Genomic DNA, 57,671 nt, shown 5'->3' on the forward strand with positions numbered 1-57,671 from the left:
ATCTGATGAATACTTATCTTCAACAAGGTCATATATGAATGACCAGTCAATTGCTTTATCAATAAGCCTGAGCATGTGATCCTGAGGTACCAGATCATCCATGCTCACAAACTGCATCTGTTCACGCTTTCTTTCGGTATTAGAAGTCATCATAAAGGCTATCCCCATCCACAACTTTGATACTTTTATTATACCATAAAAAGTGCCTCAATCCCAGATAAATACAGGGCTTGTGACACTTTTTAAAAGAAAAATCCACAGCATTTGCCGTGGACTTTGTCTACAGTCTGAACGCCCCGGCTTTATGCCGAGGCGTTTTCTTTATCATATCGGGATCATCCCTTATAATCTATTGTCTGTCCTATGGTCTTCTCATAAGGCGTCTGTACTGTGTCTGCCCTCATGTTGAAATTGTAATCATCTATCTTCTTTACGAGCTCTTCCACCGAACTCGCCATAAGGATTACATAATCCTCCTCATCTTCAACGGCACTTTCCGCAGCTTTTTCCTGAAGCTTTTCAGCCTGCTCTTTCTTGGCTTCCTTCTTGGCCTCAGCCTTTTCTTCAGCCTTCTTCTCAGCTCTTTTCTCTGCCAGCTTCTCTGTCATCTCCTGTGAAGACTTACGCATTACCGCAAAGAAAGATGCTGTTCCGTTGTCTTCAACCTGTATTCCGATGGTCTTTACATTGCTCTTGTTCTCCATGATGGACTTGAGCTCAGGCATCTTACTCTGAGCATTGGCAATGAGACCTTCATACTTGGCGCGGTATTCTTCATCCGTCGCCATTCTCTCTATCTTTTCCTCATCGATAAGGACAACCATCCTGTTGGCGTTTCCGAAAGAGCTTGCATTCTGCTTGGCATAGTCTTTCATATCCTTACTTACGAGAACAAAATCCATTCCGGAGAATTTCTTTTTAAGCTCTTCGTAGTACTTCGCGCCCTCTTCAGAGAGTTTTGCCTTACCGATGGTCTTTCCGTAATTTCCGGTAGACTTCTCAGTCTTTGCTGCCTGCGCAGCGTCATACGTTCCGGCTATTCCTGCCGATACTTCAGATATATTACTCATGGTTCCCTCCATTTCTCAAGATTACTCTTGCAAGTGCATTTTCCTTCGGCTTCCCGAAAAAATGCACATGGCTTCCCTGCCTTTTCGTTTCTAAATAATATATCGGCAATTATCAGAAAAAAATAAGAATTGAAGTACAATTTTTTGCACCTCAATTCTTATAATGTTTAATCCTATTATTTCCACATATCAAGCGAAAAATACATAAGCGCCGCCCAAGTATATACAGAATAAAAATGCCCTCTGTTGTCGACTCCGTCCTTAAGTATCTTCTTCGCTTCGTCTTTGGTTATAAGAGAGAACCCGTCAAAGCATTCCTGCCCCTCGGCTCCGTCCTGCGTAAGACCCGAAAGATCATGATCGTTAAGCACAACGCACACAAGAGCATTGCTCTCATCCGTCATACCGGGCGTGCTGAAAAGAAGCGGATTTATAACCTTAAGCTCATCCTTATTCTCGTCAACAACAATTCCCGTCTCTTCATGAATCTCCCTTATCGCGGTAGTAAGGATCGGTTCCTTCGCATTAGCGTCTTCGGGATCAAGAAGTCCTGCGGGCACGCTCAAAAGAAATCTTCCCGTAGGATATCTGTATTCATATGACAAAAGAAGCTTCGGCTCTTCGCCTGTTTTATTGCATATAACCACGCAGCTGACCGCATCGGGAAGCATCGACTTAAACTCTTCCTCTGTCTTGGTAGCAACCAGATTGTCCTGCGATCTTCTGGTCGCGTCATAATAATGTTTTCCCTCTGTGTGCTTTAGATCAAATACTCGTAAGAACTTTTTGTCAGTGACAAGCTCTACACATTCTTTTGTAATCTTGGGTCCCTGCATAATATCTCCGTCTATTACTTCACGATTACCTTTGTGATATGAGGGTTAACTCCCTGATACCAGTAAAGGAATCCTTCAAGATCTACTGTCTGTCCGATCTCAAGACCTTCTACAGCCTTGTATACATCTGAATCCTTGTCGCAAAGGTAAGACTCAACCGTGAAATTGTATGTCTTTCCGTCAATTGAAACATTGAAGTAAAGATCATCACCCTGCTCACCTGAGCCGTCCCACTTATAAAGATAAGCAACCTCGTTGCCGTTTGCATCAGTTGAAGCCTCAACCGTCATTCCCTTAAATGCAACGAACTTGTTCTGATTTTCAATAAGCTCATCTGTTCCGAGAAGTGCTGTTACATCCTGCGCGGGAGCAATATAGCTTCCTTCCTCGATCTCGAATGTTGCGTCTGAGATCTCAACTTCGCCTTCCCACTCTGACTTGTAACCTGTAACCTTGATCTTGGTTCCGGGAGTAAGCTTAGCATAATCCTCCTCGGAGCAAGCCATCTCATAAAGGAAATAAGCGCCGTCCTGATCCTGTGTATAAACAGTTGCCTTATCTTCCCACCATGACTGCTTGGCCTGTACATAAGTCTCAACAACAACTTCACTGTCAATTTCGGCTGCGGCATACTCTGCGTATGTCATAACGCCTTCCGACTTAACATCCTCAAAAGTTTCCGTTACTACAGATACTGCTTCGCTTGCAGCCTCTACTGCCTCAGAAGCGGCTTCGCCGGCGGTCTCTGCTGTCTGCTCTGCCTTCTTGGGCGTGCATCCGATCATTGAAACAGCCAGACCCATTACCAAAACAAGTGCCAATGTTTTTTTCATAATATTCCTCCCTGTTCGTGCATGCGCTCATCTGTGTTGCGTCACGCCGTGTCTTTCAAACAATGAAATTATACTAGATTATATAAAAAATAAAAACACTTATTTAAGTAACAACCTTGCATATATCCGTTATTTCTTTTTCCGTGAAGAAACCTTGTCAAAAACGGCATATCCACCGATCATCACCCAAGCAAGAACAATAGCGGTCAAAAGAATTACCGAAGCGGCCGGAAGTTTTCCGAGTTCGGCTTTTCCTCCGAGACTTTCTCCACCCGCTCCCCGGTCAAGATGATACAAAGATCTTACATCCTTGTAGAGCCCATCAATATAGGCATCATCCACTGTCTTTTTACGCCTTACGGACTTAACCACGTTCTCGATAAGCTGTCCCGAAGCATCTCGCACAGAAGCCGATCCGTTAAAAACAGGCGTCACAAAGGTATTTCCCGTATTGGCCATCAAAAGCTCCGCAGCATCTATCTTAACTTTGTAATGCTCATTGTTGTCGCTACCTTTTTTACCAAGATAATCTTTATATTCAGGAGCATTCTGAGCCTTGCTCGTAACAGGTACATAGCCCTCCGTTTTGGAATAAGCTATCTGAACATCATTGGTCAAAAGATATTGTGCAAAGATCCACGATGCCAGAACAACCTGTGGATCCTGCTTGTTAAATACGCATATAGAAGGTCCCTGTGAGATCATACATGGATTCTCGGGATCATACTGCGGGATTGTCATTACCCTTGTATCAAAATCGACCATCTTTTCTTTTGCGATATCAACAAGCGGCGCATCGGATCCCATCCAGGAAGCTCCCGCCGTTGAATCGACCGCAAAGATACACTGTCCCGCATTTAGGAAATTAGCGGGATAACCTGATACCTTAAAGGTTGAAAAAGCACCGGTTTTTACGTGGCCGGCGATAGTCTTAAGAACCTCTTTTGTGTCATCGTTAAAAAGAAGGATATTGCCGTCTGTATCCGAATATCCGGCGCCAAGCTGCTTAAGACTCTGTATCATCATGTTATCCGTAGACTTATAGATAAACGGGATCATAACCTGCTGCCCATTGACCGCAAACGTTCCGTCTGCGTTCTTCTCCATAGCTGCCTCGGAAACCTCCCACACAAAATCCCATGTAAGAGTTTCGGGAAGCTCGTATCCAAGCTTCTTCACATATGTCTCATTTACATAGCAGGCTTCGGTAGATCTCATATACGGAATGGCGTAATGCTTATCACCTATCATACACTCGGAAAGAAACTCAGGAACTATCTCCTCTTTTTTGGGCGAGTCAAACTTAAGCTCCGAACCGCCAAGTCCGTATTTCTCATCCTCAAAAAGCTCATCCAAAGAAAGTACCGTGTTGTTACCGGTCAGATACGTCGCAATGTGATCCGGATATGTAATGCATACATTCGGAGTTGTTCCCGTTGAAATATTGGTGATGACATCGTTATATATCTTGCCGTAGTCGGTATAAAATCTGACATTTACGGTTATATTCGGATATAGTTTTTCAAAGTCATCGATCGCTTTCGAATATATTCTTGTCTGATTTACATTGGTGTCGTTCTTGGCCCAAAAGGTAAGCTCTATCTTTTTGGATTCATCAAGTTCACCGGGAATATCAAATTCCGCAGATTCCCTTGCTCCGTGGCAACCTGTCAGAAGCACCGATATGCATATGAATGTAATTATCTTCTTTAATACTTTCATCTTTATCCTCGCCGGGTTATCTCAGCCCTTTGTTCCGCCCCTTGCAACGCCTGCCATGATCTTGCGTCTGAAGATCAAAAAAAGTACAACCAAGGGAACCGAGATAACAACAACCGCCGCCATCATAGCGGGAACATTCTCTCTTCCGAATCCGTTCTCTCTGATCTCCTGAATACCGTTGGAAACAAGGAAATAATTGGAATCATCGGTTATAAGTCTCGGCCAGACATACGAATTCCAGCACTCAATGACCTTTAATATAATTATGGTAATTATCGTAGGTTTGGATATAGGAAGCATGACCTTCCAAAGATATCTGAAATCGGAAGTTCCGTCGACCTTGGCCGCCTTATATAATTCCTCGGGAATCTGCTCAAAATTCTCTTTTAACAGATAAATATAGAAGACCGAAGTTACGGAAGGAAGTATAAGTCCAAGGAATGTATTTCTGAGATCAAGGTTTGTGATCGTAACGAAATTCGTGATGATAACAAGCTCATTGGGGATCATCATAAGAGAAAGAAACATCGAAAACAAAATATCTTTTCCCTTAAAATCAAGCCTTGCAAACGCAAACGCCGAAAGGATAACAACAAACATCATTATCGCCGTTGTGACCACCGTAAATACAAATGTATTGAAAAAATACCTTGCAAGCGGAACAGCGGTAAATGCCGTTATATAGTTATCCATAGTGGGCGCTAAAGTAAAAAACTTAGGGACATACTCGGAATTGTATGAACCGTAGCTTTTTACCGAAGTAAGGATCATCCAATAAAACGGAAAAAGGACAATAATTCCCCAAAGAGACAGAAAAAGATGCGTTCCGATCTTTCCCAGTCTCTTTTGCACGGCTGACCTTATTTCAATTTTTCTATTCTCCGATTCGTTCATATAATACCTTTAAAACCTTTCAGACGATCAGCTGTAATAAACCGTCTTTTTGCTGACCATCAGATTTATGGTAGTTATCGTAAATACTATTGTAAAAAGAATGAGTGCTGCCGCAGATGCATAGGAAGGATATCCTCCGCTGTTTCCGTAGAGCATGTCATAGACATAGCCCACTATCGTGTTCATTCCCGCAGCATTAAGATCCGTTCCGAAAAGAGCGACCTCATCGCTGTATGCTTTGAACGCCCCGATAAATCCGGTGATCACCAGATAAAAGACCATAGGCGATATCATTGGAAGTGTGATCTTGTAGAACACTCTCCACTTTGGCGTTGCGTCAACCTGCGCAGCCTTGTAGTACATCGGATTGACCGATGCAAGCGCAGCCGTAAGAATAAGTATCTTAAACGGAAGCACGATCCATATCGTATAGAAGCACATAACAAACATCTTAGCCCAGTACGGACCCGAGATAAAATCAACAGACGGACCTCCGAAGAACTGAATCAGCAGCGAAATAAGCCCGTCCGAGTATGCTGTTTTTTTGAACAGGATCATGAAAACAAGACCGACCGCCAACGTGTTGGTGACATACGGAAGAAAGTAAACCGTCTGGAAAAAATCTCTCAAAACCTTGATCGAGCTTAGCTCAAGAGAGATCAAAAGAGCGATTCCCGTAGATAAGGGAACCGTGATAATTACAATTATAAAAGTATTTTTCAGCGCCTGAATAAAATAAGGATCGTGAAGAACATAGGAATAGTTGTAAAAACCCGTTCCCCAGAATTTTCCGGATGCAAAATTATACCCCTCTTCGAAGGAGTAAATAAGTACATCAACAAGCGGATATACCATAAATATCAAAAGAAATAGCAAAGCCGGAAGAAGACACAGCCATGCGGTCAGATTCTTTTTCATAGCTTTATCCTCTCCTCGGTAGCCTTGTCAAAAAGGCGCACTTTAAATGGTTTTAAAGAAAACGATACCGTTCCGTCCTCATGGTCTACCGCCTCTTCGGATGGAATGATCGCTCTGATGTTATCTCCCAAAAACTTATCATGTAATGCAACAACGCTGGTATCTCTGCCCATTACTTCTCTGTTTATAAACTTGCAGGTAAGAGCACCGTTTTTGTCCACAATAAAGCCTTCCGGTCTTATCGCAACATAAACTTCCCTGTCACTGACACCCGCCGCATCAAGAACGGCCTTATCATCTATATGGACCTTGCCGCCTTCTACTTTACCTTCAAATACATTGATCTGCGGCGTTCCAAGAAACTTGGCAACAAAAAGATTCACAGGCTCATCGTATATTTCCTGCGGCTTACCCATCTGCTGAAGCACTCCGTCTTTCATAACTACGATAGTGTCGGAAATACTCATCGCTTCTTCCTGATCGTGAGTTACAAAAACCGTCGTAATGCCGGTCTCCACCTGAATCCTCTTAAGCTCCTCCCTGGTCTGAAGACGAAGTCTTGCATCAAGATTGGATAAAGGCTCATCAAGCAAAAGAACTCTCGGCATCTTAACAAGGGCTCTTGCTATCGCAACTCTCTGCTGCTGACCACCCGACATCTCGGAAGGTCTCCTGTCCAGAAGCTCCGTTATCTGCACAAGAGCAGCCGCCTCCTGCACTCTTTTTTCCATTTCTTCCTTGGAAAGCTTGTCTTTACCGCGTAGATTCTCAAGCGGAAATCTTATATTCTCGCGCACCGTAAGATGCGGATAAAGCGCATAGTTCTGGAATACAAGTCCCACTCCCCTGTTTTCGGGAGGAAGATTTGTAACATCGATATCGTCAAAAAATATCTGTCCCTCTGTAGGCTTCTCAAGACCGCAGATAAGATTGAGCGCAGTACTCTTGCCGCAGCCCGAAGGTCCCAAAAGGCCTATAAGCTTACCGCCCTCTATTTCAAAATCAAAATCATTTACCGCAATGACCTCATCTTTTATCTTCTTGTTTCTGTTCGGAAATTTCTTGGTGAGGTGCTTTAATACTATCTTCATACCCATCCCCTTACATCTGGTGCCTTACAACCTTGTATTCATCATCGTCCTGATAATACGGACACTCTTTTGCTCCGCCGCTCATAAATCTTGCGTAGTCATCCTCGTCCATATTTACCATGCAGGTATAGCATTCCCAATCCTCGTCATAAACATAATTGGCACAAGTATCACAGATCATACAAAATCCTCTCTCATTGGATTAAAGATATCAAGAAGAACTCCTTTTTCCAGGCAGACACAACCATGCACCACATCATTTGTCTTGAGCATGCTGTCTCCCGCTCTTACAACCTTCCTGACACCGTCAATCTCAAATTCAAACTCGCCGCTCACAACATAAGTTATCTGCGTATGCGGATGATGGTGCAATGCGCCTATCGCTCCCTTTTCAAAAGAATTCTCGACGCACATAAGGTCTTTGCTGTAGGCAAGCACGCGTCTTGTAACTCCGCCGCCCATATCCTGCGCATCAACATCCTTATAAAACACCCATCTGTCATCTATCATAATAAACCTCCGAGATCAAAAATTCATCGCTTCCACAAAAGTATCATCAAAATCATCTTTATTTGCAAGGATCAGTTCGCTTGCAGAATCTTTTATCTCTGTCAAAAGAGCTGTCTCTTCCGCTTCATTTTTCTCTTCGTAAAGCGCAGCCGAAAGAAATTTAAGCGCCCCCTTAAGAGATGTATTTCCTACGCCTTCGCAGTTCCCTCTGATCGAACCGGGAAACATCTTAAGCGGTGTTATTGCTTCGTAATCAATATTGGTTCCAAAGCCCCCTGAAATAAAGACTTTATCAGGCACCTCTCCGTCAAGAAGCTGCCTTATTCCGGAGTTAACGGCAGCCTTCGCAAGTTGAATATTTCTTATATCTCCCTGCGTGAGCCTTACCTTTCCGTCTTTTGTAAAAGAAAAACCATCTTCAAAAAACTCATCTGAAAGAAGACCATCCGATGATATCACACCTACTCTTACAAGCTCCGCCACAGCCTCCATAACTCCGGTTCCGCAAAGACCTATCGGAGCCTTGTCTCCTATGGTTTCATAGCTTGTTTTAAGATCGTCACTGATCTTAATATGCGATATCGCACCCGGAACTGAAGCTACTCCGCACTCGATTGTTCCACCCTCAAACACGGGACCTGCCGCCGTTGAGCATATCTTAAGCTTACTTCCGTCATAATAAGCCATCTCACCGTTGGTACCAAGATCCAGAAGAAGCCTCTTTTCACCCTTCTTGATCAGCTCCGTATAATATACGCCGGATAGAATATCGGCCCCTACAAATGCCGTAAATCCAGGCATCAAAACTGTTTTTATACCATAAAAATCACATTGCTCGATCTTAAGATTCGTTGTCTTATATGGGTATCTTCCAAGACTCTCCACGCTTATGTTTCTGAATATATGAAGCATAGTCGTGTTACCCGCTACAACAAGCAGATCAACATTTTGATCAATGTCTTTTCTAAGTTCATTTACAAGCTCTTTCACATCAGCCGTGACGATCTCATTTAGCTTTTTAAGCCCCGCTTCATCGGAAGCGTAAGCAATTCTTGATATCACATCGTCCCCATACTGCCTCTGATGATTGATCGTCGATCCTGTCTTAATAACAGTGGTCTCGCCGTTCCCTGCTATTCCAAGAAGTGCCGCCGCGATTGTTGTAGTTCCGATATCAACGGCAATTCCGTATTTATTTTTGCCATCAGAAGCGCTGAATACTCCGGCATCAACGTTCTGCGCCACTATACTTTCTTCATCTACGCCGCCCGGAACGTTTACTTCGCAGTCTCCGTCAAGCACACACCTGCATAGAAGCCTATAGCCATCCGAAAGCTTTTTTTCCGAAATATAAGTACTGTCCGCAGACGTTAGTCTCGGCGCTCCCGTCACAAACCTCACCTTGCATTTCCCGCACCTTCCGTTTCCTCCGCACGGGAAAAGATAAGAGATTCCTTCCGCCTCCAGAACATCCCTAAGAAGCTTACCTCTGACGGTCTCTATATTATGAATTTTTCCTTTGTAATTTATCTTTATTTTTATCTTTTTCACGACATCTCCACCCACTAAACATAATGATATCACAAAGGTCGGAAATTTTTGCCCCGTTATGGTTTTTTAGATACAAATGTGCGAAAATAGATATTACCTAGTTTATTTAAAGTTTGACCAATTTTTTTAGGTTATGAAAGGAGATAGTTATGGGGCTTATTCAAGCAGCAATGGCAGCAGGCGGAAGCGTGCTCGCAGATCAATGGAGGGAATACTTTTACTGTCCTGCACTTTCAAATGACACTCTTCTTACAAAGGGCGAGAAGAAGGCAGGCAGAGGATCAAATAAGAAAGGCAATGATAATGTCATCTCTGACGGTTCGATCATTGCAGTCAACGAAGGTCAGTGCATGATCCTTGTGGATCAGGGACAGATCACGGAGATCTGCGCAGAAGCAGGAGAATTCGTTTATGACACATCAAGCGAACCTTCTATCTTCTACGGAGACCTGGGAGAAGCTATCGTTAACAGCTTTAAGCAGTTCGGCAAAAGACTCGGTTTCGGCGGCGACGCAGCCAAGGATCAGAGAGTTTATTTCATAAATACAAAAGAGATTCTCGGAAACAAGTACGGAACGGTTAATCCGATTCCTTTCCGCGTAGTTGATACAAACATCGGCCTTGATATGGATGTAAGCATCAAGTGTCACGGCGAGTTCAGCTACCGTGTCATCGATCCCGTGCTTTTCTACAAGAACATCTGCGGAAATGTATCGGGAGATTTCAAAAAAGATCAGATCGAATCTCAGCTTAAGAGCGAGCTCCTTACAGCTCTTCAGCCTGCATTTGCAAAGATATCCGAGATGGGAATCCGTTACAGCGCTCTTCCCGGACACACAAACGAAATTGCCAATGCATTAAACGAAGTTCTTTCCGATAAATGGGATGACTTCTACGGAATCAAGATCTCAAGCTTCGGTGTAAGCTCTGTAGTAGCTGACGAAAAAGACGAAAAGACTATCAAAGAGCTCCAGAAAGCAGGCGCTCTTCGCAATCCCAATATGGCAGCAGCTACGCTTGCAAGCGCACAGGCTCAGGCTATGCAGGATGCAGCCAAGAACACTTCAGCTGGTCCCATGATGGCCTTCGCCGGAATGAACATGGCTCAGCAGGCAGGCGGAATGAACCCCAATCAGTTGTTTAACATGGGCGCCGCTCAGGCAGCTCCCCAGCAGAACGCCGGAACATGGACATGCTCATGCGGTAACGTTAACACAGGTAACTTCTGCCCTAACTGCGGATCACCCAGACCCGCCAACTGATCATAGAGGATAATATGGCTTTACAAGAATATGAGTGCCCCGCCTGTGGCGGGGCAATGGAATTTAATCCGCATACACAAAAGCTCAAATGCCCATATTGTGATTCGGAATTTGATGTAAAAGACTATGTTGCCAACCATAACTCATCCTCACAGGGAGAAGCTGTCGACGACTCTTCTTCCGGACAGGCCAATGCTTCAAGCGAACCCATGTATATATACTCTTGCGGTTCCTGCGGAGGTGAGATACTTGCAACAGAGTCTCTTGGATCAACCAAATGTCCCTTCTGTAACAACAATATCGTTGTAAAAGAAAAGTTCACCGGTGAATTCAAGCCTGACTACATCATACCTTTTCAGAAGACCAAGGACGATGCCATCGCTACTTACACCAAGTACGTTAAATCAAAAAAGCTTGTTCCCAAGGTTTTCCTTGAAAAGAATCACATTGATGAGATAAAGGGTGTATATGTACCCTTTTGGCTTTTTGATGCAAAAGAAAGCTTTATGGGAGAATATGAGGCTACCAAAGTAAGAACTTGGAGCGATGCAATCTATAACTATAGGGAAACCAAGTACTACAGCGTATTCAGAGCAGGTACGGAATCTTTTGAAAGAGTCCCCGCTGACGGATCCAGAGAAATGCCCGATGATCTTATGGAATCGCTTGAACCGTTTGATTACAACAAAATGGTTCCTTTCAACATGGGCTATCTCGCCGGCTTTTTTGCCAATAAATACAATGTTGATGCCTTGGAATGTCAACCACATGCATTTAAAAGAATGGATGCCACAACAGCGGCAGATTTCAGACGTACGGTGTCAGGCTATGCTTCCGTAAGAACTCTTTCAGAGAACTTCGGAACCGTTACATCGTCGCACAAATATGCGCTCTATCCTGTTTATATGCTTAGCACCACATGGAATGACAAGAACTTTATCTTCGCCATGAACGGACAAAACGGCAAGTTTGTCGGAGACCTTCCGTTTAGCATGACGCAGGCACTTAAGTACTATATCCCTATAACACTTGTTGCCTCATTGATCGTTTTCTTCTTCATGGCTTTCGTATTCTGATAGATAACGGAACAATTATCAATATGAGAAAACACATACACTTAAGAAAATTACTTATAACAGCATTGTCGGTGACTTTTCTGAGCTTTTTATGTGTAGCACCCGTATGCGCTTCTTCATCGGATCTATGGGACAGCTACAACGTTCCGAGCTCAAGGCAAAAGCCAAGACTTCTTGATAATGCCGATCTTCTTTCTCCCGATGAGGAAAAAGATATTCTGGCTAAGCTGGACACACTGAGTGAAAACAGGGGAAGTAATATCTGTATCCTTACAACTCCTTCTCACACCGGCCCCATTCAGGATTTCGCCGATGATTATTTTGATTACAACGGCTTTGGCGCGGACTACAACGAAAGCGGTGCTCTTTTCATGCTCAGTATGTCTGACAGAGAATGGGCTATAAGTACTTCCGGAGATGCCATCTATGCCTTCACCGATTACGGACAAGAGGTGATGATGGACAAAATGCTCCCGTATTTAAAAAACGGTGATTATCACGGCGCATTCTGTAAGTACATAGAAGTCTCGGATTATTATCTGGATCTCTATGCAAAGGGAACACCTTATGATGTGCAGAGCGGCTCGATCAAGGCTCCTCGCACCCGTGCCGATTACATAAGATTTTTATTAATGAGCTTGGGAATAGGTGCCATCCTTTCGATCTTCCCAATAGCGGCTATGGCTTCGCAATTAAAGACCGTGCACAAACAGCCTGCCGCCAATGATTACAGATCGCATGACGGACTGATAGTCAATAAGCACACAGACCAATTTATCAGAAGTCATGTTTCTCGCCACATGAGAAATACCGACAGTGGAAGCGGAAGCAGAAGTCACGGAGGCGGCGGAAGCTCCATCCACACTTCAAGCTCAGGTCATTCACACGGCGGAAGTCACGGACATTTCTAATTATCATTTCTTTATTATCTAAATACTGTCAAAGCATTCTCTTTTGAGCTATACTTATAGCATAGGAGGAGCGTCTTTGAAAATAAGAACAAGGATGCAGGCAGCTGTACTTTCGATCCTGGCGATCGCTATAACGGCTGCCGCAGTTATCTTCTTAGGCGGAGATAAATACAATACCCCAAACCGTCATCCCGTAGTTCAGCTTGAAGAAGGCTGGACTATTCATCGTGGGGATTCCACCTATTCTGTCGACAAACTATCAACCACAAGCTTTGACATAATGAACAAGTATGACACCATCACTCTGGTAAACACTCTTCCCCATCTGGATCTTAAACCGGCAACCATTCATTTTCGCTCTTTTCTTTCCACAGTTGATGTTTATGTGGATGGAAAAAAGATCTATTCTTACGGAAAAGAATACGCCGAGAAAAATAAAATGATCCCAAAAGTTCAAAACTATGTTCCTCTTCCCGACAATTACGCCGGAAAAGAAATCAGAATAGTTTTCAAATCTTATGAGAATAACGCCTTTTCAGGCTTTACTCCCATTACTTTGGGTGACTGCGAAGATATATCTATGTTTCTTTTGCAAAAACACAGACTCCCTCTTGTTGTCGGTGTTTTCATGATCGTTTTCGGTATCCTGACGTTGATCTTGGCTCCTTATATTATTTTCTACAACTTCCATGATTACAGCATAATATTCAGTGCCTTCGTAACTCTTATCCTGGGCATCTACGTTTTGTGCTTTAACGATCTCTTTTCCCAGATTTCAGACAAAGTGGGCATCTTTTCATTTATCGAATATCTTGCCCTGTTTATGATACCGGGTACGATACTTGCTTTTGTGCTTGCCGCCAATCAGCTTGAGCAAAAGTATCTCGGCTATATTATTCTTATATTCAACGCCATGTTCGTTTTCGGCACGGCGATCATGCACATATTGAACATATGTCACATCTGTGCTTTTGTATCCTGGCTTCACATCCTCTCTATTATCGAGGGTGTCCTTGTAATATCAATACTCATAGTTAATACGGTCAAAAAATACATCTCAAACAAGGAAGATCTACACAAAAGATTTATGTCCACAAATGTCCTCCTGTTCGGACTTATAGTAACTCTTTTGTTCTCTATCATAGACATCGTAAAATACAATGTTTTCAAATACTTTGGTATGGAAGATATTAACGCGGATATAGATTTTATGACCGTCGGCGCTCTTCTCTTTTCCATCTGTCTTCTTCTTAATTACTTCTATCACTGTATAGAATACATAAGCGAAGAGACGGTGAAAAAACAGCTCGAGGGTCTCGCTTACACAGATGCTCTCACCGGGCTTTTTAACAGAACCAAGTGTGAACTGACACTTGCCGGTCTAAAAGGAAAATACACGATAATCAGCTTTGACCTTGATTATCTAAAATACACCAACGACAACTACGGTCATGCAGCGGGAGATGAGCTACTCAACGGATTTGCGGATCTACTCAGACAGAGCTTTTTTGACGCCGCCATCATCGGAAGAATGGGCGGAGATGAATTCATCGTAATCCTTCCATATGTCGATGACAACAGAACAGAAAACGGACTGGCTCTTCTCACCGATCTTATGATAGATAAAAACGAAAATGAGCCCGTTCTTCGTTATTCAGCATCGTGGGGTTATGCAAGCAGCGAATCTCTTAAGCCGAAGCTTACAGGAAATGCGCAGTCAGTATATCTTCTTGCCGATAAGCGCATGTATACCATGAAAAAAATTCATCACAACGAATCTCTGGGTCGTCTGTACGACGATCTTATGAAGAATGCAGCTCTGAAGGGAGGTGTGTGATATGCTGACCAAAAAGCGCGTTATCGCAACTCTTCTTTCAATCCTCATAATGGTAATTATCTTCTCACTCTGTCACCATATCTTTGCAATTCACCCCGACTACCCGATAGAGTTTATGGATGAAGGCTGGGACGTTACCATTAACACAGAAAATTATAAGAACATTAAGATGTCTGAAATATTCACCGTCATGGATTCAAAGCTTAAACACGGTGATGTTATCTTCATGTCCAAAACACTTCCCGATCTCGGAAAAATACCATTTCCCGCAATTTCATTCAGAAGCAGATATACCACGCTCGAATGCTTTATCGACGGCGAACTGATATACAAATACGGTCTTACTATGTACCGCGAAGACAAATTCATCGGAAAAATGATGCATTTTATTACCCTGCCCAATTATTATGCCGGAAAACAGATCACGTTCAAAATGCTCGCAGAAGAAAACGATGCATTTACCGTTCTTGAAGGTCCGTCACTTGGTTCAACTCCGGAACTTAGGATGAACTTTATCAACTCACATCTATTTATTATTGCAGCCGGAATGGCGCTGTTTGTCTTCGGTATCGTGTTCCTTATGTTGAGTCTTTTGTTTGTAACGGCTATACCCGACATTGCAGTCCAGCTCTACTCATCACTTATGTGTATCAACTTGGGGGCATGGCTCCTTAGTTATTACAATGTATTATCACTTTTTGTTTATGCTCCGCTCGAAACGCAGATTGAATATTTTACTTTGTATCTTATAGTCCCGTTTTGCTACATAATCCTTTACTGCATACAAAAGCCGGAAAAGAAAAAGCTGTTTTTCGCATTCTTTATAATCAGCAGCTTGATCCCTTTCTTCCAGTTTATCCTGCACTTTAGTTTCAACATACACCTTAGGGCAACTCTCCCTATGTATCATGTAGACTGTGTTGTGGGCTTTATTGTTGTAATCTACTATACGATCAACAGCATACGTAAGAAAAACATCTCTTCCGCAGGCATGATACAGATGATCGGTCTGTTTATCTTTACGATTGCCGAATTTATACATCTGATCGTATATATCTTGGGGCCGCAAAGAGCTCAGATAACATCGCTTACAGCAAAAGTCACCATTGCAGGCGGATGTCTTTTCTTCGTAATCTGCCAGATTGCTTATTATCTTTTGTATATTACAAAGACTTTCGCGCAGAGGCAGGAGTATGCATCACTGTCGCGCCTTGCCTATGCTGACGGACTTACAAATCTATCCAACAGAGCTAAGTCCGATAAAGCTCTTATGGATCTTAATAAGGCAAAAACCGACTATTGCATAATCAGTATCGATCTTAACGGACTTAAGCCTATTAACGATAAATACGGACACCTCTCAGGTGATAAGTACATAAAAGACTTTGCTAAAGTTCTTACAAATACATTTGAAGAGCTTGGTCTTTGCGCCAGAATCGGCGGAGACGAATTCCTTGTCATCATTGAAGATGCCTCGGATCTTGATATTGAAGCACTTATCGGAAGAATGAACAGTGCTCTTAGTGTCATGAATGCACTTTATCCGGAATATCAAAGAAGCGTAGCCTCAGGCTACGCTTACAAGCATGAATGTCCGGATAAAGATTCTCACGAAGTTTATCTTCTCGCGGATCAACGTATGTATGAAAACAAAAGACGAATGCACGAAGAACTCGGTATTGCTTTAAGAGTTTGACACTCCCTGCTAATTAGCATTTTTCTTAGTGAATTTAGCATTTCGGAGCGTACAGTACGTCTCTCCGTCGTCATCATATGTATCAAAAACACCCTCTACTATGATCTCATCGTCAACTTTAGGAAAATCATCGGGGTATTTATATTCTTCCGTAGGTTCAAATTCGACTCCCTTCGCACAGCACGCTGCTGCGTCAGGTACAAAGCACGTAAAATAACGCTTGTCTGTAGACTCGACATACATTTCCGAAAAAAGGCCTTCGAGCTTGATCGTCTTTCCGACAAAATTCTCCGGATAAAAAACCATATTGAAAACTACTGAATAAGTCATGGTTGAAGACTGACCCGTCAGATCGATCGTGTCCCCAAAATCATCCATATATTCTGCGGTATGCATTGATGTTGCTGCGGAAGACACCGCTGTATCAGGTCCGATAGCGGCGGTATTGGAACCGGTAGCGGAATCGAACGAACCGGAATTGTCTGCGTTCGATCCGGATGCATCCTCTTTTGCCATCTGTTCTTCCAAAACATCATTTACACTTTTGGATCCACCGTTATTCCTTGAATTCGTACCCGCAACATCACCGCATCCCGTAAGACACAGTGCTACAACAAGCACCGTAGCAATAAGCTTTCCTCTCATCATGCACCTCCTTTTATTGCTGCTATCAAGGAAGTGATGGCGAATGCGCAAACATCGGCGATAACAATTGTTGATCCTACCGGTGTTCCCACAAGGACTGAAAAGATCATTCCGGAAAAAGCGCATACCACTGACAATACCGCTGCAAAAACAGTAACGCCCAAAAAGCTTTTAAACAGTCTCATTGCAGAGATAGCAGGGAATATTACCAGCGCCGAAATAAGAAGTGAACCCACAAGGTTCATTGAGACAACGATGATAACTGCTATCATTATCGCTATCAACAGATTATATCCATCTGCATTTACTCCCGTAGCTTTTGAAAAATCCTCATCGAAAGTGACCGCAAAGATCTTGTTGTACAGAAAAATAAACATCACAACAACAATCACTGAAAGTATTGCACAAATGATCACTTCATTCTTGGTAAGCGTAAGTATCGACATAGATCCAAACAAAGTGCTGCACACATCTCCGGATACATTGGCCGACGTTGTAAAAACGTTCATAAGAAGATAACCGAAAGCAAGTGCTCCGACTGACAGCATCGCTATAGCCGCATCGCCTTTTATCATAGCTTTCTGTCCGTTTTTAAGGAGTAACACCGCACATATAACGGTCACCGGAAGAATGAGCAAAGTCTGATTAGTCAGCTTAAGCACGCTTGCAACAGCCATCGCACCGAAAGCAACGTGTGACAAGCCGTCACCAATATACGAAAAACGCTTAAGCACTAAAGTAACTCCAAGGAGTGAGGCTGAAAGAGCGATAAGTATACCGACTATAAACGCATATCTTACAAACGAATAGCTGAAAAATAATGTAAGCTTATCCATCATGCCCAGTCACCTCCTTCTTTGCTAAGGAAAAACTTTCCTTCTTCACTGTTTACGTATTCTTCTTTTGTTCCGAAGAAAACCTCTTTTCCTATATGCAGAACATGGCTTGCATACTTAGCAGCCGCATGGATATCATGGGATATCATGATTATTGTGATACCGCTGTCGTTAAGCTCTTTAATAAGCTCATACATCTCAGCGGTAACCTTAGGATCAAGTCCGGAAACAGGTTCATCCAGCAAAAGAACCTTTCTCGTAGCGCAAAGCGCTCTCGCAAGAAGGACTCTCTGCTGCTGTCCGCCCGAAAGCTCTCTGTAGCATCTCTTCTTAAAGCCCAAGATGCCCATATGTTCCATGTTTTCCAAAGCGATCTTTTTTTCTTCTTTAGTATAAAAAAATCTGGCTCCCATGTGAGACTGGCATCCGGAGAGAACAATCTCCCAAACCGAAGCGGGGAAATCTCTTTGCACCACAGTCTGCTGAGGAAGATAACCTATCTCGTTCGCCTTTAGGCCGTCACCTATAGTGATCTTGCCACCCATAGGATCCTGAAGGTGTAAAAGAGTCTTCATAAGAGTACTCTTACCCGAACCGTTCTCTCCCACTATGCAAAGATAATCGCCTTCGTTGACTTCAAAACTAATCCCATCTGCAACGATCATCCTGTCATATCCAAGGGTCAGATCTTTTATGGAAATAAGTGCCATTTGATCAGCCTCCTAAAATCTGATGAAGCAGTATCATGCACAAAAGCATGATGATATTGATAACAGTAAATTTAAGCAAATAAGCACCCTTTTTATCCGGATACTCATTGGCAAAATTCTTGTACGAAATAAGACTTGCCATGGAAGCAATAAGCGTTCCGAGGCCCCCTACGTTCACGCCTGCTATGATCTCTTTTACATCGGACGCAAACCCGATAAGAAGGAATGTAGCAGGAACATTGCTTATAACCTGACTTGCGATTATAGAGATAAAGAATTCCCTGCCACCGACAACACCTTTAAGCAGCTCGGAAATACGTTGTATTCTTCCAAGATTTCCTGTAAAGATAAAAAATCCTATAAATGTAAGAAGCAAGATATAATCCGCTCTGAACAAGATCTTATAATCCATTCCGAGAACGACAATAAAGATTGCCGAAACGGATATATACCATGGAAGATATCCAAGAACAGTCATAAGTGCCAATACAAAAAGCACCGTATAAATAACAATCTGTCTCTTTGATCCGAATTTTCCCACAGTTCCGACTTCTTCACTAAGTACAATGGGTTCTTTTCCCCTAGGCAAAAGAATTATTCCGATTGCTATAAGTATAAAAGCAAGTATGGTATACGGAAGTGTCACGGATAAAAATCCCGGCAAACTTAAGCCTGCTACTCCGTACAAATAAAGATTCTGCGGATTGCCAAGAGGAGTAAGCATACTTCCGAGGTTCGCCGCTACAGTCTGTAAGATCACAACCCATATCGTAAGGTCTTCTCTCTTACAGCTACTTAGCATCATAAGTGCAAACGGAACAAAAGTTATCAGCGCAACGTCATTGGTAATGAACATGCTGCTTATAAAACAAAGAAAAACAAGAGTCGCCGACAGTTGTCTTCCGTTTTTAACCTTAGAAAGAAGTGCTGTCGCAATCTTCTCAAATACCGTATTTTCTTTAAGTCCCTGAATGACTACCATTAGTCCCCACAATATACCCAGAGACCTAAAATCAATATAACCGATATACTCTTTTCCGGGTTTTATTATAAACGCCGAGATAACGGCAAGAATGAATGCAACGCATAACACCGGATCTATCGTGATCTTACGCTTTTCTTTTCCCATTTTTCCCACAGATTCTTTCTATACTCTTTTTCTACATAAATCATAAATGATTTTCCGTGACATATTATATGCCGACATATTGAAAAGGTCAAAAGAATTTGCTAATAATTTGCAATTTTACCACAAAATGCAGATTATGTCTCATTACAGCAAAAAACCCGCAGCATAGCTGCGGGTAATAAGCTTTCTATCAGATATCAACCTTTGTTGTTCCGCCAAGGAAAGTCGGAAGTGATTTGCCTTCTCTCTTCCACTGAGCATACTCAGCTGTTGCGGCAAACATTACGTCTCCCGATGAATTAAGTGCTGTTTCTACAGAATCCTGAACAACACCTATGATAAAGCCAACCGCTACAACCTGCATCGCTACATCGGGGTTAACTCCAAAGAGCGAACATGCCATAGGGATAAGAAGAAGCGATCCGCCGGCAACGCCCGATGCTCCGCAAGCAGCAAGTGTTGCGATAAACGCAAGTACAAGCGCAGTGGCAAATGACACATGAATACCGACCGTATTGGCAGCCGCAAGTGACATTACCGCGATTGTGATCGCAGCTCCGTCCATGTTGATCGTAGCTCCCAAAGGAATTGATACGGCATACATCTCTTTATCCATTCCTAGATTCTCGCAAAGCTCCATATTAACAGGTATGTTGGCAGCGGAGCTTCTTGTAAAGAACGCTGTTACTCCAGATTCTCTGAGGCATCTGAACACAAGCGGATAAGGATTAACCTTAAGTGTGATCGCTGCAAGAAGAGGATCGATAACAAGTGCCACAACAAGCATACATCCTACAAGAAGTGCAAGAAGCTTGCCGTAATCGGTAAATATCGCAAGACCGTTGGTCGAAACGTTCTCATAAACAAGACCCATGATTCCGAAAGGTGCAAGATTGATTATCCACTTAACTGCTGTAGATACCATATTTGAGAAGTCTTCAAGTACCTTCTTGGTGCTGTCGCTTGCGACCTTCTTTGCAGCAAGTCCCAATATAACCGCCCAAAACAAAATACCTATATATCTACCCTCAAGAAGTGCTCCGACAGGGTTGGCCACCATATTTACAAGAAGGTTTGAAAGCACCTCTCCAACACCTGTAGGAACAGCCTCTGCTGTAGCAGCTTCACTTAACATGATCGTCTGAGGGAAAATAAAACTTCCCACAACCGCTACCACAGAAGCAAGCAGCGTGCTTACCATATACAAAACAATTACAGATACAAATCTTCTGTCGAGCTTATCGTTTCCCTGCGCAAGCGCGGAAATAACAAGCACAAATACAAGTACGGGAGCAACCGCCTTAAGTGCTCCTACAAATATCTTTCCAAACAGCGTGATAACTGCCAGATCCTTGAATAATAACCCCAAAATTGTTCCAAGAACAAGACCGCACAAAATGCGGATGATCAAACTTACACTATTATAAGCCTTTACTATTTTCATACGTTCTCCTTTCAAGTCTGATATAGCATAATTTTATCACTTCAACCCGATAACGTAAAACAGAATCATACCACAGACACGATAAATCCGAACAAAGGTGACAACGCTATCATCACGATCGAGAAGGAAAAAGAATTAACGGATACAAGTGTCGCCCTCTGATCCGAAGGTATCATTGTGTTTAAAACCACATCTGACCTTACGCAGAGCAGCGTATCGGAAAATGAACCGATAAATCCGCCTATCACCATCAGGATACTGTTTCCCGTCAGTATTGATGCTACGGAAAGTGCCACGCCAAACGCTCCTATCATTGCAATATGCTTAAACCTTCTGCCTGCCATCAGCTTTGCGGCAAACGCGCCAAGCACCGCTCCCATTCCCATTATAAAAAGAGCCGGTCCCAGCATGAGCTCCGGAAGTCCTGCGATAGGAAGCTTTGCCTGTAAAAAGAAAAGAATGAGCGTAGCCGATGATCCGACAAAAGCATTCAAAACAATGATCTGCCTTGCCCTCTTATTTTCTTTTATAAACGCAGCGCTCTCTTTTGCGACTTCAACAAATCTCTTTTTAATACTCGCTTCTTTTGAAAGCTCGGTAGAAATTTCTTTTAACGAAAGAGCTATACCTATGCTCAGGATCCCCATAAACACATCAACCGCGTAAGCTCTTTTATATCCGAGCATAAGCGCCACGCCCGCCATAAGCGTTGCGATGGAACTTGTAATCTTATATATCACCATATCGACCGAAGCAAATCTGTCGTATTCACTCTCGATATCCGCTTCTTTGAGACTGTCATACGCAAGTGCTTCTCGTGTTCCCGACGCAAGGTTATAGCTTAGCGCACCCGGGATCATTGCAAGCGCCACCATCCAAAACGAATCCGATACGATCAAAATGATTCCGGAAAGTACCGACATGATCCTTCCGGCTACCATGACCTTCTTTCTTCCGAACACATCGGCAATGGCTCCCGACGGAACTTCAAAGAACATGCTCGCAACATGAAATATACTCTCCGCAAGTCCGATCTCGACCATGGAAAAGCCTCTTGCCGCAAGCAGCGCCACCCATGATGCTCCCGCGATCATAAGCGCACTTGTTCCGTCCAATAACAATAATTTTTTTATCTGTTTTCTCGCATTATTTTTATTCATAAAAAAACTCCTTATCTTTTTTAGTTCAAAAAATAAGGAGATAACTACGCTTTATAGATATTTTCTATCCCAAAAATCATCTAAAAAAGAGCGCACTATCCCCGTAAACCGCCAAAAAGTTACCTTTCATCAGATGAATATTGGTTGTTTTCCAGGTCATTCATGTGCTCCTTTCTTCGGAAAGTATGATATCATTAATTTATAGATTTAGCCAGAGAGGGGGACGCTATGTACGCAGAAAAACTTGCAGTTATTTTCCCGGGGATCGGTTACACTCACGATAAGCCTCTTTTGTATTATGCCAAAGAAATGGCTAGAGAGCATGGGTATAAAGTTATAGAGATAACTTACAAACTGCCCTACAAATCGCACGAGGTTAAGGGCAAGGAAGAAGTTATGCATTCTGTTTTTGAGATAGCGTTAAAGCAGACCATCGATCAGCTTAAGGATGTAGAATTCGATAGATATGAAGAAGTTCTTTTTATCGGAAAGAGCATCGGAACAACTCTTGCCGGCTATTACGCATGGAAGAACGAGATCAACGCAATTCACATCGTTCTGACTCCCGTTGCTGAAACCTTTAAATTCCTTGAAGGCGTTAAAGCGATCGTCTTTCACGGAACTGCGGATGCATGGTGCGAAACCGAACTTGCAAGAAAACAATGCTGCGAGCTAAATCTTCCGCTTCACGAAATACAGGGAGCAAACCACTCTCTCGAAACAAAAGAGACAATAAAGGATATCAAAAATCTCAAGGGAATCTTTAAACAGATAGAAGTCTTTCTGTTTTGATCTTTATCAGGAAAGTGCAAGCATTATTCTGCTCTCTCTAAGTGTTTTGGACTGCTCATAGTCGTATTCTATCGTGTTGATATTGGCATTTGGATACATCTGCCGAAGCTTTTTTAGAATACCTCTCTCCGCCACGTGACTTACCAGACAGCCGAACGGATGCACTATCAGTATCTTGTCATATCCCTTCTGAATCATGTCTGTCACTTCCGCGAGAACAAGCCAGCCGTCACCTATATTGTAATACTCGCTTAGAAGTTCATTGGCTGTCTTTTTCATTTCATAAAACGATCCGTCCGCTACAAATCCGTTTTGTTCCAAAAGCTCTTTTATCTTATTCTGCATCTTGATCATACGATCCATAAAAAACTTATAAGCCTTTAATACGGCTTTTGGCGCCATATTAAGCTCTGCGGATTTCATCTCGGTATATACGACATAAATGCAATAGTTTAAAAAACCTTCCATTCTGTAATCCATGTCGTGGTCTTTAAGAAAATCCTCAAGATGTCTGTTTCCTATAGGCGAGCATTTTATGTAGATCTCTCCCGCCACACCGACCTTGGTAAGCGGCCTCTCAGCCTTGGTATAGCAAGGTATCTTTTTAAAATCAGAAATAACTTCCTGATAAATATTGTTCTTTAATAAAAGATTTTTCCCTGTGGAGATATTTCCCGAAAGCTTATCTATCCAATTTCGATAAAGCAAATCCGTCTCGCCCTTATTCTTCTCATAAGGCCTTATCTGCTGGTAAAGACTCATAAGAAGATCGCCGTAGCACACCGCAGCGATCGCACCCAAAAGCATTTTTAAATTGATCTTAAATCCCGGATGACTCTCCGCTCCTCTAAAATTCAAAGAAAGAACGGGAATCTTGTACCCGCTCTTTTTTACACATTGAATAATAAGATCGTAGTAATTACCCGCTCTGCATGCGCCTCCTGCCTGAGGCTCAAGGATGGCGGTCCTGTCAAGATCTACATTTCCAGAAGCAATATGTGCCATGAGATTACCGATAATGTCTATCGCACATGTGCAATAGGCAGAGTTGATAAACCTAAATGCATTCTCGGGCACTCTTTCATACTCAGGTACAACCGCCAGGTTATAGCCACCATATTTAAACGCCGCGATAAGAAGCTCATTGTGATAATGAAGCATATCCGGCATGTAGATGGTATGTGTTTTTTTCATTTTTGAAGTAAAAAGCGTGTTGTCCCTGTTCACTTACAATTCCTTGTTCTTAAATTCAATCGGGAAGATCTATCTTCTTGCCGTCTCTGTGCATCGAAAACTTGTCCATTGGATACTTCTTGAGGTTCTCAAGAACCTTTCTGTCATCTGCCTTGGCAAGGAGGTTCTCTCTTGCCTTGGTGATCTCAACCTCGGTCTTGTGCTTGGAAGGTCCGCCCACACAACCGCCGGGACATACCATGCCCTCGATAAAGTCATCGGGGAATCTGCCTGCCTTTAGAAGCAAAAGAGCTTTCTTACACTCGTTGCCTCCCGCAACCTGATGGAGCTTAATATTGCTTACATCTTCTCCTCTTTCTTTCATGCATTCAATAACTGCATTGGCAACGCCGCCGCTTGTTGCAAAACGTTTGCCCCAGATAGAAGACTCCTGATACTCATCTGTAACAGGTTCAAAATCTATATCTTTTGATCTCATAAGAGCTCTAAGCTCACCGTATGTCACAACATAATCGGCATTATCCGGAACGCTCTCATCCTGCGCCTCAGACTTCTTGGCAATGCAAGGTCCTACAAATACCGTCACGCAACCGGGTCGAGTTGCCTTAAGATATCTTGAGATCGCACACATAGGTGAAACCGTTGAAGACATATTGTTCTCAAACTGCTCGGGGAAGTGCTTCTTAAGCATGTTGATAAATGCAGGGCAGCAAGACGTTGTCATCTTCTTACCTTCCGCATATGCTTCAGCCCACTCTTTTGACTCATAAGCAGCCGTCATATCTCCGCCGAGACCAACTTCCACCATATCTGAGAATCCAAGCTTAATAAGCGCATTTCTGACAGAAGCCATGGAGATATCTTCACCGAACTGGCCTTCTGTAGCGGGTGCGCACATAGCGATGACTTCTTTTCCCGATTTAATAGCTTCTATGATCTGAACAAGGAACGTCTTTGATCCTATAGCTCCGAAAGGACAACTGTGAATGCAGTGCCCGCACTGGATACACTTGCTCTCATCAATCTTACAATAGCCGTTCTCATCATAAGTAATGGCGCCTACAGGACATGCCTTATGGCATGGACGCTCAAGATGAACTATTGCTCCGTAAGGACATGCATTTGCGCACATTCCGCACTCTTTGCACTTGGTAGAATCAATGTGCATCCTGACATCGCCCGGATGGATCGCATCAAATTTACATGAGTTAAGACAAGCCTTTCCCATACAGAAACGACAGTTATCCGTTACGGAAAAAGCATGAATAGGACATTCGTCACATGCAGGATCGATTACCTGAACAATGTTTTTGGAACCTTCGTTGTATGAGGTGCTCTGTCCGCACGCCAGGCGAATTCTCTGTCTGACGATCTCGCGCTCTTTGAAAACGCAGCATCTGTAAACAGGCTTTGGTCCCGGAGCAAGCTCATAAACAAGCCTATCCTTGTGCTCTTCATCAAGCTCGCCTTTCCACGCAAGCTTGCAGACTTCTACCATTATTCTGTGTTTAAACGCAACCAGTCCTTTATCATTCGTTACCATAATATTCTCCCACCTAAAAATATTAATAGTTACATTTATGATCCCTTGCCGGATCTTACTCTCACTCTTTTATTCTGTTTCTTGCCTCGTCCATGGAGATGCATTTGGCGTATCTCGGATCCCACATGAACTCATTGTAATAGCGATAGCAGGTTGCCCTATCCATGAAATCGCTGTCAAATGTTGAATTGGTATATTCCGGAACCAGTACTTCAAAGCCGTTATCAAAGCCGGTTCTTATAGTCGCATCAATGCAAAAGTTAGTTTGAAGCCCAACGATCATTATGGTCTTCTCACCTTTTTCTTTTAAGTAATCCAAAAGACCTGTCGAAGGATGAAGCGCACTGTTTACAGCCTTTGTATATATCTTTTCTCCTTCTTTTGGTGCAAATTCATCATATATCTCATAGTCCGGGTCGCCTTTGCTAAAACCGGATCCGGGACCGTCGTCATGCTGAACATAAATAACTTCTTTGTTATTGTCTCTTGCAAGCTGAATAAGCTCCTTAATATTCGACTTTAATTTTTCAAATTCATAAAGTCTGTCATCTGTGATTCCTTTTTGAGTATCGATTACAAGTAAAACCATGTTGTCTCCTTCTTCAGAACTCTTTTACAAGTCCCACATGAAGCTGCTCGAGCTTATCTCCAAGCTCCTCTTTCATGATACCATAAGCCTTGCCCATAGTGCAGTGCCCTGTGCAAATATATTCAATCCCTGTATCACTGATATTCTTAGCGACTTCTTCAACTTCTTTTTTACTCTTGTTATACAGATGGAAACCGCCTATCAAGCCGTAGATGCGCTTGTCAGGGAATGTGCTCTTAACTTCGTTAATGATATTTACGGCACCGCCGTGAGAACAGCTGTTAAGTATAACAAGGCCCTTGTCCGTATCTATTACAAGGCTCTGCTCATGCGAGAAATCGTCAGGCTTTAATCTTCTGCCGACCTTGGTATACATCTTTTCCCTTTTCCCTATAAGATCAAGACACGGCGATTTGTGCGGTATAAGATAAACGCCGTCGCAGAGCTTATAATCACCCGATACAAATTCTATTCTATCGCCATAGTCCCTGATAACATTCTTGGGAATTCCGATATATCTTCTGAATATCAGATAATCTATCGCATAGCAGTTTTCCGCCGTGGTTTCCCTAAGATAAAACTTTGCTTTCTTGTTATCTTCAAAAAATCTGGGCATGCCGTTAGCGTGATCGTAGTGCGCGTGACTAAGAACCGCGTAGTCTATATCTTTGATGTCGAATCCGAGCTTTTGAAGATTCTCGGCAAAAAGATCGGAACCGCCGGCGTCAAGAAGGATCTTTTTATCATTGTGCTCGATCAGGATCGAAAGTCCCCATTCGCCTTTTAAATCCTGTCCTTCCTTGTTATCAACTATTACTGTAAGTTTGGTCATCATGTTCCCCTTTATCTGATATTTCTTATTTCTTGATAGTCCAATAGCAATTATAACCGTAGTTGTCATTGCCACCAATTAATAATCTGTCGGTCTTCTCAAAACCGTATTCTGAGAACGCCTTCGCACGCTCAACTGCGTACAGCGGAACTTTGGATATTATCTCATCGCAGTCAAAAAGCTCATATGCAGGCGGGATTATAACCGACAAGATGCTCTTTAATTCTTCCGCTTTTTCATACTTACTTCCGACATCAAGTCTGATAAGTCCGACATGTCCGAAGCTTCCGTCAGGCTCTCTGTGGAACATTTCTATCGTTCCGATTGCTTTGTTTGAAGCTTTATCAACGATCGTCCATCTCACAAAATACTTTTGCTCATAGGAATAGAGCCAGAAATCCACCGCTTTATCCATCAGCTCTTTTGTATTGTAAAAGAAATTGTCCCCGTGGCAATTGTCACTGTTAAAAAAAGGAAGCGCATTCTTATCCCCATAGACTTCAAGAAGATCCTCCGCATCTTCCTTCTTCACAAAGCGAAGAAGATATTTGTCATTTTCAAGTACCGGGCAAGTCTCATAAACGTTATTCATTCTGTCCTCCTGTTTAAGCATTATTTTTATTTCATAAGTCCGCCGTGGAATACACATTCGTAGACTTTTTTATCATCAAGATAAATCTCTTCGAATCCCTGAAACCATGTAAAATCTCCGGTCACCCTGCATCTGTAAGTGAACTCTCCCGACTTATACATCTCGGGTCCTCTGTATGGCATGTTTTTATCTGCATGCAAAAGAGCTTCCTTAAGGAAATCTCCGCTCTCATAAACAAAATCATGAGAAGTGTATCTTGTTGACTCAACTTCATTTATCTTAGCCGCGTATGTATTTTTATTGGCTTCAAGCCTAAATGCGATCAGCTCTTCAAGATCTGTCGGCTGAGCGGAAGATATATTGACTGCACAGTCCCTGTCCTTGACGAGATAATCAACGCTCACATTCATCAGGTCGCTTATCTGAATGAGATTCGCTATATCCGGATAGGCTTGCCCCGCCTCCCACTTGGCGACCGCCTGCCTTGACACTCCAAGCTTCTCAGCCAGTTCTTCCTGTGTAAGTGCATTATTCTTTCTGAGTATTTGTAGTTTATCGGGAAAAATCATTTTTATCACCTCCAAGAGGTATCATATAAAAGAAATGCATACGGTAACATCACCCGGAGGTTGCATTTTTGCTACTTTCTTTATACATTTATAATATCACAGGGAGGTAGACAAAATGGAATATAAAATTGCAACATTGGAAGACCTCGATCTTTTAACTTCTTCAAGAATCGAAGTTCTGCGCGCAGCAAATAAACTCGATTCTTCCGTAGATATGTCTGAAGTTGAAGCCTCTTCGAGAGAATATTATAAAAGAGCTCTCGCAGACGGAACTCACACGGCTATCCTTGTTATGGACAAAGGTTCTTTTGTCGGCGCCGGCGGCATGAGCTACTACGAGGTAATGCCTACATATCACAATCCAAGTGGGAAAAAAGCTTACGTGATGAATATGTACACCAATCCGAATTATCGCAGGCAGGGCATCGCGCTCAAGACTTTGGATATACTGGTAAAAGATGCTAAGAAACGCGGAATTACCCAGATATCACTCGAAGCAACGGATATGGGAAGACCCTTGTATGAAAAATATGGTTTTACCGATATGGGTTCAGAAATGGAGCTTGTCGATGCCGATTGATCCGGCACCGCAGCTCCATATTTTATTCCGTTATTAACTCTTTTTTATAATCTTCCACGCCTCGATCAGCTTTTCCATGTTCCACGCCGCGTTCGCGGGGCTTGTTGATGGTAGGCAGATTGCCGTTCTTTCAATAATCTTTTCCGTATATTTCTTATAATACTTTTCTGCAGTCTTCCCGTTTACGTATATTGCTTCAATGTTGGAGCTGTCCAGAATGATTTTCAAATCGTTAGGCGTTACGTTTTTTATGCTCGAATCGGACGATCCTGTTATATCGCATGAATGAATAACATCCCAGAGCGCTATCTTATTTCTTTTTAAAAGCGCCTTCTTCTCCGGAATTGTATTCGGAACTTCCTCATCAAAAAGCGCAGCGATAACCTTCCAAAATCTGTTCTGCTGATGCCCGTAGAAAAACTGCGCCTCCCTCGATTTCACCGAAGGGAAACTTCCAAGTATAAGCACTCTTGAATTCTTGTCATAAAGAGGTGGTATCGGATGCACGATCATCTTAATGCAAGCTCCTTGTAGATTTTCTCAATTACAGGTGATTTGTTCTCATTTCTTTTTACCAAAATCTATCTCACACCTAAAACATTCATTTTCTTCCGAAGAAAAACGTACCGCGTACTTATACTTTTTTGCAACCTGCTTTACGACGCGTATTCCAAGACCGTGTTCCGGAAGATACGCATTCTTAATTTTGGCGTTCAACGACTTTATCTTTTGCTCACTTGTGCCTTGTCCGTTATCACTTATGACAAGTCTTGCCTTGCCTTTGCCTCGATCTGATAGCGTAACCTTTATCTCGCAACCCTTTTCGTTATGAACGATAGAGTTGGTAATAATGTTCTCAAGCATGCGTCTGATAAGCATGACATCCGCCTGAATACTGTAATTCTCGAGCTTCTCATCTACCTGAAGATCAAACGAATAATCTTCATAGGTATTTATATAGTCGCACAAAATCTCTCTTAGAAGTGATGTGAGATTAATCTTTTCATTATTCCATTTGCCCGTTCCCGCTTCGAGTTTGTTCTCGGTATTAAGATTGCCTATAAGGTCTCTGATCTTGAAGCACTGCTTTTCCTCCACGCTTCCTTTTTCCACAGATCCCATGACTATACTAAGAGGAGTTCTTATGTCATGCGAAACTCCTGCGATCCACTCTGTCCGCGCTTTCTCTCTGTTGATCATCCACTTGCGAGTGATCAAAAAAGGTAATAGCAAAAGAATCAGCACATTAGCAAAGAACATATATGGTCCGAATTTAATCATGCCGTCCATGGTATTTGCATTTATTTCCAGACAGTATTTCCATCTGCTTCCTTTAGGATGTCCGATCACAAGAATCCCATCATCTCTTGTCCACGTGTACGTTGGATAGTCGTTTAAATACCAACGCGTAAAAGAAGCCACATCTTTTATCCCATAAGAATCCGGAATCTCCGAAGGCATATTGTGATTCCATATAACGCTTCCCGAATCATCTATGATCATGGCAAAAGAACCGGTTTTATCAAGCAGTTCATATACCGATCCGTCAACCTGATACTCACCGTTTGCACTTATGATCTTCTCAGATACTTTTTCTATATGAGACGTATTGAGATAATTCTCTTGCTTTTGAACGCATATAAAAAACAAAACGAAAATGTCGATCACGATCAATGACGCCAATACCAGCATCATGGAAAGGAAATATCCGGATAATTTTTTCATTACTTTCTACCTCTGATATTCAGCCTGTATCCCAGCCCTCGAACCGTCTGCAAATACTCAGGCTTTGACGGATCTTCTTCAACTTTTTCACGTAGTCTCCTTACATGAACTATAAGCGAGTTCTCAAGTCCATAGCTACCGTCCGGCCAAAGCGTATCCATAAGGGCGTTCAGCGAAACAATTTTCCCCTGATTATCATATAGTTTGGAAAAAAGCTGAAACTCTTTTGCGGTAAGTTCTACTTCGCCATCGGGTCTTTTTACTATTCCCGACGATAGATCCACTCTCACCGTGCCAAGCTCAACGACCGTATTCTCCGTCAAATGATACGTCCTTCTAAGGACTGCTTTTATGCGCAAAAGAAGCTCCTCGGGAGTATAAGGTTTTGTCACATAATCATCGGCGCCAAGCCCGAGCCCTTTCAATCTGCTTGTTTCTTCATCTCTTGCAGAAAGAAAAATAACAGGAATATTTATCCCTCTCTTTTTCCACGACTCATATAGAGAAAGCCCGCTTATACCGGGCATCATTATGTCCAGCACGACCAGATCTGCCTGCTCTTTTTCCATGATCTCATCTGCTTCTTCTCCGTTTAATGCATACAGTACATTATTAAAACCATTCTCAGATAAGAGCTTTTTATTGATTTCTAAAATCTTTTTCTCATCATCCACCAATAGGATTCTGCAATCTGATAACACCATAATTTCTTCCTCTTTCCGATTTAAATATAAGTATACACATATCACTTTCGAAATGAAATAACCGCGCTTACCGCGTAAGGTAAATGTAATGTAGGCGTCATGTTCAGGTAATCTTCCCTTTTTATACTAAGCTTATCAAATATACGGAGGACGCACTGATGAAAAAATATGTAATTGAAACCTACAATCTTTGCAAAAAGAGCGGTCGCAAATACAGAATAAAAGATGTAAATTTAGCAGTTCCGAAAGGATGCATCTATGGTTTTCTCGGCCCCAACGGTGCGGGAAAAACTACCACAATGAAGCTTCTTCTCGGACTTATACAACCTGACGGCGGAAGCATGGAAGTTCTCGGAAAAAAGATGTCGCCCAAGAACAGATTTGAAATTAATACGAAGACCGGAAGTCTTATCGAAAGCCCTGGATTCTACGGACATCTCACCGGTCAGGAAAATCTTGAGATAATTGCTCGCTACAAAAAACTTGGAGCAAGCGATATAAAAGAAGCTCTTAAAACAGTCGGTCTGTATGAGAGAAAAGACGACAAAGTTAAAAACTATTCGCTCGGAATGAAGCAGCGACTCGGTATCGCGATGGCACTGATGGGAAGGCCAGAGCTGATCATCTTGGACGAACCTACAAACGGTCTTGATCCCGCAGGTATAAATGAGATCAGAAATCTTGTAAAAAGTATTCCCGAAAGATATGGCTCAACGGTTATTATTTCAAGTCATCTTCTTTCTGAAGTTGAACAGATCGCAGACTACGTCGGAATCATCAACAAAGGACATATGATCTATCAAGGTCTTTTATCTGAACTTGAGATCGGTGATGCTTCTCTTGAAGAAGTATTCCTCGAAATGACAAAAGGAGCTTAAAAATGGGTATTATCGGAAATCTTTTTATAGAACTAAAAAAACATAAACGCCGCTTCAACCTGCTGTTATTTCCTTTGATAATTGTTTTGGAAATTGCATTTATAATGGGAAATTATAGTGGTCAGCGGGGTTCTGCAGATGGATGGATGATTCTTTTTTATATTATTCCAATCATAAACTGTTTATTTTTCCCGGTTACGATAGCGGGCTTCGCTTCCAGATTAATGGATATTGAGCATAAGGGAGAAATGCTCAAGTGCTTGTATACCTTCACCACACCGCAAAGAATCTTTTTTACAAAATATCTTTATGGTGCAATAGCCACATTCATACTTGTTGTAATGCAATGCGGATCGGTCATTATCTGTTGCAAGATTCTTGATTTTGACAGCACTTTCCCGGTTAAATATCTTTTTATCCACGGAATGACCACGTACATAACCTGCATGACCTTACTTAGCCTCCACCTTATGTTGGCATATTTTTACAGAAATCAGGCAGTTAGTATTTCCGTTGGAATACTGGGAAGTTTCACAGCCTTTTTCTCTTTATTCCTTCCATCAACAATTATCCAAAAGCTCCTTCCTTGGGAGTCGTTCGTGTCATGCGGATTTATCACAATGGATTGGGACAGGGACACGAGAGATATTTCGTATGCTCTCTGCAATCCCGACTATATACCTATGATCATCTGCATTGGATGGATAATTCTTTTTACATGCATCACTCTTATTTTGCTCAAGAGATCAGGTGTAGAGGAAACAGAAAAAGCAAATAATAATCGAAAGACCAAGAGGATTCTTCTTCACAAGCGTCCGGTTGAGATCTTGAAATTAAAGGGTTCTCCTGCATGGATTGCGTTTTTCATTGTTCCCGCAATATCGGCAGCGATCGGAACCGTAAACTATCTCGGCAATATCAGTATCTTAAAAGACGGTTGGTACTCACTGTGGACTCAGCACACTTTGTTTTTATGCTACTTCTTCATGCCCGTTATCATCGGAATATTTACGGGATGCATCTGGAGAGTTGAACACACCGGAACAAATATGAATCTTATGATGACTCATCAAAGACCTGCAATGATAGTACTCGGCAAATATGCAGCTACATGTTTCATTACATCTGTTTCGCTTATCTGGGTCGTAGCCTTATACCTTATTTCCGGCTCGATCATACATATGGACGGAACTCTTCCGTCCGGGATCATTCAATGGTTAATCATGGGAATCCTAAGTTCCTGGGTTATATGTGCTTTCCAGGTTCTTGTTTCCTTGGTTATAAGGAATTTTATTCTCCCCGTGATAGTTGCTTTCCTTGGCAGTTTCGCCGGCTTGTCATGTATAACAAAGGGCGCCCCTTACCTCACCCCATTTTCTTTGTTTGACATTGCCATGAACCAAAAGGAATTAGGAACTATAGATATAAGATCATTCGCCCTTTCATCCATCATCTTTATAACTGCTTTTATCATGATCGCTATCATGTATCTTAGCCGTACCGATGTCAGATCCAATGAATGATCTTATAATAAATCGAGTAGATAACCCATACTCGATCTGACAAAAAAGTACAGCAGAGCATTTAATATATGCTTTGCTGTACTTTATTATCTTTTTTATAAAATAGTTTTGGCATCTGCCTTAGCCATTCTAACACGGTTTAGATAAAAAAGACAGTTATCGGCTTCAGTTCTATTGAATGTAAAGCCGCTTTCTTTTGCAAACCATTTCGATGTGTCGTAAAAAAGTTTGCACATTGTTTCAACGGACTTCCACATTTCTTCTACATCGACGCCGCAATATGTATCAAGGTAAGCTTGCCATTCTTCTTTGGAAAGCCACTTATGCATATACTTTCCGGACTTTCCGATGCTTACAGAATAGTCCGTTATTATACCTATTTTCCATGAAAGCATTTTTTCAAGCTGTTTTCTTACAACGAAATTCAGCATGTCCTGGGCATATGTAACCTCTTTTCTCCAAAGCCCTTTTGCAATGTTATTAAGGCACCACCAAAACTCATTGCATGTAGCTGCGTACTGATCCTCGCTTGGTTTCTTGACATGATAATCAGCATCTGTCGCTTCAGGAATAATCGGAAGTATTCCGTCTTTATCCAAAAGGATCTTACAAAGCCTGTCTTCAAGCACATTCTCTTTTGCATGCGCTTCGGATTTGAGCGTAAGATCAAGTCTGTTTCCGTCGGTAAATATCATAAGATATCCATATGATTTTGCTCTATCGCTTGGATAATCGGGGGATTCATCGGGATACTGCATGAATAGGATGTCTCCGAAATGACGAATCCAATCTTTATCTTTGATAAAAGACTCCGTCTCTTTTACCACATAGACAATGTCGTAGTCTTGAAAAATATCTTTCGGAGCATTTTTATCAGTCCTTGAACCGTTCATATATACCGCTCGGATCCTATCATCCTCGCGGGCGGTATTAAGAATTAAATCCATCATCTCTTTTTCTGTTCGCATGAAAAAAACTCCTTTCAACTTCCCCTCTATTATTTGAAAAACGTTACTTATAGTACTATAATTTAGACACTATATTAATGTATAAAGGAGAAGGTTATAATGGAACTCAAAGGAAAAACAGCTATTGTAACCGGTGGTACATCGGGAATCGGTCTTTCAACAGCACAAGCTTTTCTTGAAAAGGGTGCTAAGGTTGTTATTGCGGGCCGTAACGTTCAGCGTGGAGAAAAGGCAGCAGCTGATTTATCAAAGATATCTTCTGACGTTGCATTCTTCCAAGCTGACACATCTGATGAAGAGAGCGTAAAGAAGTTGGTAGACTTTGCAGTTGAACGCTTTGGCTCACTTGATGTTATGGTTAATAACGCCGGTATTGGTATCCATGGGACAGTTGACCAGCTGTCCGCTGAAGATTGGAACACAGTGATTGCGATCAATCTTAACGGCGTATTCTATGGTACAAAGTATGCAGCTATTCAGATGAAGAAGCAGGGACATGGCGGTGCGATCATATCCACATCTTCTATCGAAGGTGTTATCGGCGATCCTATCATCCCTTCTTACTGCGCAGCTAAGGGTGGTGTAAATCAGCTTACAAAATCCTCAGCTCTTTCACTTGCTAAAGATGGTATCCGCGTAAACACCGTTAATCCCGGCTATGTAGATACACCTCTTGTTAGCCTTGAAGCACTTGGCCAGGAACTTCGCGATGCACTTATTGCTATGCATCCACTTGGACGTTTCGCTAAGCCTGAAGAAATCGCACATGCGATCATCTTCCTCGCAGAAAATGATTTCGTAACAGGCACACATCTTGTAGTTGATGGTGGTTACACAGCTCAATAACATTATTGATAACACATTAGGCAAGGCAGTTTCTCTCTGAGAGGCTGCCTTGTTTTTTTATTATTTTTTCAATCTTTGCTTTATTGATTGGGATTATTACAGATAACCTCTTCGCTCTGCTTCTTTTATCAGTTTGGGTTGTATTAGCGGATATGTCCACTCGGTCGGAAGTTCATCAAACAATACCACTTTCTCCATCTCGCAATGAAGCTCTTCCTCAAAATTTGTTATTTGCGCAAAGTACAGCATTCCGTACATTTCTTCGCCAGTGTCATTAACTCTGTTTTTGCCAATAACTGAATATACACATACCGGTTTGATCGAAAAATCTTTCGCGCCCGTTTCCTCATTGAGCTCTCTTTTGGCAGTTTCTAAAATTGATTCTCCGCTTTCTCTGTGTCCCCCGGCTATTTCATATGTTTCGCGTTCCTTGTGTTTGCAGAAAACCCACTTCCCATCAGCCTTTGCTATGATAACAGCAAATTTGAGCAGATCATCATCTACCGAATCGTAAAAGTTTACTTGCATATAACCCCCTGTAATTTCGTGATTATTTTTATATTATCTTGAATTTAAATTATAGTAAATGATGTTTGATCTTTTTCTCTATCTGCTTTATATCCAGAGGGATTGATTCTGATTCCATAGAATACAATAGATTCCTGCCCACTTCTAATCCGTTTTTTTCATAAGCATTCAGTTTACTAAGTGTTCTTGTCGCGTATTCTCCATCCGTTATAATACCAAAGTGTTCCCAGTATATCGTTTCGCGTGTTCTGGTATTTAATAGAGCAAAGTCCGGAAACATAACGCTACCGTCATCAAATTTGAATTGTGGTTCATAGCTATATGGTATTTCATATTTGCTGAAAAGGTCAGCCAAGATCTTTTCAGACTTAGACCGTACATTCTCTCCTTTTTCAGTAAGATACATACCTTGTTCAGGATATGTATTCATGTTACTCTTGTGTTTCTCGAGCCAACTTTTTATATACTCTTCATCAGTTTGAACAATCGGCTTAACAAGCATCTTTTTGGCTTCGGGTAGCTTGTCATAAACGCGTCCGATAGCATCCATATCATAGATTTTTATGAACCTGTAAATTCTATAACGTAAGGTTAATAACTTGTCGTGTACAGTTTTATCATAGTCTTTTTGCAAGATTTTTCTTATCACTTCCAAATCTTTTGTTTTGACATATTCTCTCTTTCCTTCCTCATTCTCAAGATAGTACTGATAGCCTCCCTTTTTATAGGAAATCCTGACCTTCTTACCGTTGTCCACTTTGTTTGATTCCAATCGCTTCTCTGTTTTTATTAGCAACGTTTCTACTTGTTTTAATTGTTCACTTAATTCATTTATATAATTCTTCACCTATGTTATCTCCTCTGTATTTTGTTCTCATACACGCGATTGCTTACTTAATCTATTGGCACGTGTACTGAAATACATCCTGTACACGCGGATTTAGCAATACAATTATTTCGCATGTAAGCCTTTTGGCTTGAATACACGCAAATTTGATTCCTTTATTTATCCACGTGTAAGGATAAATCCTTGTCTACACGCGTAAAGTATCCCTGTTAAAAAATGCGTGCTTACTCTGACCATTATCGAGTAATCAATGTCTTCATAAAGCACGCGAATTAAGAGCAATCTTTATATCGCGTGTAAAGCAGTCTTTCGCCCTACACGCAAAAATCAATATAATGAAGAGCCGCGTGTAGTCGCACTTTTTTCTATACACGCAACATCAAATATATCAATACATCGCGTGTATTTACCCCAAAAATCCCTATATTTAAATCCAAAAACAATCAAACATCAAACAAATGAAAAATTGTGGCTGACAATTCTCGCCACAGAATCAGATTATTCCAAAAAGGAATAATAGAACTGATAAGAAATATATTATTATTATCAAGAATTGTCAAGGGAATGGAATGCAACCCAGCAATTACGCTTCATACGCTTCGATCGAGTATGAGTCTTGCACTCCGCTCGATTCCGCTTCGCTACATCTCGCTGTATGTTGTCGTAAAATGCAAAATGGGACAGAAGCCGCTCACTGCGTGAGCGATTAAGCCGTAAAAAAGAGCCACTCGTGCATGCAAGCATGCATCGTGGCTCTTTTATTCGGCCGGTTGCTTCGCAACCGCTTCTGTCCCTTATCGCGCTTTACTCGTTATCACTCAAGTTCTACTGTTCCCGGGGGCTTGGATGTGAGGTCGTACATTACGCGGTTAACGCCTTTAACCTCATTTATGATTCTGCTCATGACTTTCTGGAGGACGTCGAAAGGAATCTGTGAAGCCTCGGCTGTCATGAAGTCTACTGTCTCAACGGCGCGGAGTACGATTGCATAATCGTAGGTTCTCTCATCGCCCATAACGCCAACAGAGCGCATGTTTGAAAGCGCTGCGAAGTACTGATCGGGGAGCTTGGAAAGACCTGCTGCCGCAATCTCTTCTCTGTAGATGTAATCTGCATCTTGAACTATGCGTACCTTATCGGCAGTTACTTCTCCGATTATACGGATACCAAGTCCGGGGCCGGGGAACGGCTGACGGAAAACAAGATACTCGGGAAGTCCGAGTTCAAGTCCTGCCTTACGAACCTCGTCCTTAAACAATGTCTTGAGGGGTTCGATTATCTCCTTGAAATCAACAAAATCAGGAAGTCCTCCAACGTTGTGATGTGACTTGATTACTGCCGATTCGCCGCCAAGTCCGGACTCTACAACGTCGGGATATATTGTTCCCTGTGCTAGGAAGTCAACTGCGCCGATCTTCTTGGCCTCTTCCTCAAATACACGGATAAATTCTTCTCCGATAATCTTACGCTTGCGCTCGGGCTCTTCTACTCCCGCAAGCTTAGCATAATATCTCTCAGCCGCATTTACGCGGATAAAGTTAATATCAAAGTTGCCTTTCTCGCCGAATACGCCTTCAACCTCGTCGCCTTCGTTCTTACGAAGAAGTCCGTGATCTACAAATACGCATGTGAGCTGCTTACCGATCGCCTTAGCAAGTAAAGCGGCAAGAACGGATGAATCAACCCCGCCTGAAAGAGCAAGTAAAACCTTGCCGTCTCCGACTTTTGCCTTGATCTCTTTAATAGTGTTCTCAACGAAGGAATCCATTCTCCATGTACCTGCAGTCTGGCAGATACCTCTTACGAAGTTATGAAGAATTTCTTTTCCTCTTACTGTATGTAATACTTCGGGATGGAACTGGATTGCGTACAGCTTCTTATCCTCACAAGCTGCTGCAGCAACAGGACAGTCCGCAGTATGAGCTACGATATCAAAACCGGGAGCGACCTTGCTGATGTAATCAAAATGGCTCATCCATACGATGGTGTCATCTTCAACTCCTGCAAAAAGAGCATCATTAGAACCATCGATAAATGTCTGTGTCTTACCGTATTCTCTTACCGGCGCCTTCTCAACCTTTCCGCCAAGTACGTGCATCATAAGCTGTGCACCGTAGCAAAGACCAAGCACGGGAATTCCAAGTTCAAAAAGCTCCTTGGTGTATGTGGGCGCGCCTTCTTCATAACATGAATTGGGGCCTCCGGTTAAGATGATTCCCTTGGGTGCCATTGCCTTGATCTGCTCGATCGGAGTGCGATATGAATAGATCTCACAATAGACATTGCATTCTCTGACGCGGCGAGCTACCAGCTGATTGTACTGTCCGCCGAAATCAAGAACTATAACCTTTTCTTCTGCAGTCATTGATTCCTCCCGAAAAACTATTCGTCTATATATTAATTCTGTACGATTATACACTACTGTATAATTCCAAACAACATATTATACAGATATCTTGCCAAAAGATATCTCGCATAACCTTACAGATATCTTCTGACACAAATGATCGATCTGTACATCGCAGAGCTGTACTTGATTCCGGTCTTCTGCGTACTTGCGTGTACTATCTGACCGCCGCCTATATATATTCCGACGTGTCCACCGTAGTAAATAACATCTCCGGGCTGTGCTTCGGAATATGAAACTTCTCTTCCGTAAGCTCCCTGCTCCCATGATGTTCTCGGAACAGAGATTCCAAATGCCTTGTAAACAGAATATACAAATCCTGAACAGTCAGCTCCGTCAGTAAGACTCGTTCCTCCCGGAACATAAGGATTGCCCACAAACTGACAAGCATAATTGGCCACGTTGGAACCCGACGCACTTCCCGCGGGAGCATAGCTCTTAGATCCGCCCGATGGTTTTGAACCTCCCGAGCTGCCTGAGCCGCCTGATCCACCGGATCCGGAACCGCCGGAGTCGCTTGAAGCATAACTGTTTCTCTCCGCTTCTTCGGCATTACGAGCTGCCTGCGTGGCTTTTCTGGCCTCATCAACCTCTTTTTGCTTGGATTCTATCTGTTTCTGAAGACTTGCCATACCTGACTGCTGGCTCTTGATCTGCGCCGTATAAACCGCAGCATCCTGCTTAGCCTTGGCAAGCTTAACCTCATAGTCCGCATAAGTAGCCTTGTACTTCGCAAGAAGCTCTTCCATATATGCCTGCTCTTCTTCAAGCTCAAACTGCGAAGTTTCAAGTTCGCCCTTCTCAACCTCAAGCTGCTCCTTAATAGCCTTGGCCGTTTCCTTTGCTTCTACATATTCAAGCAGCTTATTTCTGTCATACTCATAAAGCTCTTCAACATACTGTGCTTTATTAAGCGCATCCGCGTAACTTGTAGCAGTCAAAAGAATCTGTACATACGATAAGTTTCCTTTCTCGTACATAAACTTGATTCTCTGAACCATCGCCTGATAAAGAGTCTCTTCTTTCTGCTTGGCATCCTCATACTCTTTTTGTTTTACATCAATCTCAGCCTGCTTCTTGGCAATATCCTCTTTTATCATCTCGATATCGGCCATGATGGCAACTATCTCAGAGTTGGTTTCGTCAATAGCTTCCTGCGTCTCACCTTGCGCCTCCGAGATTGAACCGATCTTGCTGTTGGCATTGTCGAGGCCCTTCTGGCTCTCTTTTTTCTGCTTCTCAAGTTCTTTCTTCTTGTTCTTGAGCTCCTGCTCTTCCTTTTCAAGCTTGTCCTGTTTTTCCTGTAAATCAGAACTGGTGGTAGCCCGGACAGGGGTCACCACCAGCATACTAAGGACTAAGGAAAGAATTATTGCAGAAAAAGTATTTCTTTTTTTCATTTCATCCTCCTTGTCCTTTATTATTCAAAACTCTATATATCTATAATAACACGTTGACGCGGCAAAAGAAATTTCGCGAATCCGTCAATTACAGGTCGCAATTACCCACAGTTCTGGGGAATGATTCAACGTCTCTGATGTTGCCCATACCTGTGAGGTACATTACGCAACGCTCAAATCCAAGACCGAATCCTGCATGACGAACGCTTCCGTATCTTCTGAGGTCAAGATAGAACTGATAATCATCCTTCTTCATTCCAAGCTCATCCATGCGCTTTTCAAGAATCTCAAGATTATCTTCTCTCTGGCTTCCGCCAATGATCTCTCCGATTCCGGGGACAAGACAATCGGCTGCTGCAACAGTCTTGCCGTCTTCGTTGAGCTTCATGTAGAATGCCTTGATCTCCTTGGGATAATCAGTTACGAATACAGGCTTTTTGAATACTTCCTCTGTAAGGAATCTCTCGTGCTCGGTCTGAAGATCGCAGCCCCAAGATACCTTGTAGTCGAACTTATCATTGTTCTTGGAAAGGATATCAATTGCCTCTGTATATGTGATACGTCCGAATTCGTTATTTACTACGTTGTTAAGTCTGTCGATGAGACCCTTGTCGATAAATTCGTTGAAGAACGCCATCTCCTCAGGACAATGCTCGAGAACATAGTTGATAACATACTTAAGCATAGCTTCAGCCGTGTCGCAGTCATCCTTAAGATCAGCAAAGCACATCTCAGGCTCGATCATCCAGAACTCAGCTGCATGTCTTGTTGTGTTGGAGTTCTCTGCACGGAATGTAGGTCCGAATGTATAAACGTTCTTAAATGCAAAAGCATAAGTCTCAACGTTGAGCTGTCCGCTTACTGTAAGGTTAACGGGCTTTCCAAAGAAGTCCTTGGAGAAATCAACTCCGCCGTCCTCAGTCTTAGGAACATTGTTAAGGTCAAGTGTTGTTACCTGGAACATCTCACCTGCTCCTTCACAGTCACTTCCTGTAATAAGGGGAGTGTGAACATATACAAAGTTTCTCTCCTGGAAGAAAGAGTGAATTGCATATGCGGCAACTGAACGAACCTTGAATACTGCCTCAAAAGTGTTGGTTCTTGCACGAAGATGAGGAATTGTTCTAAGGAACTCAAGAGTATGTCTCTTCTTCTGAAGAGGATAATCTGAAGTAGAAGCTCCCTCGATCTCAACTGTTTCTGCCTGCATCTCGAAAGGCTGCTTTGCTCCGGGAGTGGCAACAATTGTTCCTGTTGCGATAACCGCTGCTCCTACATTCAACTTGCTGATCTCAGCAAAGTTGGAAAGTGAATCCGAATATACAATCTGCAGGGGCTTAAAATATGTTCCGTCGTTAAGAACAATAAATCCTATAGCCTTGGAATCACGAATGCTTCTGATCCAACCACCTACTGTAACCTTCTGTCCTGCGTATTTATCCTGTTCTTCAAATAATGCTCTGATATCTGTAAGTTCCATAGCATCCTCCCTAATCAAATCATTTCTCAACAGGCTCAATTACATTTGCACTGTCCATTAATATCTTCATAACTTCTTCTGCCATGAGTCCTTCTCTGCAAACCTCGGGATCAACCTTCTCCCTGAAGCTCTCATATGTGCTGAATGCAGTATTGGATCCGTCGCCATACATATCCTTGAGGTACTTCTCAACAGCATCATCTGTTATCTCAATGCCCTCTTTCTTGGCTACGGCTGCAAGAGCAACAAACTTATTGGCATTTTTATTAACCAGATCCTTGATAAAATCTTCAGGCTCTCCCGTAACACCCTCGTTCTGCATAAGAATAGCAACGAGATCTGCATCGGTAGTCTTCTGTCCTGTATACATATAGTATGAATTCATATATGTATTTACCATATCCCTCTGCTCAATAAGATATCTATTGAAAAGCTTCTCGGGAATTTCCTTGAACTTGCTGTTATCAACCAAGTTGTTGATAAGCTGTTCTCTAAGTTCGGTTTCGTAATCAGAATCCGCTGTCTGCTGAAGATTGTCTCTTACACTCTTTCTAAGGCCTTCAAGATCCGAAACATCTGTGATGGCAAGGCTCTTAGCCCACTCATCTGTGATATCGGTTGATTTCTGTGAGATCTTATTAACCTTAACGGTAAAGATTACATCTTTTCCGGCAAGATTGGCTGCAGCATAATCATCGGGGAACTTAAGATTGATATCTTTGCTCTCTTCAAGAGCCATTCCGATAACACCGTCCTCAAATCCGGGGATAAAATTTCCTGAGCCGATCTCAAGGTCGTATCCCTGAGCAGTTCCGCCATCAAAAGCCTCTCCGGAATCAGCATATTTGCCTTCAAAATCAATATTTACAACATCGCCGCTCTCAACCGCTCTGTCTGTGATCTCTGTCATAAGAGGTGAGCTCATTGAAAGATTCTTGATATATTCCTCAACCTGCTCATCTGTAACGGTTGCGGGCGCAAGTTCAACGGTAATGCCCTTGTATTCTCCAAGTTCTACATAATCTTCGGGACTGATATCATTAAGACTGATTGTCTCAAGCTTGTCTACATCTTTGAAAATAGCGAGTGTAGAAGCAGAATTATCCTCTGATGAAGCTGATGCTGCAGATGCACTGTCTGCCTCAGCTGCCTTATTGCTTGATCCCTTACAAGCAGTTAACGAAGTTGCCATTAAAACACCGATCATAACGAGTGCCAATTTATTTTTCATAATGTACTCCTTAATTAATGCAAATTTCATAAAAACAATATTTTTTATACTACCACACCTTGCAAAATGATTAAAGTATTTATTTGCCTAACGCTCCAAAGAATGCTACAATACTTCTTGCTATTATTTGTGTTTTGGAGGAATGAAAATTGAGTACAGCACTTATCGTTACAATCGTAATTGCGGTTATTTTAGTAGCGCTCGTTGTTGCGCTTATCATTATAGGTAAAAAAGCCGAAAAGAGACAGGCAGAGCAGCAAGTACAGCTCGATGCCATGAAACAGACCGTTGCAATGCTTATTATTGATAAAAAGAGAATGAAACTTAACGAAGCAGGTCTTCCTCAGTCTGTAGTAGAGCAGACTCCCAAGCTTCTCAGAAGATCTAAGCTTCCCATTCTTAAAGTAAGAGTCGGCAATAGAGTTATGAGCCTTATCTGCGACGAGAAGATCTTCGAATCGGTTCCCGTTAAAAAAGAGGTTAAGGCAACCGTAAGTGGTATCTATGTAACAGAAGTTAAGGGTCTTCACGGCAAAACCGTTGTTACCGAGAAAAAGAAAGGATTCTTCAAGGATCTTATCGCAAAGGCTCAGGAAAAAGCCGGAGCCAAGATGGTTAAATGATTATCTGAAGATAGAAAAGGATGCCTTACCAAAATTGGTAAGACATCCCTTTTTTATTTCCGTTTTTTGGTTTCTATGGTTATCACCGAATCAGACACGATCTCATCTCCCATCTTTATCGCGTACTCGGCGACAGCCTTGATCTCTCCTGCATCGCCCTCCTCGAAAGACAGGCTCTTAGTGATCACATTCATAAACATCTTACCGTAAGGCGTGTTATACTCGGTCTCGTGGTCCTTGCCCTCACTAAATACAAGACCCGTACTCATTGCTCCGCCTCTTAGGATTTCCATTGTCTTTCTGTCAGCGGAAATAACTGCCTTGTTGTGGAACACGAGTCTGTGTCCGTCCGCTTCCTGTATTTCTTTATACTCGATAACGCTTACCCCATCGGCGCCAATCTCATATATTCCCTCGGATACAGTATTTATCTTTTCTTCCGGCTCTCCCTGTCTGTTGTGGATGCCGGTCACATTTACTTCTACTTTTTTCTTCATAAAATCATTCCAATTCTTCTATATAGTCAGCCTCGAGCATTTTTACTTATTCTGCCCGGGATTTATCGGTGTTGTTACAAACAGCTGCGGAGCAAGACCGCTTTTTTCAACAGCCTTATAAGCTCCTTCCGCTGTTTCCTTATCATCAAAAATACCAAAGACGGTCGGGCCGCTTCCGGTCATAAATGCTCTGATCGCGCCGTTGTCTTCCATGATCTTCTCCAATTTACCTATAACTTCATGTTCTCCTGCCGTTACAGGCTCAAGCACGTTGCCTATAAGATCACAAATTTTATGCAAATCTCCGTCCTCGATAGCTTTCCTGACACCATCTATATCGGGATGAACATCAATTCCTTTTTTATCAAGCTCCTTATACACCCAAGGAGTTGAAACGCCAATCTCAGGTTTAGCCACTACGATATGACAGCTTGGCATATCCTTGATCACAGTAAGCTCCTCGCCGATTCCCTCTGCAAGAGCCGTTCCTCCGATTATACAATAGGGAATATCTGCACCGAGCTTAACCGCGAGCTCGCAAAGCTCATCATTACTGAGCCCAAGTCCCCAGAGCTTATTAAGAGCAATATATGCCGCTGCTGCGTCGGTGCTTCCGCCCGCCATTCCCGCTGCTACGGGAATTCTTTTGATAAGCTCTATGTTAACGCCCTTATTTATCCCATATTTTTCCTTAAGCTGATAAGCTACCTTGCATATCAGGTTATCTTTTCCAAGAGGAAGATTACTTCCGGGAGCGGTAAGGATTACTTCGCCGCTTTCATTATCTTCAAAGGTTAGGGTGTCATAAATATCAACGTTTTGCATTATCATACGCACGATATGGTATCCGTCTTCACGTGTACCCACAACATCCAGTCCCAGATTTATTTTTGCATAAGCTTTTCTTTCTGTTTTCATCGCTATTTACCTCGTATTTTCGCAGTCTAAAAGCCTTTTTTCGCTTCCCGACAAGGCTATTATATCAGATAAAAAAGTTTATAAAAATTTATTATTTTTTATTATTTTACCCCTAAAATATTTGATAAAATAGCCGATAAGACAGATAGGTAAACTATAGTTTCGTTTCAGCGCGGTATTTAGTATCCTGTCGCGGAAAAGGAGTTCACTATGGGCGTAAACGGAGTTACCGAGGTTACTAACAACATCGCAACCACCTATGCTTCATCGATCAATCCTTCCTCCGTCGAGGAGAAAAAGAAAGACAATGAAGTGCAGGAGAAAGCCCAAGCTGCGGCTGTGTATGAGAAGTCTGATGAAAAACAGGCATCCTCTTCTCAAAACACAGACAGAACTAAGATCATTAAACAGATGCAAGCTGATGTTGCAGCACGCCAGCAGCAGTTGCTGGATATTGTCCAGAAGATGATGGGCAAACAGGCAAAGGCATACGGCATTGCTAATTCTGAAAATGATGAGGATTCTATCTGGAAATTCCTTGCAAAAGGTGATTTCACCGTGGATGCGGCTACCAAGGCTCAGGCTGAGGCAGACATCGCCGAGGACGGATATTGGGGCGTTAAGCAGACCTCCGAGCGTATCCTCGACTTTGCCAAAACTCTTGCCGGAGACGATCCGGAGAAGCTTGAAAAAATGAGAGCTGCTTTTGAAAAGGGTTATGCGCAGGCGGAAAAGACATGGGGAGGCGAGCTTCCCGATATCTCTAAGCGCACCTTTGACGCAGTAATGAAAGGATTTGACGAGCTTACCGGAAAAACAGAGACAGAATAATCGTTGCTAGTAACAAAAGGAAGAGCCTATAAAGACTCTTCCTTTTACGTTGCACAAAAATAAGTTGTTCAATAAAGGATCAAACAATACCTCTTATCTCATTTATATCCTGTACATTACATTTCTTCATGTACTCTTCTATTCCATCGACAACCTTTTCAGTTGTATACGGATCGTGGAAATTCATAGCTCCGACTGCAATTGCCGTAGCTCCCGCCATGATAAATTCTATCGCGTCCTCGGCATTTGCGATTCCGCCCATTCCGATTATAGGAATATTAACGGCGTGAGCCGCCTCATATACCATTCTTACGGCAACGGGTTTGATCGCAGGGCCTGACATTCCGCCGGTTTTATTTGCAAGCGCGAACTGTCTCTTATAAATATCAATCTTCATTCCCGTGATCGTATTTATAAGCGAGATCGCATCGGCGCCTGCTGCCTCTGCGGCTTTTGCCATCTCGGCAATGCTTGTTACATTGGGGCTGAGCTTCATGATAATTGGCTGCTTAGCCTTTTCTTTTATCCTCTTGGTAATGTCGTAAAGAGCATCCTTGTTCTGACCGAATGCGATTGCTCCCTCTTTAACATTGGGGCATGAAACGTTGATCTCAAGCATGTCTACCTTCTGATCGCCGAGTCTTTCAACAACCTCAAGATAATCCTCAACCGACTTACCGCATACGTTTACGATGACTTTCGTGTCATATTTGGACAAAAAACTAAGATCCCTGTCAATAAACACATCGATTCCCGGATTCTGAAGACCGATTGCATTGAGCATTCCGCCGTATACTTCGGCAACTCTGGGAGTCGGATTTCCGGGCCATGGCACATTGGCAACGCCCTTAGTCACAACAGCGCCAAGTTTATTAAGGTCTACAAATTCCGAATATTCCATTCCCGATCCGAATGTTCCGGAGGCCGTCATAACGGGATTTTTAAATTCTACGCCTGCTATCTTAACTTTAGTATTCATATATCACATCTCCAAATCGTCAGCATCAAATACGGGACCGTCGGTACAAATCCTTGCGTTATGAACGCGCGAATGATCATCGATCTCTTTTGTCTTGGTTATGCATCCAAGGCACGCGCCCACTCCGCAGGCCATTCTCTCTTCAAGAGAAAGATAAGCCTTGGCACCGATTTCTCCGGCATAAGCCTTGATCGCTCTTAGCATAGGCATCGGTCCGCAGGCGAAAATAACATCGCACTTAATGTCATTGGCCTTAATAGCATCTATGACATTTCCCTTTGTTCCGACGCTGCCGTCCTCTGTTGCAATATACATATCCGAATACTTTTCAAATTCATCCGAAAGGAATGTCTCGCTGTTTCTGTATCCCATAACAGCGCTTACTTTAGCATCCGTAAGGCGCTTGGCCGTCTCAAGAAGCGGTGGAACACCGATCCCTCCGCCCATTACAACAACATTTTTCCCTTTTGCCTTATCAAGAGGAAATCCGTTGCCGAGAGGTCCAAGTATCATAATAAAATCATCCGGCTGATATAGTGAAAATTCCGCCGTTCCGCTTCCGACAACTCTATACACAAGTCGTATCGCCGACCTTTCGGTATCGACTTCGCATACGCTTATCGGTCTGGGTAAAAGAGTTGCCTTATTAACGGGGTATACTCCCACAAACTGCCCCGGAACAACGTCTTTCGCAAAAGGTGTCTCAAGCCACAGCTCGTATATGCCTTCGGCAAGAAGCCCGCAGCTAAGTACCTTCGCTTCTTTTTTCATCTTGTTAGCCATCAGATTTCTCCTTAATATCTTAATTCCAAAAATGCATTATTTCTCTTCGACGAATCCATTACTTATAAGGTCATCAATCGCTTCCTCATCGTAACTTGAAAACTCACCTAAAGGATCATTGCCGGTATTGTCGAAGCCTGTGTGATCGTCATAGTACTTTTTGTACTCTCTCCACTTATACTGGATCGCGCTGTCCAAATAATCTTCCTCAAACGATCTAACGTATACGGTAGCTTTCTTGGTAGGCGCAGCAGGCTCAACAAAAGGTGTGAACTCGGTGAACTCATAGCCGTGCTTATCTATGATCTCTTTCCACTTATCGTATGTTATCTTCTCCGCATTGTCTGCTGTAGGATCACTGTCAGAACGATAGTAGATTACATCATCTCCTGCCAGATCATATCTGATTCCTTCTACGACCTCAAGCTTGTCCTTATTGAAATTATTAAATGTAGCAACAGCCACCGTTGTATCTGAATTGGAATCTCCGACTTCTTTGATGATTGTTCCGTCTGTTCCGAAATAGTACTGATCGTAGCCTTCACACTTAACTACATGCTCGGGCTTGCCATCTTTCATAGTAAAAATATCGTATATAAGAGAATTGTATCTTCCTCTTGCCTGAAGATTGGTATCAACTATGTAACTGGTCGATCCGAGAATAAGCTCATCTGTACCGTCCCCGTCAAGATCTTTCAAAAGATAGCCGTATCTTACATCGGTATCCATATCCATTTCTCCGGCCTTTATCTTAGTGCTTGCAGAAACATCCAATGAGCTGATGTCGCCCTTTTCTACAGCTTCTTTGATCTCAGATATAAGTGAGCCATAACCTTCGGAGCCGTTTTCTGCCTTATCTTCTTTTGCAACATCTACTGATGCAGCATTGTCACTGCCTGCATCGCTGTCCTCAACATTGATAGTCGGATCTTCGTTTGCTGTAACGTTACCGTCTGTCTTATCATCAATAGATGAAAGTCCTGACTGGCATCCTGTCAAAACTACGCACAGCATCATCATTGCCACTAATTTTCTTTTCATCTTTCCTCTCCTTTTTAGCATTTTTATATAAAGCTCTTATCATGCCTTATAAACTACTTTCCCCGCACATATTGTATAGTAGATCTTTCCGGGAAGCGTCTCTCCGAGAAACGGTGTGTTGGACGCTTTGGAAACACTCTTATCAAACACCCACATCTCATCCTTGGAAAAGATGACAAGATCTCCCCTTCCGCCTTCTTTAACTTCTCCGGCATCAAGCCCGTATATCTTGGCGGGATTGATCGTCATCCTCTTTAATAGTCCCGTAAGACTCATATATCCCTTATTTACTATCTCTCTTATTCCAAGTGAAAAAGAGGTCTCAAGTCCCGTTATTCCGCTGGGTGCGGCAGTTATCGATCTTTCTTTTTCTTCCTTGGAATGAGGGGCATGATCTGTTGCGATAGTCTCTATCGTTCCGTCCTTAAGCCCTTCAATTATAGCTAGCCTGTCACTCTCAAGTCGTAGCGGCGGATTCATCTTTGCGAGAGTTCCGTGCTCAAGAACCGCTTCTTCCGTAAGTGTAAAGTGATGCGGCGTTGCTTCCGCATATACGTTTACGCCTCTCTTTTTTGCCTGTCTGATAAGCTCGACGGATTCCGCGGCACTTATGTGCTGAACCGTGATCTTGGCTCCCGTCCTCTCGGCTATCTCGATATCTCTTTTTACCATGGCAATCTCCGCATCGCGCGGCGATCCCTTGATCCCAAGCTTCTTCGCAACCATTCCCGCGTTTACTCCGTTATCGGAAATATAAGCGGGATCTTCTTCGTGAAGGCTTATAACCTTATCGTATCTTGCCGCCTTTTCACAAGCTTTCTCCATCAGCTTTGCATCGGTTATGGGTTTACCGTCATCAGTAAAAAGAACTGCTCCCGCTTCTATAAGCTTCTTAAAATCGGTGAGCTCTTTTCCTTCCATTCCCACTGTTACGTTTCCGCAAGTATAAACGTTTATTCCGGTCTCTTTTCCCTTGTCGAGAGCGTATTTAAGAGTGTCGGGGGTGTCCATGTGCGGATTGGTGTTTCCCATCATGACAACCGTTGTGAAACCGCCCTTCTTGGCAGCCTCCGCTCCCGTGTATATGTCTTCTTTGTAAGTTGCGCCGGGATCCCTGAAATGAACGTGTGCATCCACAAGTCCCGCAGTAACAATAAGGCCCGAAGCATCGATCACTTCGTTTCTCTTATCATTCTCAAGATCTTCCACGTGCTCGCTTCCGCGCTCCGCTATGGTTGTTATCATGCCATTGTCGATAACAATGTCTTTTACCCCCTGAAGATCCGAAGCAGGATCGATCAGAAATCCGTTTTTAATAATTAACATGCGCCCTCTCCATTTTTATTTTCGCCGTTTATATTATAAAAACCATCAATTTTTTCTCCTGCCCCATTATACGACAATTTAATGGATAATGGCATTAAAATATGTGGTAAAATAGCTTTTGGAAAATAATATCAGGAAAAGAGGTTTAAATGATTCGCTTAGTTTTAACGCTTTTATTTATTGTTATATTTCTTATTTTCAGCATCCCGATACAGCTTGTTTTGCTGATCATTAAGAAATTTAATCCACAGCTTGTAAAGACAGCTTCACTTGCAATTGTAAGTTGGGCTTTCAGATGTATCATATTTATCTGCGGTATCAAGCAGACGGTTATCGGTGAAGAGAACGTTCCCAAGGACAAGGCTGTTCTCTATGTAGGTAACCACAGAAGCTATTTCGACATCGTTCTTACATACCCAAGAGTTCCGGGGCCCACAGGCTTCATATCCAAGGATGTTATTAAAAAGGTTCCGATTCTGGGCTTTTGGATGGTATTTCTTGATTGCCTGTTCCTTGACAGAAAAGATCTCAGAAAAGGCCTTGAGATGGTTCTTTCTGCGATCGATAAGGTTAAAAACGGTATCTCAATCTTTATCTTCCCTGAGGGAACGAGAAACACAACGGATGCTCCCGTTCTTGATTTTCACAAAGGAAGCTTTAAGATCGCACAGAAATCGGGATGTCCCATTGTACCTGTTGTAATCAATCACTCAAGAGACATCTTCGAAAATCATATGCCGTTCCTTAAGGCTACACACGTTACTATCGAGTATTGTCCTCCGGTTTATTTAAATGAACTTGAAAAAGAAGATCAGAGGAATATCGATGTTTATGTAAAGAACATAATCGAAAAGACTTATATTAAAAACGAAAAGTAATAACTGTACTTAAGCAAAATGTAATTAATCATTTAAGCGGACATGTAACAGATTTACGTGTCCGCCTTTATTATATCTTTCTGAAACTTATCAGATTTACATCTTACTTCCCTTTGATCCGCCGCCAAGCTTAACACCTTCAAGGACGTTAGTCTCAAACGAGTATACAACCTTGTGGTTTTCTCTGTCTGCCTTGAGCGCGAGATCTATCATATTATCGAGAAGATGCTCGTACTTCATTCCAAGAGGCTCCCAGAGGTAGAAAGCAAGTGATCCGGGAATAGTGTTTATCTCGTTGAGATAAACGTTGTTATTGTCCATATCAATCATGAAATCGATTCTTGATACACCGCTGCAGCCAAGGCACTTAAATGCTTCTACTGCCATTGTTCTGATCTTATCTCTCATCTCATCGGAGATGTCTGCAGGGATTTTTCTTTTAAGAGAAGCCATTCCTTCACTGCCTGATGACTTGGCTCCCTTGGCACTTCCCTTAGCTCCTCCGATATACTTATCTTCAAAAGAAAGGATCTCATCTGAGTTGATAGGTTCCTCACACTCGGAAGCCCCAGCCTCTTCGTAGTCACCAAGAACCGAGCAGTTGATCTCCTTAAGGTTCTCAATTGCGGGCTCAACAAGGATCTTTTTTGAAAACTCAAAGCCAAGCTCGAGCGCTTCAACAAGTCCCTCTCTGTCAGATGCCTTCTTGATTCCGATACTTGATCCGAGATTGATGGGCTTTATGATAACGGGATAATTAAATGCTGCTTCTATCTTAGCTATAAGTGCATCAACATCCTCATAGTCAACCCACGTGTAGCACTTACAATCAAGAACGGGAATATTGTTGTCCTTAAGCACTGTCTTCATAACATACTTATTCATTCCGACTGCGGATGAAAGAACATCACATCCGACAACGGGAAGTCCCATCGTCGCAAGATAGCCCTGAAGATTTCCGTCCTCAACGTTTGTTCCGTGAACAATAGGGAACGCCACATCAACAGTTGTAATTACATTATTTCCGAACTTTTTCATGGGGTATCTAACGAGAGAAACTTTATCATTTTCTTTTACCCAGATAACCTGTGTGCTCTTTTTAAGAAGATCCGAAATATGAGTGTACTCTTCGATATTTCCGATACTCTCACCCACATAAAAATCATTGTTCTTGGTCATGTAAACAGGAATAATATCATACTTATCCTTGTTCATGCTTCCTATTGCCTGGATTGCAGAGATAATAGAAATCTCATGTTCTGTACTTTTTCCGCCGAATAAAACCGCTACTTTAAGTTTCATAGTATGTCCTCTTTCGTCTCAAATCACCATTATCATGTATAGTTATCGGGAAGGTCGTTCTCAAGAAGAATAACCTTTTCTTTTCCCGCTTCAAGCTCGTACATAAGCTTTGTTGCTTCATTAAGAGAATTCTTTACAAAGAGCTTGTCTGCAGAAAATCCGGCTTCCTCAGCACCCTTCTTGATAGCCTTCGTATTTGCTTCTCCTACAAGAATTATATAATCGCAAACCTTGGCAGCCTGCTCGCCAAAAGCCTTGTTGTACTCATCCTCTTTTTCTCCGAGCTCAACCATTCCGGGAGTAACAAGGATCTTCACCTTGCCTTCGAAAAGATCAAGAGTCTCAAGCGCAACCTTGGCTCCGTTTGGATTGGAGTTATATGCGTCATCCAATATTGAAACCGCACCGTGCTTAACAAGCTCTAATCTGTGAGGAACAGACTGAATACGTCTTACACCCATCTTAAGCTTGTTCATAGGAACACCCATCTTATATGCTGCAGCGATGGCTCCCATGATATTCTCTACGTTGTGGCGTCCTACCAGCTTGGTATTAAACTCGCCGCTCTCTCCGTCCGGTGTCGTAACCGTAAATGTGGTTCCCGCGCTCGTAACTTTGATGTCGGTTGCTCTGAAGTCGTTTCCTTCAGACAAACCGTATGTAATCGCATCTTTATATTTCATGTTGGCTCTAATTATCTCATTATCGCCGTTAACGAACTTAAGATGCTCACCGCCTTTATCGGCCGCCTTCTCTTCTACGGCGTCCAAAAGCTCATATTTGGTACTTACTATATTTTCAAGAGAATGGAACGTCTCAAGATGCTGATATCCTATTGATGTGAGGATTCCGTCATCAGGATGAACGATATCCGTTATCTCTTTTATATCATGAAGATGTCTTGCCCCCATCTCACACACAAATATCTCGTGAGTAGGTTGCATATGCTCTCTGATCGTTCTCACAATTCCCATGGGAGTGTTAAAACTCTCGGGCGTCATAAGTACTCTGTATTTCTCAGACAAAAGAGTGGTCAGATAATACTTAACGCTTGTCTTACCAAAACTTCCTGTTATACCGATTATCCTAAGGCCTTCGTGTTCCTTAAGGATGCGCTTCGCATCATCTATAAACCAATTTGAGATTCTCTTTTCAACAGGCTTGTTTATAAGATTTGCAAGCGCAACTACAAGCGAAAGAAGTACGATGTAGATACCAAGCAATATCAGAAGTACGATCTTTCCGGGTGCAGAAGATTTTGCGCACACTCCCCCGATGATAAGGAATAAAGCAAATATAAGACCATAAGTTACAAACAGTCTCTTAACCCTATCCGTTACTACAAACTTTTTCTTTGCGGGCTTTGGAATATACGGCATCAACGCAGCGTATATAGGCCCGTGATTGGTTATCGCGTTCTTTAATGATCTAAAATATCCCTGAAACTGATAGCTTGAAAGCTGCAACATGTGCGTGTAATATCTAAGTCCCAGTACCGCTGCCGCTATATATAAAACGGCCGGCAAAACAATGATCGCTATATTCATCATCTATCCTCAATTCTACTTACATCTTGATTCCCAAAAAGCTTCCCAAAATCTTGTTATATGCGTACAGATTATCAAGGAACGAATAATGTCCCGCACCGTTAATCACCGCAAGTCCCGCATTTGGCATGAGCTCTTCCATCTTCTTTCCGTCCGAAAGAGGTGTCGCCGTATCCGCATCTCCCCAGATAAGAAGGACGGGCTGCGTAACAGCAGGCATATAAGGCGTCATATCTTCGTTGACTGCCATTACAAGGCTCTTTCTCATAACAGGTGAAGCCGCCGCATAATCTGCGCTTCCGAACTTCTTCTGAAGCTTATCCATCGCGCCCGGCCATATCTTTATAAGGCCGCTCTTTGTAATGAGGTTCTTGTAAAACTTATATCTGCTGCTTTTCTTTTTCTGCGCGGCAGTCTTAACCGGAATAACTCCCGCAGAATCCGTAAGTATTATCTTAGGGATGGAAAAATCTGTCTTAATCCTTCCTTCATTGATGCCTGAAGCAAGCTTGATTATTATCCTTCCGCCCATCGAATGTCCAAGAAAAATAATCTCTTTTTCCTCGGGATACAGCTCTTTTATGAAATCAAGAACAAAGGAAACGTAAGCATCAACATTCATCGGCTCCGCAGGTTCATCACTTTTTCCAAAGCCCGGCATATCCATTGCTACAACGTGATATCCCTTCTTGGCAAAGTTCACGACGCCTTTAAATAACTCAATGTTGGACCCCCAGCCGTGAAGCATAATAAGCAGTGTTCCGCTTCCTTCTTCTATGTAATTGATATTAAGATTGCCTATTTTTACATTCATATCATCACCACTATATCACCGCGTCAAAGCGCAATCAATCCGCATCAATGCCCTACACATGGCAAAATGTGCTTTACTGTCTGAGGACGCCCAGCATAAAGATAAAAAGTGCATCCTTCTGAGGATCGTTCATGATACCCATCTTTTCTTCATCATCAATAAATGTTCTCTCAGTGCCCTCGGTCACATAATTCATCGCTTCCGGGTTCATTCCCATAAGATAATGAACATGATTTTCTATTATCGTTGTGTATTCATGGTTATATATTATGTGGTCTGTCACCGACAAACACCGCATATCATACAACATTTTTATAAAGTCTTCCTCACCGACTTTGGTAACGAGGTAAGAAGACTGCGATGCATCGCTTGCAATCTTCTCAGATTTCTTCATAAGCATCTTCATAAGCACGCCACACCTGTTAACATCAACATTCTGGCTTGTGGAAAGATATGTCACGCTGCCAAGGAAAACATCCTCATCTTCATCAAAGAGCTTTTCAAAATCATTCTTTGAAAAATAAAGATTTAATACATCCTCGTATCTTTCGCTTCCCGTTGCTCTGAACAGCTGTGCTGCCGCCTTGAATGCTGCTGTGCTGTCGCCGCTTTTTTGATTGTTGAAATAACACGTCCATGCTCTGTCGGCTGCCTTAAGGCAGGTTGTGGCATAGCCCGAATCATATTGCTGATAAATGTAACTAAATTTTGCCATCGTAGAAGCAAACCCTATCGTAGCTTCCATCGAGATAGGCGTCACATAAACAGGATAGGTGAAAAGCTCTCCACCCTTGGAGCTGTCTGTCACAGCCGCTCCGTATACGCCTCCGGTCTTGGGATCTTGCATCTTAAGAAGCCAGTCTGCTTCATACTTTACTTCATCCAAAATATCGGGAATGGCATTTCCGCTCTCCGGAATCCCCATATCATCCGAAAAAGCAGCTCCGTTCATCTCAAAGGCCAGAAGAAAATCCTCGGCTATCTTGCATCCGAGCACGGCATCTCTGTCCGCCATTTCATTCATATGCCATCCGCCCGTAACATCAAGCTCGGTCTGCATATTTTCCTGAAGATGGGCAAGTGCAGTGTGACAAGCACTGTGTGCGTTCTCACCGGCATACTCCTCAGAAAGCGCTATTCCGCACCTGTTTACATAAAACTTCTTGCACGCTTCCGTGAATACTTCTTCAAGTACGTCTTCGGATATTGTAAATGCATATGACTCTCCAACTATGTCGGCATAAAGATAATACCTACCCTCTTCCTTGACGTCGGTAAAATATCCTATCGCGGTATTCTCCGAAAGATCGGAGTCATAACCGGCTTTTACCAATTTACCTTCATAGACGGGTTTTTTCTTGTCCGCATCATAAACAAAAAATGTTTCGGGAAGCTCTTTTCCTCTGAAAACAGCAACCTTGTCATCCTCCGGCCTGAAACCGTTCTGATCTACCAGGATATTCGGTGTCTGGATAGGTACTTCATATCCCACCTCTTCTGAATTGCCCTGAACAAAGGGGGCGATATCGGAAATATCCACCGGCTTTTCAGCAGAAGAAGCGCCGCAGCCTGCGACGCTTCCCAAAACGGACAATACAATGCCCATAATTATTATTCTGTTCTTCCCTCTCATAACAGAAAACATATTAATCTATAGTCCCCTTATTTAACACGATTGAAGTTAATAAGGCATCCGTCGAGAATGATCTGTCTCTCGTCGTCTGTGAGGTTACCGAGCTTTAAGGTGAACTCTTTCATCTTACCGTCTGCTACGGCATATGCCTTAATTGTCTCGCTCTTATTTATAACCGCATTCCTGATTCCCGGGAAAAAGATATAGTCTTTGTTCTTAAACGGAAGCTCACCCGCATCAATGATGAAGGGAAGCATTCCCCAGTTAATAAGGTTGGAACGATATCTCTTTGTAGCATACTCGTTGGCTATATTAGCCCATCCGCCGAGCACCTTCTGACAAGAAGCTGCCTGCTCTCTGGCTGAACCGTCACCCGGCTTAACCGCAAAGATTGTTGAACCAAATCCCACATTGGAGTTGTTGACATCAGCAAATTCCTTGCCGATAACAGCCATTACATCTCCAAGCTCATTAACCGCTTCAATAGGATCTTTTCCGTCTACAAGTGCATCCTGAGCTGCTCTTACTTCTTTTGCAAGTCCTACGTAAGCAGGATCTTTTCTTGAAAGAGTAAACTCGGCAAGTCCGAGAGGATTGGATCTGTAAGATGATGTCTCTCCTGAAGGAATAAGCTCATCGGTTGTTGTAACGGGATCGTGGATCTCTGAAACAACTTTGAGAACAAGGTTCTCGGGAAGAGCTGACATCTTGGGCCAGTCCTTAATGTTGGGCCCAAGCTGAAGCTCAACCGAAGGATCTGCCACACCGTGAGAATCAAATACACGGTTCTTGTAAATCTCACTGTCAAAGTGATATGTGTACTTATTGAACTCGCCGTCAAAAGCAGTTGCAGGTGTAAGAACACCCTTGTTAGCTGCTGTTGCTGCGATAGATCTTGCATCCATAAGTGCAACGGAAGCAACCTGACCGTTCTGAACCTTAGAGCCTTCACGGTTCGGGAAGTTTCTTGTTGAATGTCTGATACTGAATGCGTTGTTGGAAGGTGTGTCGCCTGCGCCGAAGCAAGGTCCGCAGAATGCAGTCTTAAGGATCGCACCTGACTCAAGAATTGCTGCTGCCGCACCGTTCTTAACAACTTCCATAAATATAGGTGTAGATGCGGGATATACGCTGAGTGTA

Annotated in this window: 56 protein-coding genes and 1 pseudogene (1 of these 57 running past the window's edge); 13 read left to right on the top strand and 44 right to left on the bottom strand. The window is 42.6% G+C overall.

Features of this window, described 5'->3' with window-relative positions; genetic code table 11:
* The 11 genes and pseudogenes from BM377_RS16140 to BM377_RS07360 form a co-directional block, all read right to left on the bottom strand.
* Window positions 1–153: pseudogene (locus BM377_RS16140) on the bottom strand (IS5/IS1182 family transposase); the annotation flags it as partial.
* A gap of 182 nt (window positions 154–335) precedes the next feature.
* Window positions 336–1,070: a DUF6033 family protein gene (locus tag BM377_RS07320; RefSeq protein ID WP_242948118.1), complete on the bottom strand. Its 735-nt coding sequence runs from the start codon at window positions 1,068–1,070 to the stop codon at window positions 336–338.
* A 176-nt stretch (window positions 1,071–1,246) separates the two neighbouring features.
* Window positions 1,247–1,906 carry an NUDIX hydrolase gene (locus tag BM377_RS07325; RefSeq protein ID WP_092246032.1) on the bottom strand — a complete coding sequence of 220 codons (660 nt, stop codon included), beginning with the start codon at window positions 1,904–1,906 and terminating at the stop codon, window positions 1,247–1,249.
* A 14-nt stretch (window positions 1,907–1,920) separates the two neighbouring features.
* Window positions 1,921–2,739, bottom strand: a complete 819-nt coding sequence (locus BM377_RS07330) for a hypothetical protein (protein WP_092246036.1) — start codon at window positions 2,737–2,739, stop codon at window positions 1,921–1,923.
* Window positions 2,740–2,868: 129 nt separating this feature from the next.
* Window positions 2,869–4,461, bottom strand: coding sequence for an ABC transporter substrate-binding protein (locus BM377_RS07335; protein WP_092246039.1), 1,593 nt, complete (start codon window positions 4,459–4,461; stop codon window positions 2,869–2,871).
* A 21-nt stretch (window positions 4,462–4,482) separates the two neighbouring features.
* A complete protein-coding gene (locus BM377_RS07340) occupies window positions 4,483–5,313 on the bottom strand; it encodes a carbohydrate ABC transporter permease (protein ID WP_330392960.1) in 831 nt (276 codons plus the stop codon).
* 69 nt (window positions 5,314–5,382) lie between these two features.
* Entirely contained in the window at window positions 5,383–6,273 is an 891-nt protein-coding gene (locus BM377_RS07345) for a carbohydrate ABC transporter permease (protein WP_092246046.1), read from the bottom strand.
* A complete protein-coding gene (locus tag BM377_RS07350) occupies window positions 6,270–7,364 on the bottom strand; it encodes an ABC transporter ATP-binding protein (RefSeq protein ID WP_092246049.1) in 1,095 nt (364 codons plus the stop codon). The genes BM377_RS07345 and BM377_RS07350 overlap by 4 nt, the downstream gene beginning before the upstream one ends.
* Before the next feature lie 10 nt (window positions 7,365–7,374).
* Window positions 7,375–7,545, bottom strand: coding sequence for a DUF6472 family protein (locus BM377_RS16335; RefSeq protein ID WP_177223827.1), 171 nt, complete (start codon window positions 7,543–7,545; stop codon window positions 7,375–7,377).
* Window positions 7,542–7,874, bottom strand: a complete 333-nt coding sequence (locus tag BM377_RS07355; RefSeq protein ID WP_092246052.1) for a cupin domain-containing protein — start codon at window positions 7,872–7,874, stop codon at window positions 7,542–7,544. The genes BM377_RS16335 and BM377_RS07355 overlap by 4 nt, the downstream gene beginning before the upstream one ends.
* A 15-nt stretch (window positions 7,875–7,889) precedes the next feature.
* Complete coding sequence (locus BM377_RS07360) at window positions 7,890–9,425, bottom strand: ASKHA domain-containing protein (protein ID WP_143104483.1); 1,536 nt, start codon at window positions 9,423–9,425, stop codon at window positions 7,890–7,892.
* A gap of 149 nt (window positions 9,426–9,574) precedes the next feature.
* Here BM377_RS07360 and BM377_RS07365 point away from each other — a divergent pair, with 149 nt between their 5' ends.
* The 5 genes from BM377_RS07365 to BM377_RS07385 all read left to right on the top strand — a co-directional run bounded on the left by BM377_RS07365 (window position 9,575) and on the right by BM377_RS07385 (window position 16,207).
* A complete protein-coding gene (locus BM377_RS07365; protein WP_092246058.1) occupies window positions 9,575–10,687 on the top strand; it encodes an SPFH domain-containing protein in 1,113 nt (370 codons plus the stop codon).
* 14 nt (window positions 10,688–10,701) lie between these two features.
* The gene (locus BM377_RS07370; protein ID WP_092246061.1) at window positions 10,702–11,763 is read left to right on the top strand and encodes a TFIIB-type zinc ribbon-containing protein; all 1,062 of its coding nucleotides are present in this window, start codon (window positions 10,702–10,704) and stop codon (window positions 11,761–11,763) included.
* Window positions 11,764–11,786: 23 nt separating this feature from the next.
* Window positions 11,787–12,674 (top strand): TPM domain-containing protein, encoded by an 888-nt coding sequence (locus tag BM377_RS07375; RefSeq protein ID WP_092246064.1) that lies wholly within the window; start codon window positions 11,787–11,789, stop codon window positions 12,672–12,674.
* A 76-nt stretch (window positions 12,675–12,750) separates the two neighbouring features.
* Complete coding sequence (locus tag BM377_RS07380; protein WP_092246067.1) at window positions 12,751–14,511, top strand: GGDEF domain-containing protein; 1,761 nt, start codon at window positions 12,751–12,753, stop codon at window positions 14,509–14,511.
* A 1-nt stretch (window position 14,512) separates the two neighbouring features.
* The gene (locus BM377_RS07385) at window positions 14,513–16,207 is read left to right on the top strand and encodes a GGDEF domain-containing protein (protein ID WP_092246070.1); all 1,695 of its coding nucleotides are present in this window, start codon (window positions 14,513–14,515) and stop codon (window positions 16,205–16,207) included.
* A 9-nt stretch (window positions 16,208–16,216) separates the two neighbouring features.
* On the opposite strand, the gene BM377_RS07390 is transcribed toward BM377_RS07385, so the two are convergent.
* The 6 genes from BM377_RS07390 to BM377_RS07415 form a co-directional block, all read right to left on the bottom strand.
* Complete coding sequence (locus tag BM377_RS07390) at window positions 16,217–16,852, bottom strand: hypothetical protein (protein WP_092246073.1); 636 nt, start codon at window positions 16,850–16,852, stop codon at window positions 16,217–16,219.
* A complete protein-coding gene (locus BM377_RS07395) occupies window positions 16,852–17,691 on the bottom strand; it encodes a metal ABC transporter permease (protein WP_092246076.1) in 840 nt (279 codons plus the stop codon). Before BM377_RS07395 ends, BM377_RS07390 begins: the two co-directional genes overlap by 1 nt.
* Window positions 17,688–18,398: a metal ABC transporter ATP-binding protein gene (locus BM377_RS07400; protein ID WP_092246079.1), complete on the bottom strand. Its 711-nt coding sequence runs from the start codon at window positions 18,396–18,398 to the stop codon at window positions 17,688–17,690. Before BM377_RS07400 ends, BM377_RS07395 begins: the two co-directional genes overlap by 4 nt.
* Window positions 18,399–18,402: 4 nt before the next feature.
* The gene (locus tag BM377_RS07405; RefSeq protein ID WP_092246399.1) at window positions 18,403–19,527 is read right to left on the bottom strand and encodes an SLC13 family permease; all 1,125 of its coding nucleotides are present in this window, start codon (window positions 19,525–19,527) and stop codon (window positions 18,403–18,405) included.
* Between the two features lie 190 nt (window positions 19,528–19,717).
* Window positions 19,718–20,971 (bottom strand): serine/threonine transporter SstT, encoded by a 1,254-nt coding sequence (gene sstT / locus BM377_RS07410; RefSeq protein WP_092246081.1) that lies wholly within the window; start codon window positions 20,969–20,971, stop codon window positions 19,718–19,720.
* A 65-nt stretch (window positions 20,972–21,036) separates the two neighbouring features.
* Entirely contained in the window at window positions 21,037–22,173 is a 1,137-nt protein-coding gene (locus BM377_RS07415) for an MFS transporter (protein ID WP_278290231.1), read from the bottom strand.
* A gap of 186 nt (window positions 22,174–22,359) precedes the next feature.
* On the opposite strand from BM377_RS07415, the gene BM377_RS07420 reads away from it, so the two are divergent.
* Window positions 22,360–22,923, top strand: coding sequence for a hypothetical protein (locus tag BM377_RS07420; RefSeq protein WP_092246089.1), 564 nt, complete (start codon window positions 22,360–22,362; stop codon window positions 22,921–22,923).
* A 6-nt stretch (window positions 22,924–22,929) separates the two neighbouring features.
* On the opposite strand, the gene BM377_RS07425 is transcribed toward BM377_RS07420, so the two are convergent.
* The 6 genes from BM377_RS07425 to BM377_RS07450 form a co-directional block, all read right to left on the bottom strand.
* Entirely contained in the window at window positions 22,930–24,150 is a 1,221-nt protein-coding gene (locus BM377_RS07425; protein ID WP_092246092.1) for a hypothetical protein, read from the bottom strand.
* A 22-nt stretch (window positions 24,151–24,172) separates the two neighbouring features.
* On the bottom strand, window positions 24,173–25,660 hold the full coding sequence (locus tag BM377_RS07430; protein ID WP_092246095.1) for a 4Fe-4S dicluster domain-containing protein: 1,488 nt from the start codon (window positions 25,658–25,660) through the stop codon (window positions 24,173–24,175).
* Window positions 25,661–25,721: 61 nt separating this feature from the next.
* Entirely contained in the window at window positions 25,722–26,249 is a 528-nt protein-coding gene (locus BM377_RS07435; RefSeq protein ID WP_092246098.1) for a cysteine hydrolase family protein, read from the bottom strand.
* Between the two features lie 13 nt (window positions 26,250–26,262).
* On the bottom strand, window positions 26,263–27,081 hold the full coding sequence (locus BM377_RS07440; protein ID WP_092246101.1) for an MBL fold metallo-hydrolase: 819 nt from the start codon (window positions 27,079–27,081) through the stop codon (window positions 26,263–26,265).
* 25 nt (window positions 27,082–27,106) lie between these two features.
* Window positions 27,107–27,673 (bottom strand): GNAT family N-acetyltransferase, encoded by a 567-nt coding sequence (locus tag BM377_RS07445; protein ID WP_092246105.1) that lies wholly within the window; start codon window positions 27,671–27,673, stop codon window positions 27,107–27,109.
* Window positions 27,674–27,699: 26 nt separating this feature from the next.
* Complete coding sequence (locus tag BM377_RS07450; protein ID WP_092246108.1) at window positions 27,700–28,242, bottom strand: DUF5680 domain-containing protein; 543 nt, start codon at window positions 28,240–28,242, stop codon at window positions 27,700–27,702.
* Between the two features lie 115 nt (window positions 28,243–28,357).
* Here BM377_RS07450 and BM377_RS07455 point away from each other — a divergent pair, with 115 nt between their 5' ends.
* Window positions 28,358–28,822 (top strand): GNAT family N-acetyltransferase, encoded by a 465-nt coding sequence (locus BM377_RS07455; protein WP_092246111.1) that lies wholly within the window; start codon window positions 28,358–28,360, stop codon window positions 28,820–28,822.
* A gap of 33 nt (window positions 28,823–28,855) precedes the next feature.
* On the opposite strand, the gene BM377_RS07460 is transcribed toward BM377_RS07455, so the two are convergent.
* The 3 genes from BM377_RS07460 to BM377_RS07470 are packed head-to-tail and all read right to left on the bottom strand — an operon-like array spanning window position 28,856 to window position 31,251.
* The gene (locus tag BM377_RS07460) at window positions 28,856–29,335 is read right to left on the bottom strand and encodes a DNA-deoxyinosine glycosylase (protein ID WP_092246114.1); all 480 of its coding nucleotides are present in this window, start codon (window positions 29,333–29,335) and stop codon (window positions 28,856–28,858) included.
* A 48-nt stretch (window positions 29,336–29,383) separates the two neighbouring features.
* Complete coding sequence (locus tag BM377_RS07465) at window positions 29,384–30,547, bottom strand: sensor histidine kinase (RefSeq protein WP_092246118.1); 1,164 nt, start codon at window positions 30,545–30,547, stop codon at window positions 29,384–29,386.
* Complete coding sequence (locus BM377_RS07470; RefSeq protein ID WP_092246121.1) at window positions 30,547–31,251, bottom strand: response regulator transcription factor; 705 nt, start codon at window positions 31,249–31,251, stop codon at window positions 30,547–30,549. Before BM377_RS07470 ends, BM377_RS07465 begins: the two co-directional genes overlap by 1 nt.
* Window positions 31,252–31,409: 158 nt before the next feature.
* Between BM377_RS07470 and BM377_RS07475 the strand changes: the two genes are divergently transcribed.
* Entirely contained in the window at window positions 31,410–32,129 is a 720-nt protein-coding gene (locus tag BM377_RS07475) for an ABC transporter ATP-binding protein (protein ID WP_092246124.1), read from the top strand.
* 2 nt (window positions 32,130–32,131) lie between these two features.
* Window positions 32,132–33,652: an ABC transporter permease gene (locus tag BM377_RS07480; protein WP_092246126.1), complete on the top strand. Its 1,521-nt coding sequence runs from the start codon at window positions 32,132–32,134 to the stop codon at window positions 33,650–33,652.
* 95 nt (window positions 33,653–33,747) lie between these two features.
* Here the strand turns inward: BM377_RS07480 and BM377_RS07485 are convergent, their stop codons facing one another.
* Window positions 33,748–34,620, bottom strand: a complete 873-nt coding sequence (locus BM377_RS07485; protein ID WP_092246129.1) for an aminoglycoside 6-adenylyltransferase — start codon at window positions 34,618–34,620, stop codon at window positions 33,748–33,750.
* A 99-nt stretch (window positions 34,621–34,719) separates the two neighbouring features.
* Between BM377_RS07485 and BM377_RS07490 the strand changes: the two genes are divergently transcribed.
* A complete protein-coding gene (locus tag BM377_RS07490) occupies window positions 34,720–35,466 on the top strand; it encodes an SDR family NAD(P)-dependent oxidoreductase (RefSeq protein WP_092246132.1) in 747 nt (248 codons plus the stop codon).
* A 96-nt stretch (window positions 35,467–35,562) separates the two neighbouring features.
* Here BM377_RS07490 and BM377_RS07495 read toward each other — a convergent pair whose 3' ends face one another.
* The 6 genes from BM377_RS07495 to tig form a co-directional block, all read right to left on the bottom strand.
* Entirely contained in the window at window positions 35,563–35,994 is a 432-nt protein-coding gene (locus tag BM377_RS07495) for an NUDIX hydrolase (RefSeq protein ID WP_092246135.1), read from the bottom strand.
* A 49-nt stretch (window positions 35,995–36,043) separates the two neighbouring features.
* Window positions 36,044–36,841 carry a hypothetical protein gene (locus BM377_RS07500; RefSeq protein WP_092246139.1) on the bottom strand — a complete coding sequence of 266 codons (798 nt, stop codon included), beginning with the start codon at window positions 36,839–36,841 and terminating at the stop codon, window positions 36,044–36,046.
* An 814-nt stretch (window positions 36,842–37,655) separates the two neighbouring features.
* Window positions 37,656–39,206 (bottom strand): glutamine-hydrolyzing GMP synthase, encoded by a 1,551-nt coding sequence (gene guaA, locus BM377_RS07505; RefSeq protein WP_092246142.1) that lies wholly within the window; start codon window positions 39,204–39,206, stop codon window positions 37,656–37,658.
* Between the two features lie 116 nt (window positions 39,207–39,322).
* Entirely contained in the window at window positions 39,323–40,648 is a 1,326-nt protein-coding gene (locus tag BM377_RS07510) for a C40 family peptidase (RefSeq protein ID WP_092246145.1), read from the bottom strand.
* A gap of 88 nt (window positions 40,649–40,736) precedes the next feature.
* Complete coding sequence (gene asnS, locus BM377_RS07515; protein WP_092246148.1) at window positions 40,737–42,128, bottom strand: asparagine--tRNA ligase; 1,392 nt, start codon at window positions 42,126–42,128, stop codon at window positions 40,737–40,739.
* Window positions 42,129–42,147: 19 nt separating this feature from the next.
* The gene (gene tig / locus BM377_RS07520; protein WP_177223828.1) at window positions 42,148–43,359 is read right to left on the bottom strand and encodes a trigger factor; all 1,212 of its coding nucleotides are present in this window, start codon (window positions 43,357–43,359) and stop codon (window positions 42,148–42,150) included.
* Window positions 43,360–43,508: 149 nt separating this feature from the next.
* On the opposite strand from tig, the gene BM377_RS07525 reads away from it, so the two are divergent.
* On the top strand, window positions 43,509–43,982 hold the full coding sequence (locus tag BM377_RS07525) for a hypothetical protein (protein WP_092246155.1): 474 nt from the start codon (window positions 43,509–43,511) through the stop codon (window positions 43,980–43,982).
* A 53-nt stretch (window positions 43,983–44,035) separates the two neighbouring features.
* Here BM377_RS07525 and BM377_RS07530 read toward each other — a convergent pair whose 3' ends face one another.
* Window positions 44,036–44,479, bottom strand: a complete 444-nt coding sequence (locus tag BM377_RS07530; protein ID WP_092246158.1) for a YwiB family protein — start codon at window positions 44,477–44,479, stop codon at window positions 44,036–44,038.
* Window positions 44,480–44,521: 42 nt separating this feature from the next.
* Window positions 44,522–45,397 carry a 4-(cytidine 5'-diphospho)-2-C-methyl-D-erythritol kinase gene (gene ispE, locus BM377_RS07535; RefSeq protein ID WP_092246162.1) on the bottom strand — a complete coding sequence of 292 codons (876 nt, stop codon included), beginning with the start codon at window positions 45,395–45,397 and terminating at the stop codon, window positions 44,522–44,524.
* Window positions 45,398–45,607: 210 nt separating this feature from the next.
* Between ispE and BM377_RS07540 the strand changes: the two genes are divergently transcribed.
* Window positions 45,608–46,228 (top strand): hypothetical protein, encoded by a 621-nt coding sequence (locus BM377_RS07540; RefSeq protein WP_092246165.1) that lies wholly within the window; start codon window positions 45,608–45,610, stop codon window positions 46,226–46,228.
* Between the two features lie 79 nt (window positions 46,229–46,307).
* Here BM377_RS07540 and BM377_RS07545 read toward each other — a convergent pair whose 3' ends face one another.
* From BM377_RS07545 to BM377_RS07560, 4 genes are read right to left on the bottom strand one after another with little or no spacing between them, the layout of a single operon-like run.
* Window positions 46,308–47,207, bottom strand: coding sequence for a dihydroorotate dehydrogenase (locus BM377_RS07545; RefSeq protein ID WP_092246168.1), 900 nt, complete (start codon window positions 47,205–47,207; stop codon window positions 46,308–46,310).
* Window positions 47,208–47,210: 3 nt separating this feature from the next.
* Entirely contained in the window at window positions 47,211–47,990 is a 780-nt protein-coding gene (locus BM377_RS07550) for a dihydroorotate dehydrogenase electron transfer subunit (protein ID WP_092246171.1), read from the bottom strand.
* Between the two features lie 36 nt (window positions 47,991–48,026).
* A complete protein-coding gene (locus BM377_RS07555; RefSeq protein ID WP_092246175.1) occupies window positions 48,027–49,031 on the bottom strand; it encodes a hypothetical protein in 1,005 nt (334 codons plus the stop codon).
* A 39-nt stretch (window positions 49,032–49,070) separates the two neighbouring features.
* Complete coding sequence (locus tag BM377_RS07560) at window positions 49,071–50,357, bottom strand: dihydroorotase (protein WP_092246178.1); 1,287 nt, start codon at window positions 50,355–50,357, stop codon at window positions 49,071–49,073.
* 149 nt (window positions 50,358–50,506) lie between these two features.
* On the opposite strand from BM377_RS07560, the gene BM377_RS07565 reads away from it, so the two are divergent.
* Window positions 50,507–51,235, top strand: a complete 729-nt coding sequence (locus BM377_RS07565) for a lysophospholipid acyltransferase family protein (RefSeq protein WP_092246181.1) — start codon at window positions 50,507–50,509, stop codon at window positions 51,233–51,235.
* Between the two features lie 96 nt (window positions 51,236–51,331).
* On the opposite strand, the gene BM377_RS07570 is transcribed toward BM377_RS07565, so the two are convergent.
* The 5 genes from BM377_RS07570 to BM377_RS07590 form a co-directional block, all read right to left on the bottom strand.
* The gene (locus BM377_RS07570) at window positions 51,332–52,537 is read right to left on the bottom strand and encodes a D-alanine--D-alanine ligase family protein (RefSeq protein WP_092246185.1); all 1,206 of its coding nucleotides are present in this window, start codon (window positions 52,535–52,537) and stop codon (window positions 51,332–51,334) included.
* 32 nt (window positions 52,538–52,569) lie between these two features.
* Complete coding sequence (locus tag BM377_RS07575; RefSeq protein ID WP_242948120.1) at window positions 52,570–54,087, bottom strand: Mur ligase family protein; 1,518 nt, start codon at window positions 54,085–54,087, stop codon at window positions 52,570–52,572.
* Between the two features lie 16 nt (window positions 54,088–54,103).
* Window positions 54,104–54,898: an alpha/beta fold hydrolase gene (locus BM377_RS07580; RefSeq protein ID WP_092246192.1), complete on the bottom strand. Its 795-nt coding sequence runs from the start codon at window positions 54,896–54,898 to the stop codon at window positions 54,104–54,106.
* A gap of 73 nt (window positions 54,899–54,971) precedes the next feature.
* Window positions 54,972–56,543: a glycoside hydrolase family 9 protein gene (locus BM377_RS07585; RefSeq protein WP_092246195.1), complete on the bottom strand. Its 1,572-nt coding sequence runs from the start codon at window positions 56,541–56,543 to the stop codon at window positions 54,972–54,974.
* A 17-nt stretch (window positions 56,544–56,560) separates the two neighbouring features.
* Window positions 56,561–57,671: the final stretch of a hydratase gene (locus BM377_RS07590; protein ID WP_092246198.1), read on the bottom strand. It continues 1,178 nt past the right edge of the window; only the last 1,111 of its 2,289 coding nucleotides appear in the window; its start codon lies beyond the right edge, outside the window; it ends in the stop codon at window positions 56,561–56,563.

The sequence above is a fragment of the Butyrivibrio sp. INlla21 genome (genome assembly GCF_900116875.1).
In the GTDB taxonomy this organism is placed as follows: Bacteria; Bacillota; Clostridia; order Lachnospirales; family Lachnospiraceae; genus Butyrivibrio.

Coding starts and splice junctions, on each gene's coding strand:
- BM377_RS07390 (WP_092246073.1), bottom strand. CDS start 16,852: ATGAGAGGAAAGCTTATTGCTACGGTGCTTGTTGTAGCACTGTGTCTT.
- BM377_RS07405 (WP_092246399.1), bottom strand. CDS start 19,527: ATGGGAAAAGAAAAGCGTAAGATCACGATAGATCCGGTGTTATGCGTT.
- BM377_RS07530 (WP_092246158.1), bottom strand. CDS start 44,479: ATGAAGAAAAAAGTAGAAGTAAATGTGACCGGCATCCACAACAGACAG.
- tig (WP_177223828.1), bottom strand. CDS start 43,359: ATGAAAAATAAATTGGCACTCGTTATGATCGGTGTTTTAATGGCAACT.
- BM377_RS07325 (WP_092246032.1), bottom strand. CDS start 1,906: ATGCAGGGACCCAAGATTACAAAAGAATGTGTAGAGCTTGTCACTGAC.
- BM377_RS07575 (WP_242948120.1), bottom strand. CDS start 54,087: ATGATGAATATAGCGATCATTGTTTTGCCGGCCGTTTTATATATAGCG.
- BM377_RS07560 (WP_092246178.1), bottom strand. CDS start 50,357: ATGTTAATTATTAAAAACGGATTTCTGATCGATCCTGCTTCGGATCTT.
- BM377_RS07485 (WP_092246129.1), bottom strand. CDS start 34,620: ATGCGAACAGAAAAAGAGATGATGGATTTAATTCTTAATACCGCCCGC.
- BM377_RS07580 (WP_092246192.1), bottom strand. CDS start 54,898: ATGAATGTAAAAATAGGCAATCTTAATATCAATTACATAGAAGAAGGA.
- BM377_RS07385 (WP_092246070.1), top strand. CDS start 14,513: ATGCTGACCAAAAAGCGCGTTATCGCAACTCTTCTTTCAATCCTCATA.
- BM377_RS07510 (WP_092246145.1), bottom strand. CDS start 40,648: ATGAAAAAAAGAAATACTTTTTCTGCAATAATTCTTTCCTTAGTCCTT.
- BM377_RS07545 (WP_092246168.1), bottom strand. CDS start 47,207: ATGAATACTAAAGTTAAGATAGCAGGCGTAGAATTTAAAAATCCCGTT.
- BM377_RS07475 (WP_092246124.1), top strand. CDS start 31,410: ATGAAAAAATATGTAATTGAAACCTACAATCTTTGCAAAAAGAGCGGT.
- BM377_RS07355 (WP_092246052.1), bottom strand. CDS start 7,874: ATGATAGATGACAGATGGGTGTTTTATAAGGATGTTGATGCGCAGGAT.
- BM377_RS07350 (WP_092246049.1), bottom strand. CDS start 7,364: ATGAAGATAGTATTAAAGCACCTCACCAAGAAATTTCCGAACAGAAAC.
- BM377_RS16335 (WP_177223827.1), bottom strand. CDS start 7,545: ATGATCTGTGATACTTGTGCCAATTATGTTTATGACGAGGATTGGGAA.
- BM377_RS07345 (WP_092246046.1), bottom strand. CDS start 6,273: ATGAAAAAGAATCTGACCGCATGGCTGTGTCTTCTTCCGGCTTTGCTA.
- BM377_RS07455 (WP_092246111.1), top strand. CDS start 28,358: ATGGAATATAAAATTGCAACATTGGAAGACCTCGATCTTTTAACTTCT.
- BM377_RS07540 (WP_092246165.1), top strand. CDS start 45,608: ATGGGCGTAAACGGAGTTACCGAGGTTACTAACAACATCGCAACCACC.
- BM377_RS07470 (WP_092246121.1), bottom strand. CDS start 31,251: ATGGTGTTATCAGATTGCAGAATCCTATTGGTGGATGATGAGAAAAAG.
- BM377_RS07495 (WP_092246135.1), bottom strand. CDS start 35,994: ATGCAAGTAAACTTTTACGATTCGGTAGATGATGATCTGCTCAAATTT.
- BM377_RS07430 (WP_092246095.1), bottom strand. CDS start 25,660: ATGGTAACGAATGATAAAGGACTGGTTGCGTTTAAACACAGAATAATG.
- BM377_RS07330 (WP_092246036.1), bottom strand. CDS start 2,739: ATGAAAAAAACATTGGCACTTGTTTTGGTAATGGGTCTGGCTGTTTCA.
- BM377_RS07480 (WP_092246126.1), top strand. CDS start 32,132: ATGGGTATTATCGGAAATCTTTTTATAGAACTAAAAAAACATAAACGC.
- BM377_RS07445 (WP_092246105.1), bottom strand. CDS start 27,673: ATGAATAACGTTTATGAGACTTGCCCGGTACTTGAAAATGACAAATAT.
- BM377_RS07450 (WP_092246108.1), bottom strand. CDS start 28,242: ATGATTTTTCCCGATAAACTACAAATACTCAGAAAGAATAATGCACTT.
- BM377_RS07370 (WP_092246061.1), top strand. CDS start 10,702: ATGGCTTTACAAGAATATGAGTGCCCCGCCTGTGGCGGGGCAATGGAA.
- BM377_RS07460 (WP_092246114.1), bottom strand. CDS start 29,335: ATGATCGTGCATCCGATACCACCTCTTTATGACAAGAATTCAAGAGTG.
- ispE (WP_092246162.1), bottom strand. CDS start 45,397: ATGAAAACAGAAAGAAAAGCTTATGCAAAAATAAATCTGGGACTGGAT.
- BM377_RS07400 (WP_092246079.1), bottom strand. CDS start 18,398: ATGGCACTTATTTCCATAAAAGATCTGACCCTTGGATATGACAGGATG.
- BM377_RS07335 (WP_092246039.1), bottom strand. CDS start 4,461: ATGAAAGTATTAAAGAAGATAATTACATTCATATGCATATCGGTGCTT.
- BM377_RS07365 (WP_092246058.1), top strand. CDS start 9,575: ATGGGGCTTATTCAAGCAGCAATGGCAGCAGGCGGAAGCGTGCTCGCA.
- BM377_RS07395 (WP_092246076.1), bottom strand. CDS start 17,691: ATGATGGATAAGCTTACATTATTTTTCAGCTATTCGTTTGTAAGATAT.
- BM377_RS07555 (WP_092246175.1), bottom strand. CDS start 49,031: ATGAAAAGAAAATTAGTGGCAATGATGATGCTGTGCGTAGTTTTGACA.
- BM377_RS07375 (WP_092246064.1), top strand. CDS start 11,787: ATGAGAAAACACATACACTTAAGAAAATTACTTATAACAGCATTGTCG.
- BM377_RS07465 (WP_092246118.1), bottom strand. CDS start 30,547: ATGAAAAAATTATCCGGATATTTCCTTTCCATGATGCTGGTATTGGCG.
- BM377_RS07570 (WP_092246185.1), bottom strand. CDS start 52,537: ATGAAACTTAAAGTAGCGGTTTTATTCGGCGGAAAAAGTACAGAACAT.
- BM377_RS07435 (WP_092246098.1), bottom strand. CDS start 26,249: ATGGTTTTACTTGTAATCGATACTCAAAAAGGAATCACAGATGACAGA.
- BM377_RS07585 (WP_092246195.1), bottom strand. CDS start 56,543: ATGTTTTCTGTTATGAGAGGGAAGAACAGAATAATAATTATGGGCATT.
- guaA (WP_092246142.1), bottom strand. CDS start 39,206: ATGACTGCAGAAGAAAAGGTTATAGTTCTTGATTTCGGCGGACAGTAC.
- BM377_RS07420 (WP_092246089.1), top strand. CDS start 22,360: ATGTACGCAGAAAAACTTGCAGTTATTTTCCCGGGGATCGGTTACACT.
- sstT (WP_092246081.1), bottom strand. CDS start 20,971: ATGAAAATAGTAAAGGCTTATAATAGTGTAAGTTTGATCATCCGCATT.
- BM377_RS07320 (WP_242948118.1), bottom strand. CDS start 1,070: ATGAGTAATATATCTGAAGTATCGGCAGGAATAGCCGGAACGTATGAC.
- BM377_RS07490 (WP_092246132.1), top strand. CDS start 34,720: ATGGAACTCAAAGGAAAAACAGCTATTGTAACCGGTGGTACATCGGGA.
- asnS (WP_092246148.1), bottom strand. CDS start 42,128: ATGGAACTTACAGATATCAGAGCATTATTTGAAGAACAGGATAAATAC.
- BM377_RS07565 (WP_092246181.1), top strand. CDS start 50,507: ATGATTCGCTTAGTTTTAACGCTTTTATTTATTGTTATATTTCTTATT.
- BM377_RS07550 (WP_092246171.1), bottom strand. CDS start 47,990: ATGGCTAACAAGATGAAAAAAGAAGCGAAGGTACTTAGCTGCGGGCTT.
- BM377_RS07440 (WP_092246101.1), bottom strand. CDS start 27,081: ATGACCAAACTTACAGTAATAGTTGATAACAAGGAAGGACAGGATTTA.